The organism is Paenibacillus sp. J22FR83, assembly GCF_059691955.1.
In genome coordinates this window covers 230,687-288,357 of sequence record NZ_JCAUAM010000005.1, presented here as the reverse complement: position 1 = coordinate 288,357, position 57,671 = coordinate 230,687, and the positions used below count along the sequence as shown (strand labels likewise).

At 45.7% G+C, this 57,671-nt stretch carries 60 protein-coding genes (1 of these 60 cut by a window edge); 15 read left to right on the top strand and 45 right to left on the bottom strand.

Features of this window, described 5'->3' with window-relative positions; all coding sequences use genetic code 11:
* Positions 1–200 precede the first annotated feature (200 nt).
* Together pdxR and AC58PV_RS11840 are read left to right on the top strand one after the other, a co-directional pair.
* Entirely contained in the window at positions 201–1,637 is a 1,437-nt protein-coding gene (pdxR, locus tag AC58PV_RS11845; RefSeq protein ID WP_497432432.1) for a MocR-like pyridoxine biosynthesis transcription factor PdxR, read from the top strand.
* Between the two features lie 123 nt (positions 1,638–1,760).
* Positions 1,761–2,795 carry an S-layer homology domain-containing protein gene (locus tag AC58PV_RS11840; protein WP_497432431.1) on the top strand — a complete coding sequence of 345 codons (1,035 nt, stop codon included), beginning with the start codon at positions 1,761–1,763 and terminating at the stop codon, positions 2,793–2,795.
* A 61-nt stretch (positions 2,796–2,856) separates the two neighbouring features.
* Here AC58PV_RS11840 and aroC read toward each other — a convergent pair whose 3' ends face one another.
* Both aroC and aroA read right to left on the bottom strand, forming a co-directional pair.
* Positions 2,857–3,912, bottom strand: a complete 1,056-nt coding sequence (gene aroC, locus AC58PV_RS11835; protein ID WP_497432430.1) for a chorismate synthase — start codon at positions 3,910–3,912, stop codon at positions 2,857–2,859.
* A 19-nt stretch (positions 3,913–3,931) separates the two neighbouring features.
* On the bottom strand, positions 3,932–5,278 hold the full coding sequence (aroA, locus tag AC58PV_RS11830) for a 3-phosphoshikimate 1-carboxyvinyltransferase (RefSeq protein ID WP_497432429.1): 1,347 nt from the start codon (positions 5,276–5,278) through the stop codon (positions 3,932–3,934).
* A gap of 109 nt (positions 5,279–5,387) precedes the next feature.
* Here aroA and AC58PV_RS11825 point away from each other — a divergent pair, with 109 nt between their 5' ends.
* Both AC58PV_RS11825 and AC58PV_RS11820 read left to right on the top strand, forming a co-directional pair.
* Positions 5,388–6,263 carry a LysR family transcriptional regulator gene (locus AC58PV_RS11825; RefSeq protein ID WP_497432428.1) on the top strand — a complete coding sequence of 292 codons (876 nt, stop codon included), beginning with the start codon at positions 5,388–5,390 and terminating at the stop codon, positions 6,261–6,263.
* Positions 6,264–6,423: 160 nt separating this feature from the next.
* The gene (locus tag AC58PV_RS11820) at positions 6,424–6,819 is read left to right on the top strand and encodes a hypothetical protein (protein WP_497432427.1); all 396 of its coding nucleotides are present in this window, start codon (positions 6,424–6,426) and stop codon (positions 6,817–6,819) included.
* Positions 6,820–6,876: 57 nt separating this feature from the next.
* Here the strand turns inward: AC58PV_RS11820 and AC58PV_RS11815 are convergent, their stop codons facing one another.
* On the bottom strand, positions 6,877–7,095 hold the full coding sequence (locus AC58PV_RS11815) for a hypothetical protein (RefSeq protein ID WP_056625377.1): 219 nt from the start codon (positions 7,093–7,095) through the stop codon (positions 6,877–6,879).
* 234 nt (positions 7,096–7,329) lie between these two features.
* Between AC58PV_RS11815 and AC58PV_RS11810 the strand changes: the two genes are divergently transcribed.
* Positions 7,330–7,887 carry an NADPH-dependent FMN reductase gene (locus AC58PV_RS11810; protein ID WP_497432426.1) on the top strand — a complete coding sequence of 186 codons (558 nt, stop codon included), beginning with the start codon at positions 7,330–7,332 and terminating at the stop codon, positions 7,885–7,887.
* Between the two features lie 228 nt (positions 7,888–8,115).
* Here the strand turns inward: AC58PV_RS11810 and AC58PV_RS11805 are convergent, their stop codons facing one another.
* Positions 8,116–9,363 carry a stalk domain-containing protein gene (locus tag AC58PV_RS11805; protein WP_497432425.1) on the bottom strand — a complete coding sequence of 416 codons (1,248 nt, stop codon included), beginning with the start codon at positions 9,361–9,363 and terminating at the stop codon, positions 8,116–8,118.
* Between the two features lie 285 nt (positions 9,364–9,648).
* Positions 9,649–10,281 (bottom strand): NUDIX hydrolase, encoded by a 633-nt coding sequence (locus AC58PV_RS11800; RefSeq protein WP_497432424.1) that lies wholly within the window; start codon positions 10,279–10,281, stop codon positions 9,649–9,651.
* Positions 10,282–10,433: 152 nt separating this feature from the next.
* Here AC58PV_RS11800 and AC58PV_RS11795 point away from each other — a divergent pair, with 152 nt between their 5' ends.
* Together AC58PV_RS11795 and AC58PV_RS11790 are read left to right on the top strand one after the other, a co-directional pair.
* Positions 10,434–11,018 (top strand): TetR/AcrR family transcriptional regulator, encoded by a 585-nt coding sequence (locus tag AC58PV_RS11795; RefSeq protein WP_497432423.1) that lies wholly within the window; start codon positions 10,434–10,436, stop codon positions 11,016–11,018.
* Positions 11,015–11,434: a DUF3995 domain-containing protein gene (locus tag AC58PV_RS11790; protein WP_497432422.1), complete on the top strand. Its 420-nt coding sequence runs from the start codon at positions 11,015–11,017 to the stop codon at positions 11,432–11,434. Before AC58PV_RS11795 ends, AC58PV_RS11790 begins: the two co-directional genes overlap by 4 nt.
* A 66-nt stretch (positions 11,435–11,500) precedes the next feature.
* On the opposite strand, the gene AC58PV_RS11785 is transcribed toward AC58PV_RS11790, so the two are convergent.
* The 11 genes from AC58PV_RS11785 to AC58PV_RS11735 form a co-directional block, all read right to left on the bottom strand.
* Positions 11,501–11,920, bottom strand: coding sequence for an HIT family protein (locus tag AC58PV_RS11785; protein WP_068662451.1), 420 nt, complete (start codon positions 11,918–11,920; stop codon positions 11,501–11,503).
* 85 nt (positions 11,921–12,005) lie between these two features.
* Complete coding sequence (locus AC58PV_RS11780) at positions 12,006–12,839, bottom strand: sugar phosphate isomerase/epimerase family protein (protein WP_497432421.1); 834 nt, start codon at positions 12,837–12,839, stop codon at positions 12,006–12,008.
* Between the two features lie 144 nt (positions 12,840–12,983).
* Positions 12,984–13,475: an SRPBCC family protein gene (locus tag AC58PV_RS11775; protein ID WP_497432420.1), complete on the bottom strand. Its 492-nt coding sequence runs from the start codon at positions 13,473–13,475 to the stop codon at positions 12,984–12,986.
* A gap of 44 nt (positions 13,476–13,519) precedes the next feature.
* A complete protein-coding gene (locus AC58PV_RS11770) occupies positions 13,520–14,650 on the bottom strand; it encodes an MFS transporter (RefSeq protein ID WP_497432419.1) in 1,131 nt (376 codons plus the stop codon).
* A 49-nt stretch (positions 14,651–14,699) separates the two neighbouring features.
* A complete protein-coding gene (locus tag AC58PV_RS11765; RefSeq protein ID WP_497432418.1) occupies positions 14,700–15,518 on the bottom strand; it encodes a class I SAM-dependent methyltransferase in 819 nt (272 codons plus the stop codon).
* 64 nt (positions 15,519–15,582) lie between these two features.
* The gene (locus AC58PV_RS11760; protein WP_497432417.1) at positions 15,583–15,879 is read right to left on the bottom strand and encodes a hypothetical protein; all 297 of its coding nucleotides are present in this window, start codon (positions 15,877–15,879) and stop codon (positions 15,583–15,585) included.
* Complete coding sequence (locus tag AC58PV_RS11755) at positions 15,848–16,462, bottom strand: DUF3990 domain-containing protein (protein ID WP_497432416.1); 615 nt, start codon at positions 16,460–16,462, stop codon at positions 15,848–15,850. The genes AC58PV_RS11760 and AC58PV_RS11755 overlap by 32 nt, the downstream gene beginning before the upstream one ends.
* Before the next feature lie 38 nt (positions 16,463–16,500).
* Positions 16,501–17,484, bottom strand: a complete 984-nt coding sequence (locus AC58PV_RS11750) for an aldo/keto reductase (RefSeq protein ID WP_497432415.1) — start codon at positions 17,482–17,484, stop codon at positions 16,501–16,503.
* Positions 17,485–17,642: 158 nt separating this feature from the next.
* Positions 17,643–18,026: a GIY-YIG nuclease family protein gene (locus AC58PV_RS11745; protein WP_497432414.1), complete on the bottom strand. Its 384-nt coding sequence runs from the start codon at positions 18,024–18,026 to the stop codon at positions 17,643–17,645.
* Positions 18,027–18,031: 5 nt separating this feature from the next.
* A complete protein-coding gene (locus AC58PV_RS11740; RefSeq protein WP_497432413.1) occupies positions 18,032–18,514 on the bottom strand; it encodes a DUF6530 family protein in 483 nt (160 codons plus the stop codon).
* Positions 18,515–18,726: 212 nt separating this feature from the next.
* On the bottom strand, positions 18,727–19,161 hold the full coding sequence (locus AC58PV_RS11735; protein WP_497432412.1) for a MerR family transcriptional regulator: 435 nt from the start codon (positions 19,159–19,161) through the stop codon (positions 18,727–18,729).
* 165 nt (positions 19,162–19,326) lie between these two features.
* Here AC58PV_RS11735 and AC58PV_RS11730 point away from each other — a divergent pair, with 165 nt between their 5' ends.
* Complete coding sequence (locus tag AC58PV_RS11730) at positions 19,327–20,172, top strand: SDR family NAD(P)-dependent oxidoreductase (protein ID WP_497432411.1); 846 nt, start codon at positions 19,327–19,329, stop codon at positions 20,170–20,172.
* Between the two features lie 90 nt (positions 20,173–20,262).
* On the opposite strand, the gene AC58PV_RS11725 is transcribed toward AC58PV_RS11730, so the two are convergent.
* The 10 genes from AC58PV_RS11725 to AC58PV_RS11680 all read right to left on the bottom strand — a co-directional run bounded on the left by AC58PV_RS11725 (position 20,263) and on the right by AC58PV_RS11680 (position 29,982).
* Positions 20,263–20,715, bottom strand: a complete 453-nt coding sequence (locus AC58PV_RS11725; RefSeq protein WP_497432525.1) for a GNAT family N-acetyltransferase — start codon at positions 20,713–20,715, stop codon at positions 20,263–20,265.
* Positions 20,716–21,057: 342 nt separating this feature from the next.
* Positions 21,058–21,318 carry a hypothetical protein gene (locus tag AC58PV_RS11720; RefSeq protein ID WP_497432410.1) on the bottom strand — a complete coding sequence of 87 codons (261 nt, stop codon included), beginning with the start codon at positions 21,316–21,318 and terminating at the stop codon, positions 21,058–21,060.
* Positions 21,311–21,709 carry a hypothetical protein gene (locus AC58PV_RS11715; protein WP_497432409.1) on the bottom strand — a complete coding sequence of 133 codons (399 nt, stop codon included), beginning with the start codon at positions 21,707–21,709 and terminating at the stop codon, positions 21,311–21,313. Before AC58PV_RS11715 ends, AC58PV_RS11720 begins: the two co-directional genes overlap by 8 nt.
* A gap of 348 nt (positions 21,710–22,057) precedes the next feature.
* Positions 22,058–22,912 (bottom strand): 3-hydroxybutyryl-CoA dehydrogenase, encoded by an 855-nt coding sequence (locus AC58PV_RS11710; protein ID WP_497432408.1) that lies wholly within the window; start codon positions 22,910–22,912, stop codon positions 22,058–22,060.
* A 27-nt stretch (positions 22,913–22,939) separates the two neighbouring features.
* The gene (locus tag AC58PV_RS11705) at positions 22,940–24,106 is read right to left on the bottom strand and encodes an acetyl-CoA C-acetyltransferase (protein ID WP_497432407.1); all 1,167 of its coding nucleotides are present in this window, start codon (positions 24,104–24,106) and stop codon (positions 22,940–22,942) included.
* Between the two features lie 23 nt (positions 24,107–24,129).
* Positions 24,130–25,269: an acyl-CoA dehydrogenase family protein gene (locus AC58PV_RS11700; protein WP_497432406.1), complete on the bottom strand. Its 1,140-nt coding sequence runs from the start codon at positions 25,267–25,269 to the stop codon at positions 24,130–24,132.
* A 30-nt stretch (positions 25,270–25,299) separates the two neighbouring features.
* Positions 25,300–26,208, bottom strand: coding sequence for a methylisocitrate lyase (gene prpB, locus AC58PV_RS11695; protein WP_497432405.1), 909 nt, complete (start codon positions 26,206–26,208; stop codon positions 25,300–25,302).
* Positions 26,209–26,246: 38 nt separating this feature from the next.
* Positions 26,247–27,695, bottom strand: coding sequence for a bifunctional 2-methylcitrate dehydratase/aconitate hydratase (locus tag AC58PV_RS11690; RefSeq protein ID WP_497432404.1), 1,449 nt, complete (start codon positions 27,693–27,695; stop codon positions 26,247–26,249).
* Positions 27,692–28,843, bottom strand: a complete 1,152-nt coding sequence (gene mmgD, locus AC58PV_RS11685) for a citrate synthase (protein ID WP_497432403.1) — start codon at positions 28,841–28,843, stop codon at positions 27,692–27,694. The genes AC58PV_RS11690 and mmgD overlap by 4 nt, the downstream gene beginning before the upstream one ends.
* 17 nt (positions 28,844–28,860) lie before the next feature.
* A complete protein-coding gene (locus AC58PV_RS11680; RefSeq protein ID WP_497432402.1) occupies positions 28,861–29,982 on the bottom strand; it encodes an acyl-CoA dehydrogenase family protein in 1,122 nt (373 codons plus the stop codon).
* A gap of 315 nt (positions 29,983–30,297) precedes the next feature.
* On the opposite strand from AC58PV_RS11680, the gene AC58PV_RS11675 reads away from it, so the two are divergent.
* The 4 genes from AC58PV_RS11675 (at position 30,298) to AC58PV_RS11660 (ending at position 34,702) form a co-directional block, all read left to right on the top strand.
* Positions 30,298–31,230, top strand: coding sequence for a phosphotransferase (locus tag AC58PV_RS11675; protein WP_497432401.1), 933 nt, complete (start codon positions 30,298–30,300; stop codon positions 31,228–31,230).
* A 27-nt stretch (positions 31,231–31,257) separates the two neighbouring features.
* Positions 31,258–32,895 carry a glycosyltransferase family 2 protein gene (locus tag AC58PV_RS11670; RefSeq protein ID WP_497432400.1) on the top strand — a complete coding sequence of 546 codons (1,638 nt, stop codon included), beginning with the start codon at positions 31,258–31,260 and terminating at the stop codon, positions 32,893–32,895.
* 192 nt (positions 32,896–33,087) lie between these two features.
* Positions 33,088–33,228 (top strand): hypothetical protein, encoded by a 141-nt coding sequence (locus AC58PV_RS11665; RefSeq protein ID WP_497432399.1) that lies wholly within the window; start codon positions 33,088–33,090, stop codon positions 33,226–33,228.
* Between the two features lie 172 nt (positions 33,229–33,400).
* Complete coding sequence (locus AC58PV_RS11660; protein WP_497432398.1) at positions 33,401–34,702, top strand: nucleotide sugar dehydrogenase; 1,302 nt, start codon at positions 33,401–33,403, stop codon at positions 34,700–34,702.
* A 68-nt stretch (positions 34,703–34,770) separates the two neighbouring features.
* Here the strand turns inward: AC58PV_RS11660 and AC58PV_RS11655 are convergent, their stop codons facing one another.
* The 12 genes from AC58PV_RS11655 to AC58PV_RS11600 all read right to left on the bottom strand — a co-directional run bounded on the left by AC58PV_RS11655 (position 34,771) and on the right by AC58PV_RS11600 (position 51,576).
* Positions 34,771–35,706 (bottom strand): glycosyltransferase family protein, encoded by a 936-nt coding sequence (locus AC58PV_RS11655; RefSeq protein WP_497432397.1) that lies wholly within the window; start codon positions 35,704–35,706, stop codon positions 34,771–34,773.
* A 164-nt stretch (positions 35,707–35,870) separates the two neighbouring features.
* Positions 35,871–37,817, bottom strand: coding sequence for an ATP-dependent DNA helicase (locus AC58PV_RS11650; protein ID WP_497432396.1), 1,947 nt, complete (start codon positions 37,815–37,817; stop codon positions 35,871–35,873).
* Positions 37,818–37,943: 126 nt separating this feature from the next.
* Positions 37,944–38,822, bottom strand: coding sequence for a radical SAM/SPASM domain-containing protein (locus tag AC58PV_RS11645; protein WP_497432395.1), 879 nt, complete (start codon positions 38,820–38,822; stop codon positions 37,944–37,946).
* Between the two features lie 86 nt (positions 38,823–38,908).
* Entirely contained in the window at positions 38,909–39,703 is a 795-nt protein-coding gene (locus AC58PV_RS11640) for a lipid II flippase Amj family protein (protein WP_497432394.1), read from the bottom strand.
* A gap of 616 nt (positions 39,704–40,319) precedes the next feature.
* Positions 40,320–42,119: an ABC transporter ATP-binding protein gene (locus tag AC58PV_RS11635; protein WP_497432393.1), complete on the bottom strand. Its 1,800-nt coding sequence runs from the start codon at positions 42,117–42,119 to the stop codon at positions 40,320–40,322.
* On the bottom strand, positions 42,116–43,879 hold the full coding sequence (locus AC58PV_RS11630) for an ABC transporter ATP-binding protein (RefSeq protein WP_497432392.1): 1,764 nt from the start codon (positions 43,877–43,879) through the stop codon (positions 42,116–42,118). Before AC58PV_RS11630 ends, AC58PV_RS11635 begins: the two co-directional genes overlap by 4 nt.
* 656 nt (positions 43,880–44,535) lie before the next feature.
* Positions 44,536–44,751 (bottom strand): hypothetical protein, encoded by a 216-nt coding sequence (locus AC58PV_RS11625; RefSeq protein WP_497432391.1) that lies wholly within the window; start codon positions 44,749–44,751, stop codon positions 44,536–44,538.
* Positions 44,744–46,198, bottom strand: a complete 1,455-nt coding sequence (gene hydA, locus AC58PV_RS11620) for a dihydropyrimidinase (RefSeq protein ID WP_497432390.1) — start codon at positions 46,196–46,198, stop codon at positions 44,744–44,746. The genes AC58PV_RS11625 and hydA overlap by 8 nt, the downstream gene beginning before the upstream one ends.
* Positions 46,199–46,200: 2 nt before the next feature.
* Positions 46,201–47,496, bottom strand: a complete 1,296-nt coding sequence (gene preA, locus AC58PV_RS11615; protein ID WP_497432389.1) for an NAD-dependent dihydropyrimidine dehydrogenase subunit PreA — start codon at positions 47,494–47,496, stop codon at positions 46,201–46,203.
* A 34-nt stretch (positions 47,497–47,530) separates the two neighbouring features.
* The gene (locus AC58PV_RS11610) at positions 47,531–48,901 is read right to left on the bottom strand and encodes an NAD(P)-dependent oxidoreductase (RefSeq protein WP_497432388.1); all 1,371 of its coding nucleotides are present in this window, start codon (positions 48,899–48,901) and stop codon (positions 47,531–47,533) included.
* A 20-nt stretch (positions 48,902–48,921) separates the two neighbouring features.
* On the bottom strand, positions 48,922–50,181 hold the full coding sequence (locus AC58PV_RS11605) for a M20 family metallo-hydrolase (protein WP_497432387.1): 1,260 nt from the start codon (positions 50,179–50,181) through the stop codon (positions 48,922–48,924).
* Between the two features lie 15 nt (positions 50,182–50,196).
* A complete protein-coding gene (locus AC58PV_RS11600; protein ID WP_497432386.1) occupies positions 50,197–51,576 on the bottom strand; it encodes an aspartate aminotransferase family protein in 1,380 nt (459 codons plus the stop codon).
* 457 nt (positions 51,577–52,033) lie between these two features.
* Here AC58PV_RS11600 and AC58PV_RS11595 point away from each other — a divergent pair, with 457 nt between their 5' ends.
* Positions 52,034–52,660 carry a C40 family peptidase gene (locus tag AC58PV_RS11595; RefSeq protein WP_497432385.1) on the top strand — a complete coding sequence of 209 codons (627 nt, stop codon included), beginning with the start codon at positions 52,034–52,036 and terminating at the stop codon, positions 52,658–52,660.
* Positions 52,661–52,740: 80 nt separating this feature from the next.
* On the opposite strand, the gene AC58PV_RS11590 is transcribed toward AC58PV_RS11595, so the two are convergent.
* From AC58PV_RS11590 to AC58PV_RS11575, 4 genes are all read right to left on the bottom strand, one after another.
* Positions 52,741–53,664 (bottom strand): S66 peptidase family protein, encoded by a 924-nt coding sequence (locus AC58PV_RS11590; RefSeq protein WP_497432384.1) that lies wholly within the window; start codon positions 53,662–53,664, stop codon positions 52,741–52,743.
* Between the two features lie 95 nt (positions 53,665–53,759).
* Positions 53,760–54,683, bottom strand: coding sequence for a tyrosine-type recombinase/integrase (locus AC58PV_RS11585; RefSeq protein WP_497432383.1), 924 nt, complete (start codon positions 54,681–54,683; stop codon positions 53,760–53,762).
* A 171-nt stretch (positions 54,684–54,854) separates the two neighbouring features.
* A complete protein-coding gene (locus AC58PV_RS11580) occupies positions 54,855–55,106 on the bottom strand; it encodes a YolD-like family protein (RefSeq protein ID WP_497432382.1) in 252 nt (83 codons plus the stop codon).
* 22 nt (positions 55,107–55,128) lie between these two features.
* Complete coding sequence (locus AC58PV_RS11575; RefSeq protein WP_497432381.1) at positions 55,129–55,332, bottom strand: YwbE family protein; 204 nt, start codon at positions 55,330–55,332, stop codon at positions 55,129–55,131.
* A gap of 282 nt (positions 55,333–55,614) precedes the next feature.
* Here AC58PV_RS11575 and AC58PV_RS11570 point away from each other — a divergent pair, with 282 nt between their 5' ends.
* Together AC58PV_RS11570 and AC58PV_RS11565 are read left to right on the top strand one after the other, a co-directional pair.
* Entirely contained in the window at positions 55,615–56,478 is an 864-nt protein-coding gene (locus AC58PV_RS11570) for an AraC family transcriptional regulator (RefSeq protein WP_497432380.1), read from the top strand.
* A 92-nt stretch (positions 56,479–56,570) separates the two neighbouring features.
* Entirely contained in the window at positions 56,571–56,855 is a 285-nt protein-coding gene (locus AC58PV_RS11565) for a hypothetical protein (protein ID WP_497432379.1), read from the top strand.
* 100 nt (positions 56,856–56,955) lie between these two features.
* Here the strand turns inward: AC58PV_RS11565 and AC58PV_RS11560 are convergent, their stop codons facing one another.
* From AC58PV_RS11560 to rsiV, 3 genes are all read right to left on the bottom strand, one after another.
* Positions 56,956–57,219, bottom strand: a complete 264-nt coding sequence (locus AC58PV_RS11560; RefSeq protein WP_497432378.1) for a DUF3892 domain-containing protein — start codon at positions 57,217–57,219, stop codon at positions 56,956–56,958.
* An 85-nt stretch (positions 57,220–57,304) separates the two neighbouring features.
* Positions 57,305–57,547, bottom strand: a complete 243-nt coding sequence (locus tag AC58PV_RS11555) for a hypothetical protein (RefSeq protein ID WP_497432377.1) — start codon at positions 57,545–57,547, stop codon at positions 57,305–57,307.
* Positions 57,548–57,606: 59 nt separating this feature from the next.
* Positions 57,607–57,671, bottom strand: partial view of an anti-sigma-V factor RsiV gene (gene rsiV, locus AC58PV_RS11550; RefSeq protein WP_497432376.1) — the end only. 823 nt of this gene lie beyond the right edge of the window; 65 of the gene's 888 nt are visible here — the last part of the coding sequence; the start codon falls outside the window, past its right edge — the gene reads right to left on this strand; it ends in the stop codon at positions 57,607–57,609.

Sequence of the window (57,671 nt, the reverse complement as noted above, 5' to 3'; positions counted from 1 at the left end):
TAATAAGCATACACAAGTGATTAACTTATATGATATGATACTTAAAAATTATAATGATCTGTTGCCAAGTGTGTGAAAAATAGTAAGAAATATCAACCCTGACTATGGAACACGGGGTGTTTTTTTGTGTTTTTTCGTTGCACATTTAAGGTAACGTTGGATATGAATAGACAAAAATTTGATAAAAGTTGGTATACATTATGTGGAAGCCAGATCGATCAAGCAAAACACCTATTTATCAACAAATAGCGGATTATATGGAACACCGTATCGTATTTGGAGAGTTCCCTCCTGGTACTATGCTTCCTTCTGAACGAAAATTGGCTGCTGTACTTCGAGTCAATCGAAGTACAGTAGTGTCTGCTTACGAAGAACTTCGTGCTACTGGCATACTGGTAAGTAGTAAAGGCAACGGCACGATTGTTTCTAATCCCAATGAGGAAAGTGGGATTAACCAAACACCGAATTGGAAAGAGTACGTTGAGGCTGGAAACTTCTTACCAAATCAACCTTTCATACGTCGTATTCGCGAAGAATTACTTCACAAAAAAGGGCTTATCGACTTCGCTAGCGGCCAGTTGTCACCGGATTTATATCCTCATGAAACGATTCGTGAACTGCTGCAGAAACGGCCCTTTTATGAACAACTGGGTTATGACAATCCGCAAGGGTGCGCACACCTTCGGGAAACACTCGTTTCCTTTCTAGCTCAACATCTTCATATACATACCACGGACTCATCTATCTTAATTTCATCTGGCTCTCAACAGTCCTTATATTTAATATTACAGTGTTTATTACATCCTGGTGACGCAGTTGCTATTGAAGACCCTTCTTACTGCTATTCCATGCCAATGTTCCAATCAGCAGGTTTACGATTATTCCGCTTACCCTCCGATGAACAGGGCATTAATCCTGAAGACGTTATGACCCTGTATCGTAAACACAAAATTCGCATGGTCTTTGTTAATCCTAATTTCCAAAACCCAACGGGAAGTGTCATGCCGACTGAGCGAAAAATGAGATTACTTGAAATTGCCTCAGAGCTGGGCATTCCCATTGTTGAAGACGACACCTTTACATTAACTGCCTTCGATGGTCATCCACCTCCAACCTTGAAATCATTAGATAAAAATAACAATGTATTATATATTGGTTCCCTCTCCAAAACAGCATCTTCTGGGTTACGAATTGGTTGGTTAATTGCTCCCCAATCCGTCATAAGTCGGTTATCCGATGCTAGAGCACAAATGGATTTCGGCTTAAGCAGCATTCCACAGTGGGTTGCCAACCTTTTTATCAAGGAAGGTCATTTAGACAAGCACATACTATTTTTACGCAGCGAATTAGCCAAGAAAAGAAATGAACTGGTGCGAGGACTAACGGAAATCATGGGAGATACGATTTCATATGCCATACCTGAAGGGGGACTTACGCTTTGGTGTAGAATCAATCGCGAAGTTGATGAATTCAAATGGCTTGAAGAGGCGACCAAAAGAGGCGTTATCTTTGTGCCGGGAACTGTATATGGTTCGAATAAAGGGTGGATTCGCTTAAGCTTTGCAAGGCCCCATTTCAATGACATTGTGCCAGGGATTCAACAACTTCATGCAGCTTTAGAGATAGTCGGACTTTGATTCCACTACTACACATCAACATACATTTCAAAAGAAAGTAACTTATTTAAAAGTAGGTGCAACCTTTTGATAAACACCTCCGTTTATGTTTCTGAAACACAAAAACATATGAGGTGAATGAACATGAAAAAAACAATCAAAACCTTCACGCTAACTGCAGCAACTGCCTTGCTATCCCTATCCCTAGTCGGCCAAAGTTTTGCCGCTACAAGCTCCTTCACTGACCTAACCAATATTGCTTCAAAAGATAAAATTATCTCGCTTCAACAAAGTGGTATTGTCAGTGGAATGACTCCAACACTCTTTGCCCCACAAGAGAAAATTACAGCTTCCCAAACCGCACAATTGCTAGTGAATGCACTTGGACTTAATTTAGATTTGGTGAATTTTGTGAAAGAGCCAAAAGCGAATGATTATTATGCGAATGCTTCCAATGATGCTTGGTACTCGCAAGCGCTAATCGTCGCAGCTGTCAACAATGTTGAACTTCCCAAAGATCTGGATCCAACTAAGAAATTAACCCGTGAAGAGTTCACCCACCAGCTCGTTCGCGCGATCGAAATTAGTAAGAACCTTCCTTTGATTAACCCAGTTGTTGTCGACATTAAAGATGGCGATCAACTAACCGTAGAGTATTCGGGATCCATCCAACGCGCACTTAAATACGGGATTATCACATTAAATACGGATGGTACCTTCCATCCGAAGGATGAAATTACGCGTGCTGAGGCTGCAGAGGAAGTATTTAATGCACTAGCATACTTGAAAGATCATCAAGCACCCGTCATTAGCAAGGACCCTATCTCATCCTCACAAGCTGTTCAGCTTATCACGGATACACTTGGTAAATTAGGTGCGGATATCCAAATTAAGATTGATCCCGATGCCAAAGTAACGCGTGAATCGTTCACCTATCTTCTTATTCACACGTTGCAAACCAGTGAGAAATTACCGATGATTAAATTAAATCCTGTCGACATCAAAGATAATGACAAGATTGACATCTTGCATGTTGGCGCCATCCAAACCGCGCTTGCTTTAGATATTGTCGAGCTGCAAGTTGACGGGACGTTCCATCCGCAAGACGAGATTACCCTTGCAGATGCAACCGAAATTACTAATCAAGCAAGGAAAGCTGTTGAAGGTTTTAAGAAGTAAAGTAAACAAGATGACAAGATGCCCCCTTTCTCGGAAGGGGGCATCTTGTTATACCTTTTATTTATCCATGATTGGCAGCTTGTCGCTTGTATAAATCTTCCAAAACTAAACACGCCATCGCTTCTACTACAGGAACAATTCGCGGACATATACACGGATCATGACGACCAATTGTTCGAATTTCTTGTTCTTCTCCCCTCACGTTTAACGTCTTCTGGGCAACTGAAATCGAAGAAGTTGGCTTCACACTAATTCGGAATATAATTTCTTGACCCGTACTAATTCCGCCTAGAATGCCACCAGAATGGTTACTTAGAAAGCCTTCACTATCCATTCCATCATTATGCTCACTGCCTAGCATTGCAGCAGCTGCGAAACCCGCACCGAATTCGATCCCTTTAACAGCTCCGATAGAGAGCATCGCTTTCGCCAATTCAGCATCCAATTTATCAAATACAGGTTCTCCAAGACCTGGCATGACCCCACGAATCCGGCATTCTACGATACCACCACAGCTATCGCCAATCGCAGCTAATTGTTCGATTTTTTCAATCATTTTGGCTCCAGCAATGGGATCACATGCACGAACTGCATTGCGTTCAATCGCGTCCTCTTCAAAGGTTTCACAAGATATTCCACCAATTTCAAGCGTATAAGCCAACACTTGCACACCTCTATGTTCAAGCAGTTTCCGAGCGACTGCCCCTCCAGCTACTCTACCCGCTGTTTCTCTACCTGAAGCCCGCCCACTCCCGCGATGATCGCGAATTCCGTACTTCTGCAGATATGTGAAGTCCGCATGGCCAGGTCGAAAAGAATTCTGAATATCATTGTAAGCCTCCGGCTTCATATCTTGATTATAGAGATTGACGAATAAGGGTGTGCCTGTCGTTTTCCCTTCGAATACACCTGATAAGATATGAATAATATCATATTCTTTACGCGGCGAGGTCACCGAGGATTGGCCAGGTTTTCTGCGATCCATTTGTTTCTGTATATAGGCTTCATCGATCTCGATGCCTGGTGTTACGCCATCCACAATGACGCCTACCGCGGCACCATGTGATTCCCCGAAAGTTGTAATTTTGAAAATTTCACCGAATGTATTTCCAGCCATATGTTTGTAGGCCTCCTGTTTAGTAAGTAACTTCTACACCTAATGCAGCAATGTGTTCGAAATATCCTGGACATGTCTTCGATACACAACCTGGATCAGTTATTCGGATGTTTTCCACCCTAAGTCCAATTAATGATAGCGCCATGGCCATGCGATGGTCGTCATGCGAATCTACGAGTGCCGCAACTGGTTGCCCAGGGTAAATGGTTAAACCATCGGAATGCTCCTCTACATGGACACTGAGTTTGCCCAGTTCATGACATATAGCCGCAATGCGATCACATTCATGATGTCGGATATGAGCAGCATCTGTAAGCGTTATTGGCCCATCTGCAAAAGGAGCAAGTACAGCGATGGTTAACGTTTGATCGGACCATTTCTTCATATTAAGCGTGAAGCCGCCTTTGAGTTGATTCGCACCCTGCACTTCAACAAAGTTCTCACCGCGAAGCACGGTACACCCCATTTGCTCCAGTACATCTAGCATCTCAATATCAGGTTGACTGGTCCTTCGTGCGTCAATTCCTTCAGTTCTAACACAACCTGCGGTTAAGGCAGCCATTGCCCAGAAATAACAACACGTTGAAACATCAGGTTCAAGTTGAAAATTCTGCGCTTGGTAGGTCCCTGAAGGAACCCTAATCGACTGTCCATCTGCCGAAACCTCCGGTGTGATTCCAAAAGCACGCATCATATCCATCGTCATTTGTACATAATCTCGCTGCACAATTTCTCCTTCAATCTCAATGGTTAGCGGTGCTTGTGCATAGGGTGCCGCTAATAACACACCACTTATAAACTGACTAGACGTCGATCCTGGCAGCTTCACGATTCCACCTTGTAGACCTGCAGCGTCCAGTTCGTAAGGCAAACGATGTTCCTCTTCCTCGTACTTGAATGAAGCTCCCTGCTTTGAAAGCGCTGCAAGTAAAGGAGCAAGTGGCCGCTCACTTAATCGTTTGCTCCCTTTGACCGTCCATTTGCCACGTCCGATAGCTAGAGCTGCGGGCAAGAACCGTGCAACTGTTCCTGCTGCGCCCATGTATAACTCTCCAGAGGCATTGGGCCAATGCCCTCCACAGCCGTCCACATAAGCAGTTTCCCCCTCGATGACAACAGAAATCCCTAGTTTCGTTAGGGCATCTATACACCAGAACGAATCATCACTTTTCAACATACCGCTTAACTCTGATTTCCCCTCAGCTAGCGCGGCAATGACTAACGCTCGGTTCGTCAGACTTTTGCTCCCCGGTACTCGGATGATTCCTGTCACTTTCGATTTGGGAGGACTAATTCGCACTTCCGAAGTTCCCTTATTCGTCGACCACGCAGAACGCGCTTCCCAATCGGGCTGATGCATCGCCATATTCGCCACCTCTTTTGTGTTTTTACTATATGGCTATTATAATAAGTTGAATGAAATAAATGAAATCGGAATTTATCCATTATGTCATAGAGGGGGTCTATATCAAAAGATGAATTTAGAATGGTATCGTATTTTTTTGCATACAGCCAAATGCCGTAATTTAACGAAAGCTGCACAAGAACTGCATATCACACAACCATCCGTGAGCTATGCGATTAAACAAATAGAAGAAGCTGTAGGCCTCAAATTATTTCATCGACTGTCGAAAGGTGTGGAGCTCACCGAAGAAGGACGAACGCTCTTCGATTACGTCGAACAATCCTTTGCACTGCTGGATTCGGGACAGAAGCATCTTCGCAATCTCAAACAACGACATCAAGGTGAGATTCGAATCGGGGCGAGTGATTCCTTAATTAAGCACCTCCTGTTGCCTCAATTGAATGCCTATCATCAGCAATATCCAGGTATACGTATTCGGTTATCACATGGGAAAACAGGTGAGATTACGAAGCGTCTGAAGGAAGGTGAGATTGATTGCGCGATTGTTCATTTGCCGATTGACGATGCTGAACTGATCATTCACACCTTAGCTGTGTTGGAGGATTGTTTCGTGGTTGGTGAAAGTTTCCGCGAATTAGCGAATCGTCCCGTCACAACCCAAGAGCTCGCGGAACTGCCTCTTATCTTCTTATCGCCTGGAAGCAGTACACGCGTGTCAATCGAGAAATGGTTCGGGGCACAAGGATTCGTCGTGAATCCAGATATTGAATTAGGAAATATCGATCTCTTAGCGGAGTTCGCCAGGTTAGGTTATGGCGCTGCCTTCATAAGTCGGTCTTTTGTACAAGAAGAACTTGAATCTGGTTCACTCATGGAGCTCACATTGGAGGAACCACTTCCACCACGCAGTATAGGACTAGCTACACGTCGAAATATGAAATTATCCGTTGCCGCTGAAGGTTTTGTCCAGATTCTGCATACATAATTTGGCGTAATTGAACGATATTCCTTGTTCCAACGTCATATTTAAGAACAGAATCTATATGTTTAAGGAGTTTAGAAATGAAACATTTCCTCACATCACGATTAAACTGGGCAAGAATTAGCGATCAACTGGAGATCTACTGGGAAGCACAAGTGCTGAAATGGAAGAAACGATTAAATCCTTTGACGAACAAAATCGGATTTGGTATCTATTTTATAAACATATGACCTTAAACCTCAATCGTTTGAACAAAGAAATCTTACAAATTGCTGAGGATCATATGAACCTGTCACTACTCAAGAGACCCGAGTTCCCTAGTTTCATCTCCGTTGTTGATGGCATTAGTGCGTCTTCGATGGTCATGAAACTTCCCAATCATATTACGAAGCAAATTACATCTATGGTAAGATCGCTGCCTGGATTCAAATCCTTACAAGCCATTGCTCGTGAGTATGGGTACAAATGTGAACTGCATTACAATCAAGGGAAAGCCTTTTTCGGATCGTTGCAGATTCATTTTATCAAAATTAACACTTTGCCAGCGCTGCCAGCTTGAATCTCCCATTCCAAACAAAAAAATCTCCCTAAAAGGAGATTTTTTCTATATGTACATCTATTCAATTGTGTATCGAATGAAAGCAAGCAATGCTAATAAGCCTGCTGCAATGGAGATGACATACAATGAAGTGAGTCTTACCCATTTCGTACCTGTTTTCTGAAAATAGGACTGATCTCCTTCACGATTTTTACGGGAAAACCCGATAATAAATGTCGACAATAGCCCAAATAATAAAATAACCGAGAATATTACAAAGTATATGGATGTATTCATAAGAAAAACGGCCACCCTTCTTTTATCTAAATCAGTTTGTCTATATAACATGTATTATGACTCGGAAATGCCACTTTTACTATTAAGTTGACTTAACATATATTATGTAAACAAACCTCATGTTTTATTAATTTCAATCGGAAACATTTGTTATAACTGTATTTTCAATTGCAGGGGCTGCCGAGCTGCCGTTATGCTATTCCTAAATGATTTACACGAATGGAGGCCATAACGATGTTAAAAATCGGAATTATTCTCGGCAGCACGCGCCCAGGCCGTAGAGGCGAAGCCGTCGCTCAGTGGGTGCACGAAGTCGCAAGCAAACGCGCGGATGCAAAATTCGAGATCGTCGATTTGGCAGATTTCAACTTACCTCTGTATGACGAACCCCACCCTCCTATGTTGATGAAATACACCAAAGAACATACGATTGCTTGGTCGAACGCGATTCAAGCTTATGATGGATTCATCTTCGTAACACCAGAGTACAATCACGCTGTTCCTGCGGCTCTGAAGAATGCGCTTGACTTCTTGTTCAATGAATGGAAAGACAAAGCCGCAGGAATCGTCAGTTACGGTGGAAGCACAGGTGGAGCACGCGCAGCGGAGAACTTACGTCTCATCATAGCCGAGTTACATATGGCCAGCGTTCGTGCTCAAGTTACGTTGTCCCTCTTCACTGATTTTGAGAACTTTACCGTGCTCAAGCCCCACCCGCGTCAGGAGTCTGCTGCGAATACCGTGTTTGATCAAGTCATCGCCTGGAGCGGGGCTTTGAAGACATTGCGTTAATGTCCAATCAATGAAAGTCCCGTCAAAATTGCATAAAGGCACTTATTTTCGTCAAATACGGCTATTATTTGAAAATAAGTGCAAAAAAGCACCCTTTTGGAGCAAAATCGCGCCAAAAGGGTGCTTCTCGCTGAAAAGGTTGCACATTTGCACGTATTTCAACTTGAGTGGGACTATTCAGCTATAAAGGTTGCACTTTCGCATCTTTCGCTCAACTTCAACTCACGCTTATTCAACTTGATTGATGACAGCTGTCCACTTATCGCTTTCCCAAGCCACTTGTGCGCCAAGCGCTTCAGATGCAAATCGTAAGGGCACATACGTTGAACCTTCCGAAGAAATAAAAGGCGCATTGGATAGTGCTTGTCCTGTCCCGTTAACCAGCGCTTGTTTGTTCCCAATGTTCAAAACAATCGTTTTTGAACCTTTCACAATCGTAACCTGTTGACGTGCCCCTTCCCAAATTACTTTGGCTCCCATGGCTTCAAAAACACCACGAAGCGGGATGAACGTACTTTCGCCAATGATTTTGGCCTTGGGAGTTACATCAATGTAAGTTCCATTCACACGAATGCCTACATCGTTCTGAGCAAATTTCTTTGGCGGATCCGTCTTGACCGGATTCCCTTTCTGCTCCGTCGTAGATGGCTTAGCCGGATTTTCTACCGTTGTGAAAGACCAAGTCGTTTGTTCAACGGTTACCGTATACGTTTCTCCATAACTAAGCTCTTGCTTCGGAATAATATGCCATGCGTTCGTATCCCCTAGTTCTTGCTTCAGTTTATAAATCTCGAGGGAGACACCTTGACTATCTCTCAATGAGGCAGTTACGTCCGTCTTCTCTTGAGCTACTCCTGCATAGGTGATGAAATATCCCGACTTCTCCAGATTGAATTGTTCTAACGGATTCGGGACCTCAAACCCATAAAATCCAATCGGTACTCCCCGCTGTCCATCATAAGGATAAACTCCTGTTCCTAAGTGGGTGAACCACTTTTTCGCAGGATTAAGGACTAGTGCATGCTTGTTATATCCAACGCCGAGGAGTGACATGTCCGGTAAGATCAGACTTGCGCGATGAAGCGGTGCGTCCAGCAAGGACTGAACACCAACTTCTGGCGAATCCGTCGTAAATGATACATCCTCAAATACCCCGTATTTATCCGTATCCAAACCTGCTGCCGCCGCCCGGTCCCAAGGAAGTTTGCCTGAGAACCCTTGCTTGTTCGGTGTTTCTGTATGTCCATTCTCCTGATTCACAAGGAGATAATTCGCATGATTGCCAGCTGCGGAGGTAAGTGAAGAATCTAGTTCCATCAATGGAATACCCATATGTGCCCTGACGTCATTTAAATAGTCTAGCGCGGCGTTTTGAACATCGTTATCTGCTGCAAGTGCACTTAGATTCCCGAATATCATAGATACCCCAGTAAGAACTGCTGCAAGCTTAACGCTCATTTTCAACTTAATTTTCATTGTACCTCCGTAACACACGGTTTAATTTCCACGAATCAATCCTTTTCGACAAATTCCCTCCTTATTCCTGCAAAAGAAGAGCTAAAAACGTCAGATCACACGTGGAAATCTGCCTCACCTCCCAGGTCACTCAAGCATCATGAATAAAAGCCACCGAGATTGAACTCGGTGGCCCCTATAAGTTTATTCATCTTAGCTTGGCATACAGATTGGATTGTTCCTCTCAAATCCCCCAATCGGATATCGCAGATTGTCCAGCTGGTCCATTTCGTCACTTTCCCTCTCTCAATCCAATCTAACTGCCTTATCCGGATCTCTCAAATACTCAAACATGCTTATCACCTGAGCAACCGTGTTACGTTCTGCTGATAATTCGGGAAGCTCATGTTCACCGAAAAAGCGCACTTCACTCGTCTCCACACCGCTAAGAGCTTCGCCGCCAACGATTTGACAAAGAATAAACATTTTATAAATGTGATACGGTTCAGGTGGATGGCCATGGAACTTTTTGTCAAGAACGGCAAGTAATCTGACGGGCACCACATCAAATCCTGCTTCTTCTCTAATCTCTTTCACCGCAACTTCCGAAGGTGAATATCCAATGTCAGCCCAACCCCCAGGGAGCGCCCAGGCACCATCTGCTTTCTCCTTCACAAGTAGTATTCGTCCCTCTTCAAAAACAACGCCACGAATATCAACCTTCGGTGTTGCGTACCCAGCTTCATTCGCAAAGCTTAAGTGAATCGCATCCTTGCCCACCAATGTGTATGTATCCATAATTTCTACACTTAGTTCCCGAAGCGCTTGGAATCGTTCCAAATCATAGACATCCTTCGAATACGTTAAGCCAATCTGTGCTATCGACTGAATTTGCTTAACCCAATCTAGCCATTTAAGGCTTACATCCTGTTCTGGCATCTCTTCACTCTCCTACTTTTCTCCCAATATATAATAAATGCGATGTCAAACACCAATTCAGCCCATTTCCCACTTGAAATAAATGGAAAATTCCAATATAATGACCTTAGTCAAACAATGACCGCGGTCATTTATTAACGAGGTGAGAATATATGCTAAGAGAAATCCGTAAGCAAGAGCTCAAGCAGCAACTTTTTATGAAAGCCATTGCGCTGTTCCAGGAGAAAGGTTACGACAATGTGACCGTAGAAGAAATTGCTTCAGCCTGCGGCATCGCCAAGGGAACCTTTTTTAATTATTTTCCAAAAAAAGAGCACGTTCTCCTTCATCTCGGTCAATCCCAAGTGCAATTAATGAACGACATTGTTCAGAAACATCAAAATTCTAATCTTAGAGAACGACTGCGACTCATATTCAATGATCTGCTGTCTACCTACGCACAACATTCAGAATTATTTAAGCTTACCCTATCCGAAACGATGAAGTCCGCCCTGCTCATGCAAGAAGAATCACCGAATATCGTCTTATTTCAACAGACACTGTGTATGATTATCAATGATGCTATTGACTTACACGGGTTCCAAACACGGTGGGAATCTTCTATCATTGCTTCTGTTTTAGTGGGAATTTACTTTCACACACTCCTATCTTGGGCGATGATTCAGTCGCAAGGTGAAGATCTCACTGTGATGTTTAATAAGCAAATGGATGTTATTTGGGAGGGGATTGAACAATGAGTACACTTGTTGTCTATGTTGCTGCAGCGTTCCTAATCGTAATTAGCTTGGTCCATGTCTATTGGGCATTTGGTGGCAGATGGGGCAGTCGTGCAGCGTTGCCGCAGTCGAATGGAGGCACTGCTTTATTTCGACCTCGTATACTTGAAACACTAGCAGTGGCCGTAGTGATGTTAGGCGTGTGTGCAGTATTGATTATCCAATCGGAAACATTGTCAGTCTTGCAAGCGAATGCGTTTACCAAGTGGTCGTGTGTCCTGTGTGGGAGTATTTTCGTCTTAAGAGCAATTGGAGATTTCAAATATTTGGGCTTTTTCAAGAGGGTCAAACATACAACTTTCTCTTACTATGACACGCGATTCTATAGTCCACTCTGTCTCTTCTTGGCCTTCTCATTATTTATAACGGTTGTGTAAAAGTAAACAAAGCCACCTCTCATCCAACAGATGATCGGTGGCTTCAAGTCTTGTCATCGGGTATCCTTACAGATGTTCCTTCAACTGACCGATGATTTCCGCATATTCGGCCTCAGTCAATTGCTTATTGTCAGCAGGATTCATTTCGAACATTTTCCCCCATGTGTACCCATCCTTATATTTCGGGACAATGTGGAAATGAACATGAGGCATGGTATCGCCAAATGCGCCATAATTAATTTTGTCCGGAGAAAAAGCACGCTCTACAGCGGCCGCAGCCTGCGCCACATCACGCATATACGCATCTTGATTCTCTTGTGACAAGTGAAAGAACTCGGTATGATGCTCATTCAAAGCAACAATACAGCGTCCCTTATACGTTTGTTCTCTGAATAAATACAATGTGGAAACACGCAATTGTCCAATTTCAATCATCAAACTCGCTAAGGCATCGTTCTTGCTGCAATAATTACATACGGGGGTCATTGTCGAAGTCTCCTATTCTAGCGTGAAGTTATTGGATAACATTACTAGTATCATAACATAATTCGCGTAGGAGGAGATACACTTCCTAGTTGGAACAGAACGGCTCCGCCAGCTTCCGAACACGTGCGATTCCTTCCCACATGTCACCAGGACCATCATAAACAAGTGTGAGCGGCCCTTCATAACCAGCCTGTTGGGCAAGGTTTAAACAGCGGATAAACTCAGCCTCATCAGGATATCCCTCGGCATTCGTTTGCGCTTTGGCATGGATGGATTCACTCCAAGGAATGGTTTGAACCAGCTCATCGAATTTCTGATCCCCTTTGAAATTGCCGAAATCGGATGTAAATCCAACGACTTCTCCACATCCTTTAATGATTGCAAGACAATTGTCGCCGGTTGAAGAGAGAGATTTAAAATTCTCAGTTACGACGCGAACACCGTGCAACTTGCCATATTGGCCTAGCTCACGGAGTGCTTCGATGGATCGAGCCAATGCATCTTTATCCGATGGATCCGCTTCTCCAGCAATAATACGCACTCTTTCCGCACCGGCTAGCGCTGCGATATCTATCCAACTTTTGATCCATTCGAGATCTGACTGTCTACGAGTATTATCTGAACTAGAGATATCTCCATATTCGAGCAATAATGTATAGAAGCGAAGGCCGGCATCCTTAAATGCCCCTTTCAACGCACGTAGATAAGCTTCATTCGTCTCTGGGAAATGGAAATGACATACTTCCAGTGATTCAAACCCCTTCTCTGCTAATACCGCTGGTAATTCGAGCAATGAAAGCAGTTCTGGTTGTTCTTGAGCATCCGTGAATTGTGTGTGGGTGCTGTCATCCCAGCGAGTCCAACGCAACGGACCTAAGTTTCGATGTAAACTCCAACTCGTTAGTGATAGAAATGGCATGGCTATCTTCCCTTCATTCCTCTATTTGGACATATCGTATCAAAGTCGTTCGAGAATCGCCATATTCGAATCCGCAAATAGATATCTTATTATGCTATTATTCATGAAAAAAACAGGCCGCCTCAGCGCCTGTTCTCTTCCTACCTATTTGATACGATCCAATAGCTCCCCTAACCGCTCATACGAGTCCTGCATCCCTTGCTCCATGCCTGAATCTAGCATACCGTCACGATCAGCGACTGATTGGAACACCGACTCCATCACTAGCTTGGTCATTCCGCCTTCGATTTCTTCGAATTTCGCCGTTTCAAGAATAACATGGCCCTTCTCCGTTAGTCCTTCAAACTCGAATGTTTGTATAATTCGCTCCGGCGCCGTCACTTCATGGTACACACCGCGGAACGCGTACTCATTCCCCTGGCTGTCTAGATGTATATACCGCCAATTGCCACCGCTTCTCGGCTCGAAAGTATCCAGTTTCGTCGTTAATTGTCGCGGCCCTAACCATTGCACGAGGAGCGTCGCATCCGTAAATGCTTGGAACACTAGTTCCCGTGGTGCATTGAACACACGTGTCATGCATATCTGTTGCCCGTCAGGTTCATAAGTAAGAATCGCTTCATGATCGATTATCATGATCACTCCCTTTACAGCTTACCATTATCGTATCTACCTCTGTATTATATCCCAAGTTCCTTGTGCTTTCTTCGTGTAAAAAGAACGACCCCAATTACCACGACACACGCCATAGATAGCCATGAGCTATACAGGAAAACTTGTCTCATCCCATACGCTGCGCTCATGAAACCGCCAATGAAGCTGCCGATAATGCGAGCAGCCCCAAGACTAAGTAAGCCATTCAGGGTTTGACCGCTTGCCTTCCATTCTGGAGGTACTTCACGATTAATAATCGTGGCAATCGTAACAGATAGTACGATAAAGATAACGCCATGTAAGACTTGAACAGGCAATAACCAGTGAGCCACTTCAATTTGGGAGAATAGGAACCACCGTAAGGATGACGCCAATGCGGCAACGAGTAAAATGATCGAGATGGGAACTCTCTTCAATATTTTAGCTGAAAATAATAGGAAGGGCAGCTCACTTAAAGATGAGATGGTCATTGACCAACCCAACATGACGCTATCCCCACCCATTTCCTTGAAGTAAATCGGGAAAAAGGCATAATAGTAACCAAGTGTGATCTGAATGATAAAATTCATGCTTATGTAGAACATCAGTTTGCCATTCTTGAACAACTCACGGAACTTCTGCCCCATGACATGAGCTGGACGCCCGGCGGCAGCTGGAAATTGCCATAAACAAATCAATGCGGCTGCCATTGTACAAGCATAAACCGGAAACATGGAATTGATGTGCGACTTGGCAACAAATCCGAACAGCAGAGACATGATGGCAAAGCCTACAGTGCCTCCCAACCGAATGATGCCGAAGCTCCATGTGGGTCTGCGATCTAGTTCCTCTAAGGTAATCGCATCGCTAAGCGCAAATATTGAGGTCTGAAAAAAAGTGAATATACAAATGATAACTAGGATAAATAGAAATTGATGCGAAATTGGGAAAAATAGAACGGAAATTCCGCTTCCTATAATTAATACTCGCAGAATATGATTCTTGGACTTGGCCCGATCCCCTAGCGCCCCCCAAACCGGTTGGCCAATCATGGCAATCAAGGGTCCTAGACTTAAAATGAGCCCGATCTGCTCCTGAGAAAACTTCGCGTTGTTGAGGTATACCGGCATGAAAGTTCCATAAACCGCGTTTCCCATGTAAATGACGACATAGAACAATAAGAATGCATTCAGTTTCGTAGCTGTTCCCTTCTTTCTTCTGTGAAATCTATACGATGCCTATCCGCATGCGGTACCCAAATAAGATCGTACGTTCTTCACCAGCGAAGGCCTTCTCCACGAATTGGCGAAAAGCGGCTGCTTCTGACTCGAGTTCAGTCGCACCTAACTTTATCGCGGATTGTAAACTGCCTTGGCTCAACGCAAGGTTGGCATAACGGGCCCAATCGCAAGTCTCCCAATTATGAAATACAATTTCCCTAGCATAACGAAATAAACCTGAGGATTGAATTTGGTTCAAATGCTCGTCCTTATTCCATTTGTGTGCTTGTTCTTGCTTCGGTGCCAGCTCTACGGCCCGCTGATCACCTAGCGACGTAAGTTTCAGATATTGCTGCTCAATTTCCCAGTTAATGACTGGCGGCCAATCACAATCATATGCAGCAAACACGCCGCCTGGTCGCAATACACGAGCGAATTCACGCAAAGTGCTTTGCGGTTCCATCCAATGGAACGACTGTGAGCACGTGACAATGTCTGCAGAATCGGAAGGCAGCTCCAGTTCATGTGATAATGCGCTTACGAATTGAATAGACGCTGGTTGGTTCATGCTCTCCCATTTGGCTAGCGCGACTGCACGCATATCATCACTCGGCTCTACGCCGATGATCTGTTCAGCGTCATTTAACCATAGAAACGAAGACAACCCTGTGCCGCAGCCGACATCAACGACGCTTTGTGGCTTCTTGCCCAAGTAGGCAGTCAAAATCTGAATTAATTCCTGCGGAGCTGTTGGCCTGCTTTCATCATACAAGGCACCGAAACCGGCAAATCGCTGTACATTATTCGTGCGGATATGTTCAATCATCGTTTGACCTCCTTATTAGTTCGCAAAAAAAGCTCAACCAAAGGATGAGCTTCTACGCTTCTTATTAACGAACATGTACGTGTAAGCGACCCTCTAGGTGAACAATGCCTTTATCTTGGACGGCTTCTTTGGCCAGCACATTGATTCGTTTCAACCACTCTTCCGGCTGACAATGATTGGTTGACGCTTGGACTAATCGCGCTGCATGGTCATAACAGGTGTCATAGCCACCTAATTTACGAATGACCTCGACATATTCGACAACAAGCTTTCGAGCACCTTGCGAGGTGTAACCGAAACTCTGAACAAGAGCATCAACGATTCCGCGTTCATACAGATTCAGCCGAACTTGTGTTTTCATAGTAGATCCACCTGCCTCCCGTAAAAATGTTATAACCAACAAATCGAAGCGATGCTTCCCACTTCTCGGAGGAGAAGACCACTTGATTGCCAAGTCGTAGCGCATCCAATTTGCGACCGCGTGTATTGCGTAAAATTTGATCATAAAACCAATGTACATCTTTATTTAATTGTACTGCTTCTTCAATAATTCGTCCAGTGTCCCCATCCGCCATAGGACCAATAATAATATCGGGGTGCTTGTGACAAGGATCCGCTTCTCCCTTGTGCATCACACGGCGATGCGACATGAGAAATTCGGCCCAAGCTAAGGAATCACTCAAAAAGATGAGCGGCTCCATCTTCGCAGGTATCGAAACCAACTCAATTTCAAGCACACAAGCTAGCTCAGTCCCCATAATGGAGCGGGCTGCAGCCTTGCGGGCCCAATTTCGTGCCTGTGCGGCTGAGATGGTTGTATAGAAACCTTCGCCGAAATCACGGCCAGGGCGCCAATACTGACTATCCAATAGTTTATTTTGAAAAAGGTTGACGAGATTATCCGTTGTTCCATGATACAAACGTTGTGGTGTTATTATATCCATTTCGTTTTCTTCTGAAACCCCTTTCCCTTCAAAATAGGCTAATAAGCACCACGAATATGCTCATGTATGTCACTCGTATAGAAGCTCTTCAAACGTACTAGCTCCTCCGAAGTGAACGCCGGAACATCAAGGGTAGCTAGATTATCTTCAATCTGCTTGACGTTCTTGAAACCAGGGATAATACACGTAATGTGGGGATTCTCTAAGATCCATCGCATCGCTGCACGCGCCATGTTCCCACGACCTTCGCCAATCCAAGCCAAATCCTGCGCAAGTTCTACGCCTTTGGCAAACGGCAGCCCAGCAAACGTCTCACCAACATTGAATTGGTCACCATTCGCATTGAAATTACGGTGATCGTCAGCTGCAAATGTGCTAGAGGTCGTGAATTTCCCTGTCAGTAAGCCACTGGCAAGCGGAAGTCGAACTAGAATACCTACTCCAGCACCGTGAGCTTGCGGGAAGAGAGTGTCTGCAGGCTTTTGACGGAACAAGTTAAAGATGACTTGCAGTGCCTTGACACCAGGAACAGTAAGACAGAACAATCCTTCCTCAACCGTCTCCACGCTTACGCCGTAGTGGCGGATCTTGCCTTCAGCCTTCAATTTCTCCAGTACCTCGAACACTGAACCATCCTTCAAGATCGCCAGCGGTGGACAATGTATTTGATACAGATCGATTCGCTCTCGATTTAAACGTTTCAAACTATTTTCCGCAAATTGGCGAACTGCTCCCTCCGAATATGTCGCAAGGTCATGAATATCACCCGAACGGCAAAACTTCGTAGCGATGTGGATCTCGTCTTCCTTCCCTTTCGTCGCCTTCGCCAGAAGCTCTTCTGCATGACCGGAACCATATACATCCGCTGTATCAAAAAAGTTCACTCCAGCCTCCATGGCACGGTGCAACCCTCGAATTGATTCATCGTCATTCGCCTCACCCCAGCCACCACCAATAGCCCATGTACCGAAGCTAACCTCACTAATCTGAAGCTCTGTATCACCTAGTTGACGGTATTTCATCGTTCCAACTCCTTCTTATGTAGGTGTCTTTAAGTTGTTACCAAGGATTGCATCTATCACCATTTCGCCATAGGATGAGAGGAAACCTCCCTATTTATGCAAAAAAAAAGGGATTCCAATATACCGGAACCCCTTCTTAATTTGTACAAAACGATATATTACCGCTTCCGTTTATTATAGCCTTTCTCATCATACGGCTCTAACTTCTCTAACCATAATTCAAGCAGTGCATCAACCTCAGACCGGTAACTCTTCAGATCCGCGGCATCCAACATGATTTCATCACGAGGCTCAATGCGATCTAGAACCTCAAACACGAACACTTGGCCACCGAACGTCGTCCAGTCCTTCTGGAGCTCATTGAATGTATTTGTATTCATTTGCTTACAAAATTCAAGTCGATTTTTCATGCCATCTAGATCCATACTGCCATTTACAAATATTTTATCGTTCTGAGTATTGCGAATCTGATAAACACCCATGGCCCGGAATGTTTGTTTATAATTCGTCGCAAGCTCTTTTTTCTGCTGTTTGTCTAACATGTGGTTCAATACCCCATTTCTTTAAGAATCCTGGAGAGCGTGCTCAAGCGTTCCCCGATCAACTCTCCATCATCACTTAATGCTTGGCTGAAAAGCTTGATATCTTCGTTAATTTTCTCATTATCCGTACACACGCCTACCGTCATGGCATCCCCTTGCAGACCGATCCGATCAATAACTGGATTCTCCGCATTATATCCATTCTCATAACGATAAGCATCCTCTTGGAAATGCAGCTTCGTGCGGCATACAAGGATAGCTAGATCTAAGACACGGTGTAGGGGCAACTCCTCAGATTGGCGGGACCATTTCTCGCCCGTGTAGCGCCATACCTTAGCCGAAATATCAACCTTACCTCTGTCGTTCCACTGCGCTAGACCTAGGGAAAGACCTTGTGTATCTGTACTTTGCGTGTATCTTCCGTCAATATTGGCATAGTTCTCAGCTACGATTACAGGTTTATGTTTGAGTGTTGTTGGGATTTTCATTGTAATACCTCCAAGTTTAAAAGTCAGGCTTCGTTTTATTTAGTAATTTACTAATTTACTAAAACGAACCGATGACTGAAGTATACCGCAGCTTCTAATTCAAGTCAATGGATGCCTGCATGAAAGAAACGGTCAGCATTCATTCAGTTAGACTCCATTTGCAAAAAAACACAGAACTCCCCCGATAGGAAGCACTGTGTTATATGTTCTGCTTATCCGATACCCCTTACCCGCGGCAGCTTTTTCGTGGGATCATCCAGCACGCATCCCTCTGCTTCTGGCAGCATATTGCCGGACGACAATTTTGAATCAATCACATCTAATATCATTTGTAAGGAATTAATCTGATGTTGAATGTTCTCCTTATGTTGGTTCAGTTTGACATGCAGATCTGGATGCTCGATCAAATTAGACTCTTTAGTCAAACCTAGAAAAGGTTTCATTTCATCCAAAGACATACCTGTCTTCTTCAAACAAGTGATTAGTTTCATGACAGTAAGATCTTCCGAGCGATAGATACGATGACGGTTATTTTTCCGATCCGGTTGAGGTAACAGTCCGATTTTTTCATAATAACGAATCGTGTCTTCGGATAAAGACGATTGTATCGCTGCTTCTTTAATTGAAAAACCTGCTGTCTCACTCATCAATGCCAACTCCCTTTACTCCTATTGATATCATTATAAAACTTGGAGTTAACTCGAAGTCAATACATAAATAATTACTCTACATGAGTTGACTTCGAGTCGACTTCAAGTTGTATAGTCAAATCCATACACCAACACATGCATTGAATATGGAGGAAAGTAAACATGACGACGAATCTTTCTGGTAAAATCGTACTAATTACAGGCGCCAGCAGCGGGATTGGGTTAGCTTTGACGCATCGAATGCTGCAAGAAAATGCGCAAATCATTGCGCTCATACGCACGGAATTCCCTACAGACGATACACAGATTCAAACAGCTATAGGAACGCAGCAATTGCGTGTCTACCGGGCGGATTTGAGTGATTTTACAAGCTTAAGGGCGGCGTTAGAGCAAATTAAGACCAAGGAGGAGAAGATAGATCTCCTTTTCAACAATGCTGGTGGCAGCTTTCATGAGCTCATGTTTTCAAAGCAAGGTCGAGAACTGCATTATGAACTTCAAACCGTCGTTCCCTATATTATCACGATGGAATTAATGGCGCTTTTGAAGAAAGGAACGTTGAAACGAGTCGTGCATACGTCCACCAACGCGTTCAATACGATGAAGCGTTTTGACCCTGAAACCTTAGATAGACCCACCAATTTCAAGCAACTATTCGGTCCCTATGCGTCTTCTAAACTCGCGTTATCCTTATGGACACAAGAACTCGCTCCCCAGCTGTCCGCAGATGGAATCACAATGATAACCGTTGACCCAGGTGGAAATAATACAATTCGCAAAGGTAAAAAATCAGGCATTCCCTTCTATCTCAAGCCCATTATCAAGTTGTTTTTTCCACATCCTAGTAAAGGAGCCTCACTACTTTATCAAGGTTCCTTAAGTCACCATACACATGGTGCTTATTTGACGAATAACAAGCATGTGAAACTACGCTTCGTCCAGCATGGACCACGGGTGCTAGCGAAAGTTCGTGAGGTTTACGAGTATACGTACAAACAACTTGGGTAATAATGAAAAGACGCGAACGGCGTTGCCCATACAGAAAAACACCTGCAACCGTGCTTAATTCGCACATTTGCAGGTGTTTTTCCTACTCTCCTATAAGTCCTGACTTAGGCGAATCATGTCGCGGCACTGGATCCCATTTTCAAAAATAGGTTCCTTATAATGCCTTGTAAAGAAATCGAGATCCACGCCATAAATGCGAAATCCACACTTCTGATAGAGACTTAATTGTTGAACCCCAGAATTACCTGTGCCGATCTCAATGGTTTGATAATTGAGCGTTCTAGCTGTTTGTACAGCGTGCTTCACTAATTCCTTACCGTAACCGCGGCCTTGTTTCTTCGTAATCACCGCAATATTCACCAGTTCAACCGTCTTCGGCCTCGTCGGAAGCAGTAAATAAGCACCGACAATTTCATGGTTTTCCTCCAAAACGAAGCATTTGCTCTGGTACACATAAGACTCAACCATCGCAAGCTCAGGATCTGCTAGAAGAAATAAGTGAATCGGATACTCCTCAGTTACCTCTAATTCTCGAATTTGCAACATTCTGTGTGCCTCCATCCTATTGTGATGTGGGTATCAGAAGTGAAACTTTGCTGAAATTATCACTGCGACATCTTCTGGACTTATACTACTTGATCCTATGTCATTTCCCCTATAGTCTGCGGACCAAAAATAAGCACAAACCTCATGGCCACACCCCCTATTATTTATCCCATACTTCTATTTTATCATGCCTACTGCCCCTTTATTTGTAAAGAATAAGTAGAATTCAATCTTTCCCAGTTCTAGCGTATTCTTTTGCAGCAAACCTACATAACGCTATCCTGCCGATTACGGTGCTGCCCGTCGCACAAAAAACGGCCGCCCGAAGGCAGCCGCAACTTAATTATATGTAATTCTGAGTCCCAATTCTGCGGCACGCACCAGTGCAGCGTCAGAGAATTTCGGCTTTTTGTATTTGACTTCGAACTCTTCCTTCGTCAGCGGCGTCCAATTGAAATCACGATTCTGGTACACCCAGGTTTTCGTCCCCCAATCTACATGAATGGTGCGACTCGCTACCTTCTTCACAACGCCAATTTCAAGAATGACACCTGTTTTACCAAAAAACTTCGCACAATACTTTCCGACCATTTCACTCACCCGAAACATCCTCATTTCCATTAGTCAAATCACGCAATATGCCAATTGCGATTTCAAACGTTTCCTCATCCGATTGAAACTCATCCAGAAAGGATTTTCTAAATATGCGTTGGATCTCTTGTCCCAATCCGGCAACACTAATTTCTTCCATATGCTTGATTATATAAATGGTAATGCTGCGAGCCTCACCATCGTATTCATCGTCTTGACTTCCATCTTCTAACAATCGTACGGGGTCCCACTGATCCAAATGATATTTCACAACGCCTATGATTGGCGAAGGATCGAAGGGTAAGGATGCTAAGTACTTATTCTCTTTCCGTATTTCATTCTTTATGCTCCAAAGCATATAATTCATCTGGGTTTCCTGCGATACAGCACGAAATTTCACAGCATTGGCCTCCTTTGTTGGACACCAGCTTAATCTGCCGATTCCGTCTCCATCAGAGCAATTCGCTGCAGTGTCGCACCTAGCAGTTTATCACGTATGCTGAGAGATGCCAACTTTTTGTTGTTTATCCAGTTAATAATTAATGATATTAATTATTATATTCTTCATTACTGCCGGCCTGTAACATTACTTGTCCCGTCATTTGGGAGAATCATAACGCCATCTGGTTAATAGCGTGTAAACACGCGTAGTAATTACTTAACCACATTAATTAATATCATTAAATAACCATTCATTTCTATCCAAACAAAAAACAGCCCCTCCACAGAGCGACTGCCAAGATTACCTTCAACACGAATACGAATAGAATCCTTGCCCTGACTTTCGTCCAAGTCGTCCCGCCTTTACATATTTCCTGAGTAGCGGACAAGGTCGATATTTGGCATCCTTAAACCCTTCATAGAGAATCTCCATGATCGATAAACACGTGTCCAACCCAATGAAATCAGCGAGCTCCAGCGGTCCCATCGGATGGTTCATGCCTAGCTTCATCACTGTATCCACAGCTTCCACCGTTGCTACGCCCTCATAGACTGTACAAATCGCTTCATTAATCATCGGCATCAGAATCCGATTCGAAACGAATCCAGGGAAATCCTGTACCTCCACAGGTGTCTTGCCCAGCTCCTTACTGAGCTGAAAGACCGTATCGAATACGTTCTGAGACGTTTCAAGACCTCGAATGAGTTCAATCAGGGGCATCACAGGAACCGGGTTCATGAAATGCATTCCGATAACTTGCGAAGGTCTCGTTGTTGCCGCAGCAATCTCCGTGATGGGCAGAGAGGATGTATTCGAAGCCAGTATGACATGAGGAGGACAGATCTCATCTAACTTACGAAAAAGAGCCGTTTTCCAAGCCATATTTTCGGATATCGCTTCGATCACAAGATCCACTTCTGCAGCCTGTTCAATATCTGCCGCCGGTAGTATGCGGCTAAGAAGACTTTCTTTCGCCTCCTCTGTCAATCTCCCTTTCGCAACACTCCGTTCTAATTGACTACGGATCGCCAACATGCCTTTATCGATTAAAGGCAGAGATAGATCATGCCAAAGTACCTTGCGGCGGGCAGATGCAGCCACTTGCGCGATGCCGCTGCCCATCTGCCCTGCCCCAATGACCAGGATGGTTTGTATAGACATCGTTCATCGCCCCTACTGCTCACGCTGTTACTCCACGCGAAGCAAAATCGCATCCCCTTGCGCCGTTCCGCTGCATATTGCCGCAATCCCATAACCCCCGCCAATTCTGCGAAGCTCATGGATTAGTGTAAGAATAATCCGTGTCCCGCTTGCACCAATGGGATGACCGAGCGCAATGGCACCGCCATTAACGTTGACGCGTTGTGAATCCCACCCCAGCATTTGCTCACATGTGAGCACGACAGCGGCGAAAGCTTCGTTCACCTCGAATCGATCGATTTGACCCAGTGTCAAGCCCGTTTGCTTCAGCAGCTTACGGATCGCCAACGCTGGTGTTGTAGCAATATACGGCGCTGGTTCGCCAACACTGGCATGGCCAATTATCGTAGCGAGCGGTATTATGCCCTGCTCCAACGCAGCATCATTCGCCATGACGACCATGGCCGATGCGCCATCGTTGACACTAGGCGCATTGCCAGCTGTAATGCTGCCTTGCTTATCAAATACAGGGACTAAACTAGCAAGCTTAGTTAAACTCGTATCCCCACGTGGTCCCTCATCACGATCCACTACAGTCGTTCCCACTGGAACAGGAACGATTTCCTCTGCGAAATAACCATTGGACATTGCCTGAAGGGCTAATTGATGGCTGCGTAAAGCCCACTCATCTTGCTGCTGCCGCTCAATCCTATATTCAGCAGCAACGCGACTGCCATGGAGCACCATGTGCACGCGTTCGAACGGACAAGTCAAACCGTCATGGATCATCAGATCAAGCAGACGCTGTTCGCCCATTCGCGCGCCCCATCGCGCATGTGTCGCCAAGTATGGCGCGGAGCTCATGCTCTCCATACCACCTGCCACCAGTACTGACGCGTCTCCAGCTCGGATAATTTGGTCCGCCATGGTCACACTGCGCAGCCCTGAGGCGCACACTTTGTTAATCGTCTCCGACGTTACCCCCCACGCTAGTCCCGCGTTGCGAGCCGCCTGACGAGAAGGGATTTGGCCTGCACCTCCTTGCAGTACCATGCCCATCAGAACTTCCTCAATCAATGCAGGATCCAGTGTCGCGCGGCGAATCGCTTCCTTAATAACAATTCCGCCAAGCTCGACTGCTGGAACGTCCTTCAATGCGCCACCGAATTTCCCGAACGGCGTCCTCGCACCGCCAACAATGACGCTTGCTCGCATGCACCTCACCCTCCTGTCCACGCTCACATCCCTTTCATCAAGCGAGCGATGGCTCTTCGCTGCTCATCCATCGTTGCTTCAATTGCTTGAAGCATCTTCGCATCGCGCATATACCGTTCAACAGGGAACGCTTTGGTATAACCATAGCCACCATGAATTTGAACAGCTTCAATCGTCACGGCCATCGCGGTATGCCCAGCAAATAGATTGGAATACGCAACTTCGCCTCCTTCATGTCCCTCACGCCAAGCGGCTTGATACGCAAGCAGCCTCGCTGCTTCGATTTGCGTGGCCATATTCGCCAGCTTAAATGCGATAGCCTGTTGCTGGGCAATCGGCTTACCGAATTGCTTACGTGTCTTCGCATAGGAGATTGACACATCCATCGCCGCTTGCGCAAGTCCAACCGCTAGTGCAGCGATGCCGCTTCGTGCAGAACCTAGCGTCCGTAATGCAATCCGATGGCCGTCTCCTTCCGCGCCAAGCCGATTCGCTAACGGGACTCGGCAATCAACCAATTCAATGGACATGCTAGGTGCTCCACGTAGTCCGATTGTTCGTTCTTTTTGGCTCAGAATGAACCCTGGTGTGCCTTTCTCAATTATAAATGCACTACTCGCATGTGATGCAGTATCAGCTCCCGCTGCTGCAAACACCACATATACGTCTGCTTCCCCAGCGTTTGAAACGAGAACCTTCGTGCCCCGCAGTACGTAATCGTCGCCATCACGCAACGCTTCTGTCTGCAAATCAACGCCAGAGTTCCCATCCAGCAGTACACGTTCAGCCCAAGCGTAAGCGCCAAGCTTTTGCCCATTTGCCATGGGTACTACATACAACTTCTTCTGTTCATCGTTACCGAACATTGAAATGACTGATGCTGCCAACGCACTGTGCACGTAAAGTGTGTACCCTGTCGACACGCAAGCACGTGCTAGCTCCTCCAATACCAAGCAGTTCGTCAACTGATCCGAGCCAAGTCCGCCATATCCTTCGGGCACCAAAATCCCCGTTAAGCCCAGTTCCCCCATCGCATCGAATAAATGACGATCAAAGCGTTCTTCTTCATCTCGAAGCGCCGCCGTCGGCGCAACCTCCCCGGCTGCAAAATCGCGCACCATGCTGCGAATCATTTCTAATTCCTCCGAAAGGCTATAATCCATGTGGAGCCCTCCCTCAAGCCGCATGCACTTCTAGCTCTTATCCTCCCAAGTTGATCGTGCAATAGAACCATCCAAGGCCTCATAATCCTCATAGCGAATCGCTTTATATAACTCACTGCGTGTTTGCATGACATCTAACGATCCAATCTGCGTTCCTTGCCCACGAATCTCTTCAAATACCCGTTCATACGCTTTAGCTGCGACACGTAAGGACGTAACCGGATAGAGAACCATCCGAAATCCCCAACTTTCAAATTGCGCAGCCGTATAGTATGGAGTACGTCCAAATTCGGTCATATTGGCCAAAAGAGGTGCATCTACTTCCTTTTGAAATTGACGAAAGTCCTCCTCACTCTCGAGTGCTTCTGGAAAAATAGCATCCGCACCAGCGGCAAGATATTGCTTTGCACGGATGATGGCTTCTGCCATTCCTTCTACGCCCTTGGCATCAGTCCGTGCAACAATATACAGCGTAGGGCTGACGGCTTTGAGCGTGCGGATTTTATGACACATATCCTCGGCGGATATGAGCTTCTTACCACTAAGATGACCGCATTTCTTCGGCATATCTTGATCTTCTATTTGTACGGCTGCGACTTTGGCCTCCACCATCTCCTTAGCGGTCCGCGCAACATTCAGAATGCCGCCATATCCCGTATCAATATCGACTAGTAACGGAAGTCCTGATGCTCGTACAAGCTCCCTCGCTCGCTCTGCAACTTCGCTCGAATAAAGAAGTCCCAAATCAGGCAACCCTCTACTCGCCGTAAACGCGGCACCTGATAAGTACAAGGCACCGAACCCTGCTTGTTTGGCTATTCTTGCTGCCATGCCATCGTGGGTACCAACAATTTGGACAATTGGACCCGCTTCAACTAATCTACGCCACTGCGCAGCCAACTTTTCTTGACTCGGCTCCTCCTCAATCAACCATGACATCGTATCCTCCTGCCTCATTCAGCCGATCTATCCACGCTTTAAATGACGAATAACGACATATACGCAGATACAGGCGTTTGAATGAGTTTCTCGTAGTCAAGTGATACCTTCATAATTTCTTCCGTTTGTTTCCTAGGAAATCGCGTTTGCACATTCGCTTTGAATTTATCGATCACTTTCGGAAGACCTTCCGCCCGCCGCTTGCGGTGTCCAATAGGATATTCACAAACGATTTTCCCTGTCGACGTCCCGTCTTTAAAATAAATTTGAATACTATTCGCAATTGAACGCTTATCTGGATCATGGTAATCCTTGCTGTATTGTTCGTTCTCGATCACAACCATGCGCTCCCGAAGGGCATCAATGCGCGGATCTGCAGCGAAATCATCTTCATAATGTTCAGCAGTCAGTGTACCAAACAGAAGTCCAATGGCAACCATGTACTGCAAACAGTGATCTCGATCGGCTGGATTGTGCAAAGGCCCTTTTTTATCAATAATACGCAGCGCTGATTTATGCGTTGTTAACATAACTTTAGTTATGTCACCAATTCGATCTTTAACGAGCTCATGTAACGTAAGTGCACATTCAACTGCAGTCTGCGCGTGAAACTCCGCTGGAAATGAAATTTTGAACAGGATATGTTCCATCACATAACTACCCAAGGGTCTGGCTAACGTCAATGTCTTTCCTTCGAAAAGCACATCCTGGAATCCCCAGTTCGGCGCTGTGAGTGCAGAGGCATACCCCATCTCACCTCCGACTGCCATCAAAGCCAAACGAACAGCACGGCTCGTTGCGTCTCCCGCAGCCCATGATTTCCTAGGCCCTGTATTCGGTGCGTGCCGATAGGTGCGCAAGCTCGCACCATCTATCCATGCATGGGAGATGGCGCTGCATACCTCCTCTTTCGTTCCTCCCAACATCACTGCGGCTACCGCAGTGGAAGCGACTTTCACCAGATGGACATGATCGAGTCCAACTGCGTTCAAGCTATTTTCCAATGCAAGCACACCTTGAATTTCATGCGCCTTAATCGCCATCGTTAAGACGTCTTTCATTGTAAGGGGCACTTCACCTTCGGATAAGCGTTTCCGACTCACATAGTCAGCTATAGCAAGGATACTGCCCAAGTTGTCGGACGGATGGCCCCACTCCGCTGCTAGCCACGTGTCGTTGTAATCCAGCCACCGAATCATACAACCGATATTGAATGCGGCATGAACCGGGTCCAATTCGTATCGCGTACCAGGAACACGAGCACCTCCGATCACATCTGCACCTGGAACAAGCGGACCTAGATGTTTCGTGCAAGCAGGAAAACGCAGCGCAAGCAAGCCTGTTCCCAGTGAATCCATGAGCACATGGTGAGCAATCTGATACGCTTCCTCACTCACAATCTCGGCATGCAGTGCGTAGTCGGCAACCTCCACAATCAGCGGATCAAAGACCATCTCCCTCTGTACCCATTCTCTTGACGTACTCATACGATTTCGTCCTCACTTTCTGAATGCGGATCTCCCTGTGGCGGATGCAAATCGCGCGCACCCGTATAGCGTACACGAGGTCGGAATAGACGGTTGTTCGCATGCTGCTCCATCACATGTGCGCTGATGCCAACCGTACGCGCTGCAAGGAAAACGGGTGTAAACAGCTCGATCGGGATGCCAAGCAAGTAGTACACTGGTGCTGCATAGTAATCCAGATTGGGATGCAGCCCTTTCTCTGTGCGCATGACATTCTCTCCACGAACGCACAAGTCGTATAACTCCTGTTGATAGCATGCCGGTGCGAGCTTCTCAAGCGCCTCCTTCATCAACATCGCACGTGGATCGGGCTTGCGCATGTAGACCCGGTGTCCGAAGCCCATAATGCGCTCCTTCCTCGCAAGCTTTGAACGAATTAACGCTTCCAGATCATCTTCTGTACCCGCTTCAAGCAGCATGTGCATGACTGCTTCGTTCGCTCCTCCGTGCAGCGTTCCTTTCAGGGAAGCAACCGCACCAACAAGTGCGCCATAAATATCAGACTGTGTGGATGCGATGACGCGAGCCGCAAACGTCGAATTCGGCAATTCATGCTCACTGTACACAATTAACGATTGGTCAAAAATCGCCACCTCCATCGGTGACGGAATCGTTCCTGTAATCATATACAGAAAATTAGCCGTATAAGACAAATTCGGATCGGGTTCGATAAGCGGCTGCTTCGTAATTGCCCTATAACCATAAGCGACAATTTGTGGCACTTTAGCCAACAAACGTATCGCTTTCCGTCCATTCGCCTCAGGTGATCGATCATCAAGCTCGTCATCAAAGCTCGCTAAAGCAGATATACTCGTTCGCAGGACATCCATCATATCAGCCCGATCCGGCATCAGATGGAGCATGGCGCGCACATTAGGCGGTAATCCATACGACGATTGAATCTGTTGCTCTATCGCTTGTCGCCTTGGTGCATTCGGCAATTCTCCTTCTAACAGCAGCCCTACAACATCCAAATAGGTCGTTTGCTCCGCCAGTTCCATCAGATTGAACCCGCGAACCACGATTTCTTCTTTCTCCACATCGAGATATGAAATGCTAGTCTCACTAGCTATCACATGCTCAAGTCCAGGCAAATAGTGATCACTCATGTTTTCGCTCTCCCTTCCTACGTGCTTTCAGAAAGCAGCAAACGCGAAATCACAATACGCTGAATCTCATTCGTCCCTTCATAAATTTGCGTCACTTTGGCATCCCGTAGATAGCGCTCTACCTTCGACTCCTTCAGGCATCCCCACATGCCACAGAGCTGGACAGCACGCAGACATACTTGAACCGCCATATCACTGGCAAAAAGCTTCGCAATGGCAGCCTGTTTCCCATAGGAGAGCCCCTTGCCTTTGCGCCAAGCGGCTTGATAGGTCAACAGTCTTGCGGCTTCGATGTGCGTGGCCATCTCCGATACATGAGCATGGAACTGCTCGCCGCTGAGCGCTTCATAAGCGAGGACAGCGTCCAAGGCGCCTTGGCCGATTCCTGTCGCTTGTGCAGCAATTCCAATGCGGCCGCCATCCAGACTTCGCATTGCGATGCGAAAGCCATCGCCTTCCGGGCCCAGTCGGTTCTCCAGTGGCACCCTACATTCCTCAAACCTAAGTTCCATCGTCGTGGATGAACGGATCCCAAGCTTATTTTCTTTGGTACCGAAATTAAGTCCTTCCCTACCTTTTTCCACAATGAAAGCCGTACAACTCTTAGTCTTGTTCTGTGCATCTGTGATGGCAAAAACAATATATACCTCCGCCTCACCGCCATTCGTCACGAATAGCTTAGAGCCGTTTAGCACGAATGCATCGCCCACACGTGTAGCGGTCGTTCGCATGGCACCCGCATCTGAACCTGACTCGCTTTCCGTCAAGCAGTAAGCGCCGAGCTTGGTCCCTTGTGCCATGGGGCGTAAATACTGTTGTTTCTGTGCTTCTGTCCCATACGTATGAATCGCCCAACTAGCCAGCGACGTATGCACGGAGAGCATCACGCCTGTTGACGGACACACACGTGAGAGTTCCTCGATTACCATCGCATACGTTAGGAAATCAGAACCACCTCCGCCAACGGCTTGTGGCCAAGGGAGTCCTGACCATCCCTGCTCTCCGATGCTGTCGTAAATCCCACGATCAAATCGCTCATATTCATCCCTTTCCTCTGAAGTCGGCTCCATCTTCGCGCGTGCAAACGCACGGACTTGAGCCCTGATGTCTAGTTGATCTTGGGTATAAGAGAATTGCATGCGACGACCTCCTTCGACGTGTTCATGGTGCTGGCACTGGATTGGCCGAGGTTGATTCGGTCGATCGTATTTCTTTGGACAAGTTGTAAACGCTTTCAATATATGTTATATATACACGCTTTTGTTAGGCATTAGACTGTACCTTACAAAAAAAGAACATGAGCTACTCGAATACATTACTGGGAGAAGGCCTCTACCTATTTTTGTTAACGAACCGTTTAGAAAGGAACCAAACGATGTCCCCCTAATATGATGTTACGATAAGCATCTCCGCTAGAGGTGATTCCAATCGAACTACATCGTGTTATTTCCATCATGAATGAGAATTATCGCCGTAGCAGCTGGCATGCTGAATGTATCGTTTCCAATGATAGACGCGCCGTTTGGAAGCTTCAAGATCACACTGAACAGCTAATACTTAAATATTTTCGTACGAATTCAGCCTTAGCGGTCAATATGCAGCATGCACTAGGTCTAAAAAAACTTGCACCGGAAGTTATTCCTTTACAGAACGGAAGTCTTTGCTTGCGGCAAGATCGTTATTGCATCTATGTATCCAGATGGATACCTGGCAAAGTAACGACGGATCCTCATATTTACATGAAGACAGTAGCCCAATTTCACCGTGAAGCAACGTGGTCTATGCCTATTGATCGTGCCGCTTATGGACCTCTTACTAAGAAAGAATGGTTTCACATTTATGAAAACAGGCTCAAGAAATTAGTCGAATGGACAGCATGGGCTGAAACGCGCGAGCAAGAAGTTGCTTTCAAAGGTGCCATTCAGCTTGGCAGAAAAGCCCTAGAGATCCTGTATACTCTTCATGTTGAGGAATACTTGCTCCATTGTAGATCCAAAGGTACGGTTACCCATTTCGATCTTCACAGAGGAAATGTACTTGTAGGCAACAACAGATCATACGTGATTGATTTTGATACGGTCCAAATTTCGCCGCAAGTATGTGACTTGCACCAAGTCATACCTGATGCGATGGATAAAATGTCAGTTTCACCGGAACACATTGGCGATTTGCTCTATCTTTATTTCCAAGAACATGCTGCTGCACAGAAATATGATGATATCTATACAGCTGTATGTCTGTTCCCGCTCCGATTCTGGAAGGTAGCAGAGAATGCAATAAACCGACCTCTTTCCCGCACGAATAAATTGAATATGTTGCCTTCTATTTTGGAGGATGAAGTGTTGAAATATAAACGATTAGTTCAAAAAAAACATAAGCCTAAGTAGTCATGTTTAGAGAGGGGATTATCGCTTATGGATGTCACAATGGAACGCGATGAGCTCATTACGGTCATTATCCCCGTATATAACCGTAAACAATATTTGAGTACTGCGATTGATAGTGTCGTTGCGCAAACGTATCCATACTGGAAGCTGATTATCATGGATGATGCATCCACTGACGGTACACCTGATGTCGTACAAACCTATTTACTTGATCCTAGAATTCATTATAAGCAGTATGCAGAAAATCGGGGAACTGGCGCTATTCTAGCGGAAGCACTTTCCTTCATCGAGACCCCCTATTTCGTTATCTTGGATTCCGATGACTGGTTGGATATTCGAACTTTGGACATCTTGTTAGGTGAGATGGCGAAGCAAGATGCTTCTACAGGATTGGTGTTTGGCAATACGGTGTCTTGGTCAGAATCGGATTGTAATATTCGAATAAAAGGCATACAAAGGCATCGATCCTTCAGTAATCCATATGATTTCATGCTCTATCGTCCGATGATTTTTCCGAGGTTTTTTCGAACAGAAGCTGTACGTGCCGTCGGGGGCTTCGAGCTAGATGATCCTCACAGCGGACGCTATATGGAAGATCGCTATCTTCTATTGAAGCTAATCAACAAGTATAAATTCCACTATGTAGATTGTCATTTATATCATCACCGCTCGCATGACGCTAATATTAGTGGCAAAAACAACCTGAGTTATTTCGAAGAAACTCGCCGCTATGTGTATCCCAAACTCTTAAAACAATGGGGAGATGAATACGAGCCCATCTTTGAATATTCGTTTGGCGGTTGGCTGCATTTGCACAAATTAATCCCCTTGTCACCAAATAAGCCCCCACTACAGGCTGATTCATTCACAATGAAGTCTCCCCTAGCATCTCCTACAGCTAAAGTAACGGTCGTGATGCCAACTTATAATCGTTCTACTTTTATCGCGGAGTCCATCCAAAGTATTCTGAAACAGAGTATCGTGAACTGGAATCTACTCATTATCGATGACGCTTCTACAGATCAAACCGAGGTTGTCGTAGCCCCCTATCTTCAGGATTCACGGATTTCTTATGTTAGACGTCCCGTGAATGGCGGTATCGGTTCGGTTCTTAACGACGCATTACATGGGATCGTCACGCCTTATTTTATGCAACTGGATGCAGATGATTGGGTTGAACCGCTTACACTGGAAGCCTTGTTAAGCGCTATGGAGAATGCTAGTCCTAATACCTCATTGGCCTATGGAAACTCGATGATTCATAAGAAGAAGCAAGACGGTAGCTATGACGCTACACCTCAAATACACCGTACATTCAATAATAAGTTCGATGTACTGTTATATCGGTGGATGGTTATCCCTCGGTTTTACCGAACATCGTCAGTTAAAGCAGTCGGTGGATGGAATTTGAATGTTCCATTCAAAGGACGACATATGGAAGACAGACAAATGTTCTACAAACTGGCAGAGAATCATTCGTTTTTGTACGTGGATCAGCTATTTTACCATTACCGCTTACATGGGACGAATCTCACATTATCCAATATTGCTAAATATGCCGAGATAAGAGTTTATTTAATGCAATATTATTTCCATAAATGGAATGGCCGTAAGGAAACGAAATGCGTGTTAGAGTGGCAACTGAATGCAGAAGGATGGCCGTAATTTACCCTTGTCCCTGTGAAACAGAGGAAAAAGTATGTCTATTATTTAGGTGCTCTGAACCACAACGACCTTACGGAACGCATGATATTCAAAATAAGCAAAATAGCCAACCATAACGGTCATAGACGCCCCGTTATTGTCTTCACTCTGGATAATATGAATGTAGAAGGCCGTTATGTACGAGGGTTTATTTTGGAGGATCGCATCACAAAGGGTGGAAATGAAGAGTACTTCTTCCCTCTACCGCAGAGTACCATTTATTTGCATGATGAGAGAATGTATCATTCTGCTAAGAAAATTGCCGATGCTATCGGCTGTGAACTGGATGATTAATTGAATCGACACGTATGAGGCAGCTCTACTGTAATATCAGTGGTGCTGTCTCATTCTCTTATTAACACCCAAGTTCACTATACTTCCATAAAGTCCAAACTTTACCCCCCCTTGATACATAGGATGGATTCTGAAGACAGACATTATAAGTCGGTTTGGGATGGGGGATGACATGGACAACTTCGAACATACTTCTAGGCGTATTCGCATCGCCATCATGGGACTTGGCTATGTGGGGCTGCCGCTTGCCCATCTATTTGTGCGAGGCGGTTATCACGTAACAGGCTTCGATATTAACCGGGAGCTCATTACTAAGCTGCGTACGAAGGAGCAATCCCTACCCTGTTTGGATGAGCATGATGCTTATTTCATAACGACATCCGATCGTTTCAATGCGACTTACGACCTAGATGAGCTCCGTGACAGTGATGCAATTATCATTTGTGTGCCAACACCGCTTGGTGCAGATCGACAGCCTGATCTTCGTTATATCGAAGCAGCAGCAGATTCTATCAAGCAAATAGTAAGGCCTGGGCAACTTGTTATATTGGAAAGTTCAACCTATCCGGGAACGACCAAAGAAATCGCTAACAGAATCATTGCAGGCACCTCATATGTCATAGGTGAGGATCTATTTATCGGTTATTCACCCGAACGTATTGACCCTGGCAATTCCCAGTACTCCGTTGCGAACATACCTAAGCTTGTCAGCGGGATGACACCAGCTTGCCTACATCACGTCATACACCTATATAGCTCCGTATTTAAGGAAATAAAACCCGTGTCTAGCCCAGAGATCGCCGAAATGGCCAAGTTGCTTGAAAACACATATCGATTTATTAACATTTCTTTTATTAATGAGCTCGCCATGCTTTGCGATGCGATGCACATCGATATCTGGGAAGTGATTGATGGGGCAAAAACGAAACCTTTCGGCTTCAACGATTTTTACCCCGGCTCAGGAATTGGAGGCCACTGCATACCCGTGGATCCACTTTATTTACAATGGAAGTTGGAGCAATTGGGACTTGAATCGAGTTTCATTCGAGAATCAGAACGAATTAATGAATCCATGCCGATGTATATCGTCAAACGCATCAGTGAATTATTGAAGCCCCCTACCACGCTCAGAAGCGCATCCATCCTTCTGTACGGCATAACTTATAAAAGCAACGTCGCAGATGTACGTGAATCTTCAGCAATGAAAGTGTTGCAATATTTGCATGAGTCAGGTGCAGACGTAAGCTATCATGATCCTTACATGAGTTCGATCCATGTTGGGGGGACCTTATTTCATAGTGTTGAATTAACTGCTGATACCTTGCAAAAGGCGGATTGTGTTGTGATTTTGATGACGCATAACGCTATGCCGAAGGCTGATATTCTTAAGTATGCATCGCTCGTCTATGATACGCGGGACGTAATGGATAAGCAAAGGAACATGCGCAACGTCATTCGACTTGGAGACAGTTAGAAAAACACCATCATTCCCTACATCATCCTGCATGATGCTAGTGAACATTGATGGTGTTTTTTTGGATTTCATCTTGGATTATTTAGAATTTCTTGAATCGTATCTACGAATTTCCTTGCGCGATGCTTAACTGTGTGATGCTTACGAATAAACTCATAACCGGCCTCGGCAATTCGGTTGCGTTCCGCTCTGTTTTTCAAATAATACTCGGCTTTCCATTCAAAATTGTCCTCCGTTACTTCAACGAAATGCACGCCTGGTATAAAACCTAGGTCAAGCAGCTCTTTCGAAACGGAAGAGAGTAACAACGTACGACAAGCGAGCACTTCGTAATATTTACGTAATGGATAGTGGTAGGTGGAGTCACAGGAGAGGAATATTTTGGCGCGATTAATCGCCTTAGCATAGTTTCTGTTTACGAGTACTTTATTCTCTTCTTCGGCGGTCATATCACGATAACCCGGGTGTTCTTCATGATAAAAGCCTTTCCTTGACTTCATACGATCGAGCATGACTTTCCTAAGCGGATACACGGATGCCGCGGTGCAGCCTAACAGTAAATAATCAATGTCTCTCTTCAGCTCATAATCACGAAAGATCTTGGTGTCGACAAAATGGGGAAACCAATGCATCTGATGTGCGAATTCAGGAAACAGCTTTAGAAAGGGATCACGATAAATGGTGAAAATATGCTTGATATGGTTCGTCTTCAGAAATGCTTTTCTCTCTTCAATATTGAAATGTGTATCATGTACGATGGCTCCAAGCGGGATATCGAGCTCGGCCAATCCTTCAATACGAGGACAATGTCGTTCTCGAATGTCATTGAGAAGGATAAAGTCGGGACGTTCCGGAAGCTGTTTTAAAATGTCCTTAATATGTCCGCTCTTATGCCATAGGGATAGATGAACTAGTTCAGATAATGCCATTGAAAAGTGGTGAAAACTTCGTTGTACATATTTACTGAAATCTCCCGTAATGAACAGTACTTTACATGGATTCACAGATGCCACCGCCTTTGATCTACACAGCTTCATCTTATGTCCAAGCAAATAGAAAAGTTCCTTTACACCTCCATACAGCGGGCCTAATTGTGAAATGCTGATTGGATCAATAGCAAAAAAGAGAGGCAGTCACTCCTGCCTCCCTAACATTAGTAGATATTCGCTTATTCGGATTTCATGACTACGCCAGTTGGCAGTACCCGCTCAATGTGCTCGCGGAGTGTTGCATTCGTATACATTTCCTCGCTGAAAATGGCAATAATCCCACTATCCTCACGCGTTCGAATCAATCGCCCCATCCCTTGACGCAGTCTCAGCAACATATACGGAATGTCTACTTCCTCGTAAGGCGAAGCTGATGCTTCACGCTTCGCGTTGAACACAGGATCCTGTGGAGGAAACGGCAGCGCCCAGACGATGACGTTGGATAGCGACGGTCCTGGAATATCGAGCCCCTCCCACAAGCTAACGGCAGCCAACACGCTATGCTCATTCTCTTGGAACGAAGCGATCACATGGGAAATTTCTTGATCTCCTTCATAGAAGAAAGTTAGATTCTTACATTCCGAACGCGAGGACATCTCTCTCTTGAAATGTTGCAATTCTTGATGTGTCGGGAATAAAATAAGCGCTCTGCCTTCTGTTCTATTGAGCAAGTTGATGGCTGAATTCATCTTCTCGTGGAACGTTCCGCCTTCCGTGAAGCGTGGCGCTATGACTTCCATGCGCTGTGCATAGTCATACGGGGAGTCTACCGAGAACGAGAGATATTTCTCTAAGCCTAAGCTGTTCGCCACGTAGTCGAACTTACCCTCTACAGATAGTGTGGCCGACGAGAACACGATTGGCATTTTGGAGGAGAAAACATACTCCTTCAGCACTTCCTTCACCGTTCTTGGCATAACAACAAGACTGAGCCCAGTAATACTTTCCGTCGCCCAGCAAATGAAGGAATGATCATTGCGGAATAGCGCGAACGCCTTCTGCATCATTTCCAAGTGCTCCTCAACAATTTTCAGCTGATAGTCGTTCAGGGTAAACATCTCCCCTTCGAAGACGAGCTCCTCTTCAATCTCGGACAAAATATCACAGAGCGTGTGAATCTCTCTCCTCAAGAGATCGCTCATCACGATTTGTTTACGGTCAGAGCCCGCAATCGGGCGACAACAGCTTTCGAGTACCTCGAACATACGTTCGCTCTGGTCAATCGCACGATCAATGCAGACGGCTAATGTTTCGCGAACTTCCCCTTTTAACAAGCGAATGACCAATTCCTCGAACACCACATGCTTCAGCTTATAGGTTAACGCCTTTTGAGCAGCAGATTCCATCAAATGCCCCTCATCAAATACAACGGTGCAATGTTCTGGTAGGAGTGGCAGTTGTCCTTCACGCTTACGTCCATCATACGTCCACACATGTTCCATATAGAAATCATGCGAACAAATGATTAAATCTGCCGACTTCCGGTAGGATTCACGCGATAAGGTTTGTCCACACCGATGCCGTCTGTCACACACAAAACAATCTTGATACGCATCCCAGTTCATGCGGTGCCACTGTTCATCGCTTAGATGTGGATAGTTTTTGCGATCACCGTATGCATAAAACGTTTGCAATGCTTCTCGCGTATGCACGAAATCAGGAAGTTCCGCATATACGTCACGATAGAGTGCCGTATCTTCATGACCGAATCTAGCTTCATCCAATTTAACCAGACAAGCATACTGATCTGGAGACTTTGCCAGTCGTGCATCGATAACCATATTCAAATGGCGAGCGATTTTATCAATATCCCCACCAGGTTTAACGAGCTGCTCAATTAACGATTCGTCCGCACAGGCGATAATCGCCGGTTTGTTCGTGAAGCGCGAATAGCACAGCGCATATAATAAATACACTAACGTTTTGCCAGTCCCAACGCCGGCTTCCGCAAAAATCGTCTGTTTCTCAGCATAAGCCCGCTCTAGCTGAAACGCCATGTAAATCTGTTCATCCCGAACTTCAAAGCCTGCCTCAGGTAATATGTCATAAAAGATATCCGCAATCCAGTCAGACACCTGCTGCATATATGGCTCTGCATGATCATATGCAAATGGATAACGTCCCACGTATGTGCCCCCAACCCTCTAAGTTAAGAATCAAACTTGTATTATCTCATGAATGTATGGTAAATGCAAAAGCTGAAAAAAAGCCCAATTCCGCAGCAATAACGCTGACTGGAATGAGCTCTTGATTTACATACTGAATCGTTCGCGGTATCCGCATTTACGGCAAAGTTCCTCAACCACTTCGCGTCTGGAAAAGCCTTCGAACAGGCGATTGGCGCGCTCACCTTCGATAATGTCGGAGAAATTCGTTTGGTTAATGTTACCCAAATTGATAACCCCTTCCCCATCAAGACAACACGGGATTACCGTTCCGTCAACAAGAATACCCGCTTGATTGCGCAGCGCATGGCAGAAGCCAGGCCCCTCGATTTCCTCCGCTTTCAAATCCGGCCACTGAAACTCGTGATCCTGATTCAGATAGACACGATCAGCAAGCTTAACGCCAGTTCCGCGGACGAATTTCTCATCAATTTTGTAATCAAGCTCGAACTCCTTCTCTAGCAATTCAAGCACTTCGCGATTTCGATTCCGTTCCAAGTTCGTCTGATTATCGGTATCCAAATTCCATAATCGGAAGGAAATAATGACATTGGATTTCGCTACGATTTCCTTGGCAAACCGCAGGATACTCGTCACATAACCTTCCTTATCCTCAGAGCCTTCGTGACCATCAAAACTGTGCAGGGAGAAGTTCATTTGGCGAAGTGCTGGTTTATCGAGCAGCTTATGCCTATTTTTGTTAATGAGCGTCCCGTTTGTCGTGATGTTGACTTTGAAGCCCTTTTCGTGGCTTAAGTCTAGCAATTCATCGATTTTGGGATGAAGCAGCGGCTCGCCCTTTACATGCAAATAAATGTGATCTGTATGCGGTTTAATTTGATCAAGAATATTCGTAAACGTATCTATTTTGATGAAATTAGCTTGACGCTTCGTTTGCGGACAGAACGTGCAGGCCAAATTGCATACGCTCGTAATTTCAATATAAAACTTCTTAAACTTCTTCATGGTCGGACTCCGTTTCTTGTGCACTACTACTATGATAGAGGCTATTATACCAAGCGAAGCGGCCGAATGAAAGGTTTTCGCACTTTTTAGAAAAACACCTGAACCATCCAACCAATAAAGTAGGCGGACGGCACTAGAAAAACTTGCGCTAACAGCGTTCCCAAGAAGCGTGTTGTCATGAGTAAAGCGTATATTTTGCCTAGCTGCTTCCGTTGATCTTCGTCATGCAGTGCTTTATCGGTGATGAGACCCAATTGGGGGTCAATGAATATAGTGAGCAAAATCGTAGCAATTCCATTGATCAATCCGGATGCTTGGGAAGCTGTTGTTGCATGATCTGGCCATAAATGAGCCGCATAGAGTGAAGCAAGAACACCAACCGAATAGAATGCGGTGACGACAATATTGATGAATAAGAATCGTTTGGAAATCCCGAGATAACGGAATTGGCTGAGTTTCACTTTTGGCTTCTTAATATACTTGGTCGTGTTCTTCAGTTGGGAAATCGTGACATTCGTGAGCATCTTCGGCAGTGAACCAGCAAGCTCAAGACGAGCAATCACTCTAGCACTTAAGTTGATAAAAGTAGGAAATAACGCGATCGCGATAATCGTCCCAATGGACGATGCCAACAACGAGATGCGTAAATATCGCACCAAATCAAACGTTGGTTCACCTTTGGCATAATCCACAAAATTCGCCGTCATCGGAGCCTGAATCAAGTTCGCCGTGCGCGACACAAGTACGACAATGCCAACCAGCGACAGTGCTACTGCGAGTTTATTCACCCGCACACCCGCGTAACGAATCGAGTATGACAAGGTCTCGGCCGTATGGATAATCATCGTCAATACAAATACCAGAATAAGTGTGTTGATCATACGTAAGGTTCATCCTTTACTGGAGTTATGGGTGCATAAAACAACAAAAACCCGCCTTCTGTTAGTTACATCAGGTGGGTTTCTTGATGGTTATTTTGTAGATTGGATGGGGAGCAGTCAAGTTCAAGAGGAGCTTTCTACTTCGCAATTTGCGACCGGCCAACGCCGCACTCAAAATCACACTCCCCCCTCCGCGACTCTGTGGAATTAGATGGAAAATATGTAGTTAATTCTTCTGATTCCACCCAACTTTGCACTTTAAATGGAAAATATGTAGTTAATTTCGCAAGAATCATCGATTCCGGTGAATTCCATTGAAATTAACTACAGGAAATACAGTTAAATCGGATTTTGGTTCGAAAACGTGAAGATTAGCTGTTGATTTTACAGTTATTTGATTTAGTTTGTTAAAGTGATGCTGATGTTGAGTTGCTGTTGTGCTCATTTGCTGTGTGTTGTCGTGTTGATGCTAATGTGCTGATGTTGTTGAATTTGTTAATGTCATTAATGATTTTCCGTTTCGAATTTATGTTATTGATTTGTATTATTCGTGACGAAGGTCGAATTTCCTTTATTTGCCTTCGCCACAGCGCACGCTCATAACTGGAGCAAATGCTTATGCTTTGCGATCGTCTCCGTACCACAGTTCACGGAACGTAGGACTGTGTCGCAGCAGTTCATCCGACGTGCCTTCCGCTTCGATACGGCCATCTCTCATCACGATGATGTGATCAGCACGAGTTAGCGCAGTTTTGCGGTGCGAAACGACCAAGCACGTCGCCTCGCTGCGGCGCAGGAACATCCGCTCCCAGAGCTTCTGCTCCGTCTCGACGTCGAGCGCGCTCGACAGGTCGTCGAAGACGTACAGCTCGGCGTCCCGCACGAGCATCCGGGCTGCGGCCGTCCGCTGCGCTTGGCCGCCAGAGAGCTTCACCCCGCGCGGGCCGATGACCGTGTCCAGCCCGCCAGGCAGCTGCGCGACGTCGAACTCGAGCACCGCCGCGTTCAAAGCCTGGGGCAAGCTGTCGTCTTGCTCCGCTTGCCCGAGCAAAATATTATTGCGCAGCGTATCGCTGTATAACCGCGGCACCTGCGCGGTATAGGCGCTCTGCGGCGGTGTGAAGAAGGTGCCCGGATCCTCGACGGGCACACCATTCCACGCAATCGTTCCGCTCTCCTTGGGCAGCAGCCCAAGAAGGGAACGAACCAGCGTGGTTTTGCCTGAACCGATCGTTCCCGTGATGACGGTGAACGATCCTCTTTGCATGCTGAAGTGAATGTCAGCGATACCTCTGCCCGTATCCGGGTAGGTATAGCTGAGTCCATTCACTTCCAGTCGTTGCAGCGGAGGTGCAGCGACGCTGTCGTTCGCTTGATCTTGTTCTATTTTCACAGCAACCGAATCAATCTGCCCAACCCGCTCCTTCTTCAAATACAACGGCTTCACCATCGTCAACACCTTCGCTGACGCACCTTGCAACAAGAAAGTCAGTCGCTCCAGGGAAACACTCATTTGCTTAAAATACGTGATAAACTTCCCGACATTGGTAATAAACTGTGTCACGAAGGTCAAATAGTACACGAATAATGCCAGGTCACCGACGGTGAAAGTCCCTGCTCTCATTTTCGTCCCCGCCATAAGAAGCAAAAGTCCCGTTCCCAAATTAACCGAGTTCGAAAAGACAGAGTCTAACAATTCGCTCATCAGTCGATCTTTCAACATCGCCTTGCGACGTTGATCACCGAAGGAGCTAAACCGCTCCATCACTCGCTTTTCAGCGCCAGCCACTTGAATAGCTTGAACGTTGCCGAACATTTCGCTAATCTCACCCGTTACCTTGGAAGTGGATTCTCGACTCGCCGCACGATATTTCTGCAAACGTACAGTAGCTAATTGAGCAGCTGTGATAACGATAACGATCGGCATAAACACAAGAAGTGTCATTTGCGCATCAATGCGAATTAATATGTACCCAGAAACTAGAGCAAAACACGTCATCCCAAACACATCAACCGACCAGCTCGCGGCTTCCTCAGACTGATCCACATCATCGCGAAAATGACTGATCGCTTCCCCTGGTGATACAGGAATGGCTTGTGCACCTGGTTGCTTTAGTACATGCTCAAGCAGGTTGCGGCGAAGCAGCATCCCCATGCGAAAGCGGAAATGGACATCTGTGATGAATCCAAAAACGATCAGCAGAATCCTACCCAAAGCAGCTCCAATCAGCAATGCGATTAAACCCCACACGCCAAAGCTAAGCTTGGCATTTCCCGTCAACGTATCGAAAAATTCTTTTGTAATCAGCCCCGGAGCAATAGGAGCCAAATAAATGATCGTCCATGCGAAAGCATTAATGAAATAACGGAAAGGTTTATACATGATAAGCCCTTTTAAATACTGAAACGTCGTCATGCCAACACCTCCTCTAACCCTGTCGCGAGCAATTGGCTGAAGCGGGAATTCGAGTCTGCGGCTAGAACCTCTCTACGTCCTGATTCCAAGACACGTCCCCCGTCCAAAATAACAATATAATCCGCTCGCTGTACAGTGGCAAGTCGATGGGCAATCATGATGCAGGAGCGTTCCGTTAACAACTTGGAAACGGCTTTCTCCATACGTTGCTCCGTCAAAGGGTCCAGTCGTGATGAAGCTTCATCCATAATAACAAGTCCCGGGTTCGTCAAGAATACGCGGGCAAAAGCCAACAATTGCGCCTCTCCAGCAGATAAACTGCTTCCCCCTGATGCAAGCCCTGTATCCAAGCCCTCTGGCATCGCATCATACCAAGCCCCTAAGCCAAGTTCATGAAGCACCGCAACAATCTGTTCATCACGAATCGACTTATCATAAAAGGTTAAATTATCACGAATTGTCCCTTGGATGATTTCAATATTTTGGGTCACTAGTGCTACTCGCTTGCGCAGTTCGGCTAATTTGCAATCGCGGATGTCCGTACCACTGAGTGCAATTACGCCACTTTGTGGATCATAGAATCGCAATAATAATCTTGCAATTGTAGACTTCCCACTCCCTGTACGACCAAGTAGACCAAGCACTTCACCAGGCTTCAAAGTCATCGTCAAGTGATCAATCGTCGGTTGATCGTCATCGTAACTGAATACGACATCCTTAAAATCAACCCCAAGCGGTCCATCCGGTAACCCTGCACCAGGTCCATCTTGAATCTTGGACTTTATCGCGAAAAGCTCACGAATCCGGGAAATACTTGCATCGGCTTTTTGCAGATCTTCCATCTGTGTCCGAATCTTCTCAATCGGCTTAGCGAGTAATTCCGTGTAGAAGAAAATTAAGTACACCGTACCTAAAGATATATGATTGCCATGCCATAAATAGGCGCTGATCGCGAATGCCATCGCATTCCCTAATGCGAATACGAAGATCGACATGTTCCACATCGCACAGAAACCGAGGAAAGCTTTGACACGTAGAGGCAGCATTTTGCGGAGCATTGTATAGAAACGATTCATCACGAAGCGTACCGCACCGTTAGCGCGAATATCTTCCGTCCCCTCCAAATGCTCCCCGATAAAACCATAAAACTCCGCGTTCGCTTGCCGCCATCCCGCCCAAACAGGTACAGCAAAATTACGTATCCACTGAATTAGGTAAATCGCACAGACAACAAAAAGCGCCATTCCAGCACCAATTAACCAATTTTCCCGGAATAAAAGGACGAGAATACCCGCCATGAGCAGCACATTTCCGAATAAATGAATAATCATAGAGGAGAAGAAATTCGCAAGTGCATTCACGTCTCCATCCACTCGTTCAATCAGCGAGCCTGATGTATGGTTTTTATGAAATGACATATCTAACGACAAACAATGTGAAGCTAAATCTACGCGCAGTTTATTGGTCGTTTTCCAACCAACATTTTCGCTGAAATAGGTCGCAATCACAGATACCAACTGCTGCATCAGCGCAAATCCAATAAATAGGATCGCCGCTGTATACAGGGGCTGCATCGCGCCTTGTGACTGTGCCGTGTCAATAAAAAATCGGATAATTTGCGGATTAATCAGCTGCAGTCCTATTGAAGTGAACAACAGTAGCGTTAGTCCAATCAGCGTCCCCTTTTGAGGAAACAAATAGCGACCAAGCAGCTCGCGATATTGTCCCATAGAGTTGCTGTTTTTTCGGTTTGTCTTCATTGATATGGAGTCCTCCGTATTCCTCTCGACGTACACTCCATCATACTAAATTGACTCGATCCCGACAACGGACTCTTTGGCTAAAATGAAAAAAACCGCCGTTTTGGCCGTGGACATTGTAATAGTGATGATATTCATCACTATTGCGTGAGAGCGCAGCTAGTTTTAACACAGGTCCGTTCAATAGTGATGATTTTCATCACTATTGCGTGTGTGCGGAGCTAGTTTTGACACAGGTGCGTTCTTTAGTGATGTTTTTCATCACTGTTGAGCGTGGACACAGCTAGTGTTTCATTGTTACAGCTTCTTTGGCGGACGGTTGACCGCAGCTCCCACGCTGTAAGCGTGTTTTTCACCGTTACAGCTAACTCAGCACACGATTGCTCATAACTTAGCCTCCCCGCACGAAAAACCTGAGGCCCCTCCTCAGGTTCATCAGCCAAGCATGCAGATCACATTGGACATTTTGTAAAACTACCCTAGCTTTTCAATCATCCAAAACCACGTAAACTTTCCTCACAATTGCAGACCCTTTCGCACTTAACTGCAACTGATATTTCCAAGTTGCGACATCTCCCTAATCACAATATTTCCCCATTCCATTCTTGCGACTCCCACAACAAGAACACTTGTTCCATTTCCCGCAAAACAACCACCTAAGCCTTATTTTTACCCTGCGACAATAAAACATTAACGTAGTACTTCCTAGCATTGGCCGTCGTCAAATGCAGCTTCGCTGTTTCACCACCGGGATGTTCGAGATCCAGCCATGCCCCTTCGAGATCCTCAAGCACGCCGACTATCCTATATTGCTGCGCGACATAGCCGTCAAGCTTTTGCTTTTCCGATTGAAATAGCTCAAATTCAGACATGAGGAGCACCTCCTTGGTCCGTTTCCTTATTCAATTGGCTCATCCGCGTGGATGACGAAACGTATGTTCCCCTCTTGATGAATTGACCATTTCCGGCTTCGCCTACGAATTGCTTATCCTTAATCACATAAGCACCGCGAGACAGAACGGTCACCGGCTCCCCGGTAATTTCAAGACCTTCGAATGGATTGTAATCCACATTCATATGGTGGGTTTCGGCGGAAATCGTGCGCTTCGCATGCGGATCAAAAATCACCAAATCCGCGTCCCCGCCAACCGCAATCGTCCCCTTTTTCGGAAACAGCCCAAATAACTTCGCGCTTCGCGTCGACACGATATCCACGAACTGGTTCAGTGTAATTCGGCCTTTCCCGACCCCTTCAGAGAACAAAATAGAGAAACGATCCTCGATACAAGGCCCACCGTTGGGAATTTTGCTGAAGTCCCCGAGCCCTAAGTCTTTTTGACCATGCCAATTAAAAGAACACTGATCTGAGCCCAACGTCTGCAGTTGGCCCGTTTTCAACGCATTCCACAGTACGTCTTGGTGAAACTTCGGCCGTAGTGGCGGAGACCACACATATTTGGCACCTTCGAAATTCGGCTTTTCCAAATACGTTTGATCAAGCATCAGATACTGCGGACACGTTTCTCCCCAGATGTCGACACCGCGATTACGCGCTTCTGTAATTTGCTGTACAGCTTCTTCACACGTCACATGCACGACATAGAGCTGCGAGTTGGCTAGTTCTGTAAGCTTCGCAGCGCGCCCTGTCGCTTCACCTTCAATCAAGGATGGCCGTGTGAGCGCGTGATAAATCGGGTCAGTTTGACCCGCTTCAAGTGCTTCTTTGATTAAATACTCAATGACATCCCCATTCTCCGCGTGTACCATCACGAGTGCGCCATGCTTTTTCGCCTCAAGCAACGTCCTATATAATGTGCCGTCGTCCGCTTGGAAGACGTTTTTATACGCCATAAATACCTTAAGTGATGTAATTCCTTCATCATGAATCATGCTCGGGAGCTCAGCCAGCACCTCATCATTCATTTCGGCAATCATGAGATGGAAACTGTAGTCAATGACGGCTTTGCCTTCTGCTTTCTGATGCCACGTCTGTACCGACTCACTCAGCGGTTTCCCTTTATTCGTCAAGCAAAAATCAATTACTGTCGTCGTTCCGCCAAAGGCTGCGGCTATCGTGCCCGTCTCGAAATCATCTGCGGTGACCGTCCCGCCAAATGGCATATCCAGATGGGTATGCGGATCAATACCACCAGGAAACACATAGGTCCCCGTAGCATCTACAATCTCTGCACCTTCTCGCTCGAGATTCAAACCGATTCCAGTAATGACCCCATCTTCGATGAGGATATCACCTTGATAGTGATCCGTCGCAGTGACAATGGTTCCATTCTTAATGATTTTGGCACTTCGTTTGGCCATAGCTACACCGCCTCCATCTTATCGGTATCTTTTCCCTCAGCCAGCTTGGCAACAGCCGCTTGACGCTCGTTCCACGTCATGGGCTCTTCTGTCCCTTTCACCTCAACCATCGAGATCGCACCGTCTACAGGACACACAATCGCACATAAGTTACAGCCTACACAATCCTCTTCCCTCACTTGCAAAAAGGACTTTCCTTGCTCATCCGTATGTCGCTCAATGCATTGATGCGAGGTATCCTCGCAGGCAATATGGCACTTATTGCAATTAATACACGTTGCCGTGTCGATCTTCGCAACAATGGCATAGTTCAAATCCAAATTTCCCCAATCTGCATAACGGGGGACGGATTTCCCGATCAGTTCGGAGACGCTGGCTAACCCTTTTTCATCCAAATAGTTATTCAGTCCATCGATCATATCCTCCACGATCCGGAAGCCATGATGCATAGCAGCCGTGCATACTTGAACACCTGTTGCGCCCATGAGCATAAATTCGACCGCATCGCGCCAGGTAGAAATGCCGCCAATGCCGGAAATCGGAATGTTCACTCCTGGATTACGCGCGCAATCCGCGACCATATGAAGCGCAATCGGCTTCACGGCAGGTCCGCAATATCCGCCGTGCGAGCCTTTGCCGCCGACATGTGGAATCGTGTTCCACGAGTCGATGTCGACACCGGCGAGCGAGTTGATCGTGTTGATGAGCGAGATCGCATCCGCCCCACCGCGAACGGCCGCTAAAGCAGTGCTCGTAATATCCGTGATATTAGGCGTCAGCTTCACGATCACTGGTGTTTGTGCGGCTTCCTTCGCCCACATCGTCTGTGCTTCCACAAGGTCTGGTTGCTGACCAGATGCCGCACCCATTCCACGCTCCGCCATGCCATGCGGACATCCGAAGTTCAGCTCAAGACCGTCTACGCCAATGGCTTCGACCTTTTTGACGATCTCATGCCACTTCTCTCGCTTGGGCTCAACCATCAGAGATACGACGAGCGCATGATTCGGGAATCGCTTCTTCGTTTCATAAATCTCCTTCAGATTAACTTCTAGCGGACGGTCAGTGATGAGCTCAATATTGTTAAAACCAGCAACTCGCTGGCCGTTGAAATGTACAGCAGCGAAGCGTGAGGATGTATTAATGATGGGATCGCCAAGCGTTTTCCACACAGCACCTCCCCAGCCCGCTTCGAAAGCCCGCTGAACCTGATACCCGGTGTTCGTCGGTGGAGCCGATGCCAACCAGAAAGGGTTGGGTGATACAATACCAGCTAGATTCGTTCGTAAATCAGCCATGCTGAATCCCTCCTGATTCTGTAATTGCCCTACCTTAAGCTGATGCTTCTTGCCCCTTCACCAACTGTTTGTAAATCGCATACGCTGCCAATTTTCCCTGTTGGGCTGCTGATACGACCATTGCTTCCCCCTGTCCATCTCCAAAAATAACATCGCCAGCTGCGAAAACTTTCGGATTCGACGTCATGCCAGCAGCTGCATCTACCAGTGTCACCGTGCCCTGCGAATGAGAGAGTCCAAACTGTTCGATCAGGGACATATGCTTCGTCTGACCAATCGCCTTAATCACCGCATCTACTTCAATGACAAATTCGGAATCCGCAATAGGAACTGGACGTTTACGCCGTAAGTCATCCGTCTCCAGAAGCTCCATCCGAACACATTCAATCCCAATGACATTACCCGCTTCATCACCGAGGATCCGTTTCGGCGCCGTCAACCACTGAAAGGAAACCCCGTCTAGCTTCGCAAACTCGTATTCAAAATCATACGCCGTCATTTCTTCTTGCGTTCGCCTGTAAACGATTTGCACATGTTCTGCGCCAAGTCTAACAGAACACGTGGCCGCATCTATAGCTGTATTCCCGGCGCCAATCACCGCAACCCGCTTCCCCACGAAAGACTCATCGAGATCTGGGGCTGTTTTCGTCGACTCTACGAAATCTATCGCGTCATAGACACCGGTCAATTCTTCGCCATCGATGCCTAGCATAGGCACTTTAGACATCCCAACCGCAATCACCACAGCGTCGTAATCACTTAGCAATTCAGCAGCACTGACGTCAACGCCGACATGCGTGTTCATTCGAAACTCCACCCCCAGCAGCCGAACTTGCTCGACCTCCCAAAGCGAAATTTCCTGCGGCAATCGGAATGATACGATACCATACGTATCCAAACCGCCAGCTTGCTCCTTCGCTTCGAATACGGTCACTTTAAAACCGAAGCGGGCCAGTTCACGTGCTGCGGCGAGTCCCGCAGGTCCGCCGCCCACAATAGCGACAGTTTTCCCATTATTTGCCCCAGCTTGAAATAAAATCTGCTCATTCTTCATAGCCCAGTCCGTGGCATACCGCTGCAACTGACCTATTAAGATAGGCTTGGACGAATGATTGAGAACACAAGCCCCTTCGCATAATTCCTCCGTTGGACATACGCGCGAACACGAAGCACCAACGGGATTGGCATCCATAATGGTTCTGGCGGAGCCTTTTAGATTGCCGGAGGCAATCTTTTTAATAAATGAAGGGATATCTATGCCTGTCGGACAGGCATTCGTGCAAGGAGCGTCATAACAGAACAAGCAGCGGTTGGATTCTTCGATTGCTTCTTTGGGCTTCATCCCTGCCTTCACTTCGGCAAAATTACGCTTTAAATCCGTTAACGAAATAAAAGTCATCCCCATCTTCGCTCCTCCTCCCTCATTCAAAGTCGCCCTTCTGAACTACTTACGATCTTACGGGCGGTTCGGTACAAAAGCTCCGTCCCCCTTGTAATATCCTCTGGGCTCGCATATTCCTTCGGATTGTGACTGATTCCCTCCAGGCAGCGCACGAAAACCATGCCGTAATCGCACACGTAAGACATGGCCAATGAATCATGGAAGGGACCACTCATGAGCTCAGGCGGCTTCATCCCCATCAGCGCCGCTTCGGTGTGAAGCGCATTTTTAATCCAATTCGCACAATAGCGTGGCTCACTATTCGTATCTTCTCGAATCGTATAGGTGAGTCCATGTTCGCAGGCTACGTTCTCTATGACACTTAAGAGTTCTGCTTCAAGCACATTCCGACGATTAATATCGATGTCTCGCAGATCAATCGTAAAGCTGACCTTCTCAGGAATAATGTTGCGAGAATCAGGAAATACGGTAAGCGAACCAACAGTTCCAACTGTGGGCATCCCCGGTTCTCGGCGTACAAGCTCGTTAAGTGCAACGATAACTTTGGCGCTTCCGAGCAGCGCATCATGCCGCATCGACATGGGCACGGAGCCAGCATGACCTGCGAAACCCATCATGTCCACGGTGAGCCACAATGGACCAGAGATTCCGCTCACGATACCAATTGGCTCGTTCAACGACTCCAAGACTGGGCCTTGTTCAATATGCAGCTCCAGAAAAGCGCCAATCCGGCCTTCTTGGAACGAATAGTCTTCCATATTCGCTGGATCGCAGCCAAAAGCTATCAGTGCTTCTCGGCGTGTGATGCCGCTTTTGTCCGTACGTTCCAACTCTTCCGCTTCCAGTTTGCCGATCATACCTCTAACACCGAACAAGCCTTTATTAAAGCGACTGCCTTCCTCGTCACAGAAAGCAACTACTTCAACATTACACAGGGGTTTGACACCTTGTTCCCTCATCGTTTGCACAGCTTCTATCGCACCAAGCACACCGATTGCTCCATCAAATCGCCCTCCATACGGTTGTGAATCCACATGCGAACCGAGCATAAGTACCGGAGCCTCCGGATCACTTCCGCGCCATACGCCGATTAGGTTAGCGAAGGGATCGATGTACGCCTCCATCCCAGCTTCTTCCATCCAGGTTTTCACAAGTTCTACTCCAGCTCGATCTTCCTTCGAAAGAGCGAGACGGCAAACACCTGTTTCACCGATTTTCCCAATTTGCGCCAGATCATGAATGTGCTGCCCAAGTCGCTCTGAATTGATTTGGATAGGTGGCATTGTCGACAACTCCAATCATCCTTTCTCTTGCTCTTGCTCGTTACTAAACACACTGAGTAAGGTTTCAATAATGAAATTTACGTCTTCCTCCGTCGAGGATAATGGTGGACTGAGCGTAATGATATTCGCATAGCCCGGAACGGTATCCCCATTCTTGCCAACGAGCAGTCCTTTACTTTTGCAAGCTTGAATAATAGTAGTTACCCGTTCTACCGAAGCGGGAATCTTCGATTTCCGATCCTCTACCAATTCAATGCCCATCGCTGATCCGAAAATACGAATCTCCCCGACATGTGGATGCTCATTCAGTGGCTCTAATCGAGCCCTGAACGCTTGCCCAATCTCAGCCGATTGTTCTACAAGTCCCTCACGCTCAATAATCGTGAGATTCGTTATAGCGACTTGACAAGAAACAGGATTACCACCAAATGTATTGATGTGTCTAAAATGGCTAGTCGCTTCTTTCTCTTTGAAAGAATCGTATAACTCGGCCGATACAGCTGTCGCCGACAGCGGTGAGTAGGCGCTTGTTAACCCTTTGGCCATTGTGACAATGTCTGGTTTCACCCCATAATTCTGATGACCGAAGGGCCTCCCCGATCGGCCAAAACCGCAAATCACTTCATCTATGATCAATAAGACATCATATTTGTAGCAAATACTTCTAACTGCGGGTAAATAACCATCATGTGGAACGAGCATGCCACCCCCAGTAATAACAGGCTCCAAAATCACACCAGCAACGGAATCTGCGCCCTCCCACACGATGGCATTCTCGATCGCTTTGGCACATTGCAACGAGCAGGTCTCTTTCGTCTGACCGAAAGGGCATCGATAGCAATAAGGCGGAGGCACATGTTGAAAACCTACCCCAAGCGGTTCATATTTCAGCTTACGTTGCGCTTGACCGGTTGCACCCAATGCTCCCATAGAATTCCCATGGTAAGCGCGATGTCGCGAGATGAACTTATGTTTACTCGGTTTGCCATTCTGATGGTGATATTGACGAGCGATTTTGAACGCGACTTCATTCGCGTCGGATCCTGAATTGGAGTAAAAAATGCGGTACTCCCCTTGGAGCCATTCATTTAATTTCGCCGCTAACTCAATAGCCGGTATATGGGATTGAACCAAGGTTGCATAAGCAATTTTCACCATTTGATCTGCCGCTGCTTCAGCAATTTCACGCCTGCCATGACCGACATTCACGCACCATAAGCCTGACATGCCGTCCAAATACCGATGGCCATCCACATCTGTCACCCAACTGCCTTCACCAGAAGCGATAATCATGGGATTTTCATTATGAGGAGACATATGATGCCACACGTATTTGCGATCTTTCCCTAGCAGCTCCTCTTTAACCAATGGATCAACGCCATCTTGAGCACTCATAAGTAGTCCCTCCATCTCTCGTCCATGTGTACCTACTCTATTTCTATGTTGGTAATGAGGATGTCATCCCTAGCTTTTGTTGTTATTTTTCAAATGGTAGATTTGGTTATGACATAATTATTCTTAAAAAATGGGATTTCATGAATCTGCGTTATATTAATGTAATGTTTGGTGACCTATTTTGTTATATTATACCACAAGATTCATTGATTTCATTATACTGTCTGCTCCAAAATTTGAATCATAATTTGACATAGTGTAAGATTAATTGTTAATTTCCCTCCATGCTTCCGGGGTACCAGTACTATATATTAGCTGCACCATTGAAGTTACATAACTAATGTTATGTAAACTAATTCGGTCATCAACACTTATATCCAAATTTTGATCATACTCTCTAATTCTGCAATTTGATAGAATGTGTAAGTGGTTACACTCGACATCTAGGAGGAAGACGATGAAAAAGATTATGCTTACAACCGTTGTTGCAACCAGTCTCATGTTTGGTGGCATTGCGAATGCCGCACCTTCCAATACGTACATAGCCACGGATTCAGACACCTTCTGGTCCATTTCACAAAAGTTCAATGTGCCCCTATCCGATCTTATTACAAGTAATCCCAAAGTGAATGCGGACAATATTTATGAAGGCGTCATCATAACAATCCCTGCAAAAGCTGCTTCAAAAGCTAGCTGGGAAGTGAAAGCCGATACGATCATCGCAATCGGAATGAAACAGCTCGGTGTACCTTATGTTTTTGGGGGCAGCACACCGTATGTAGCTTTCGATTGCTCTGGTTTTGTTCAGTATGCATTTAATCAGCAAGGATTTAATTTGCTCCATTCCGCTGCCTTACAAAGTCAAATGGGAACACCTGTAGAGAAGAGTAACCTGCGTAAAGGAGACCTCGTTTTTCTGGAAGGAACCTATACAACGGGCGTTTCCCATGTCGCTATCTATCTAGGTAACAATCAAATTCTTCAAGCCGGAACAATGGGAACTAGAGAAGTGAAAGTCAGTACGTTATTTGGTACGCCTTATTATGATGCGCATTATTGGGGAGCACGCCGTTTAATTAATTAAAGCTACTTATTGTTATAAATAAACAGCAATAACCCAGTCAACATTCACTCCATTGGATGTTAACTGGGTAGTACGACCATTTAGCTCGTGACGGTTGGTTCTAGAACGGTCAGTTTATTCGTATATGTATCAAGTTCAGCCATAGCTCCAATGGGAATTGCTGCTTTATAATAGCCATGGGCCGTACTAAAGTTAGTCAGAAGTGGCTTGCCCAATGGTACAATAATGCCTGAAATCAAATCATTATATGAAGTTGAATAGGAAGTCGTACAATTCGTACATTGTCCCATCACAATTCCTACGCAATCTCGAAATTTCCCCGCCATAATTAATTGCGTCAGATAGCGGTATATGGTGTTCGTCGGCTCGTGTGTCTCTTCGAGGACGATTATCTTCCCCACTGTATCTACTTCGAAAGGAGTACCCAGTGTTCCAACGAATGAGGTGAGATTACCGCCTACAAGACGACCTCTCACCGTACCTTTCACAAGTCCATTCAGCGGCATCGTTGGTGGATTTTGAATGACTCGCGGGCTCACTAATGTGGAAGTCGCCGCATAAAACTGATCGAAATTATAAGCGGGTGTATTTGAGTTGAAATCAATCAACAACAAGCTTTGAAATGTGATAAGATTCGCAAATTGGAATAAAATATTGAGTAAAATCGTAATATCACTGTAACCTGTTACGATTTTCGGGTGACTATTAATCAGGGGATAATCGAGGAGCGGTAAAATATCCTTGACCCCAGTCCCCCCTCGCGTTGGCAGAATCATATTCACCTGGGGATTAATAAACATATTCATCAGATCTTCCGCTCGCTGTTCAGCCGTCGCTGCAACGATCCCTCCATACGCGTAAGCGTATTTGCCCACAACAACATTAAACCCCATATCGCCGAGGGTCGCTATTCTTGCATCGATCGTGTTCGCATCAAGTGGGCTTCCTAATGTAACAATGCCAATGGTATCTCCACTTTGTAAGATGGGTGGGCGTATTGCCATCGCTATACCTCCCTTCCAATGACATTGTGTTAAAAAGGAACTTCTCCCTCCATCCCTTTTATGTTTGGAATCAGAGAATTATGTCAACATCATCCTCAAATTCCCATCCCGACTGGAATAAATGCCGAAACACGATTCATTGCGTCTTGCTTTTGTTTATCTCCCACGTGGGTATAGATTTGAGTTGTTTGAATACTGGCATGCCCTAGCAGCTCTTGCAGCGTTCGGATATCCGTACCTGCTATCACTTGCATCGTTGCAAATGTATGTCTTAATTTATGACTGGATAATGATTTTCCCTGCAGCTCCAAAAATTGCCCTTTCAATTGTCCGAACTGCTTCTCTGCAATGGACTGAATCATTCGTATGCTGATGCGCCGACCAAACTGAGATACAAAAAACGGCTGCTCGTTCCCACTTCTCGCTTCCAATCGTTCAATCAGCGCGCGCTCAAGCACATGGACGATTTCGTTCGGAAGCGGAATGACACGCCACTTGCGCCCTTTTCCTAATACCATCAAAGAATTCGTCCCGCGATTGAAATCGGACATATTTAATCGGTGAAGCTCACTGACACGCAAGCCTGCATAGCTCATTAAGAGAAACATGGCCACATTGCGAATCTGGTATTTCCCTTCTATGGATTGTAGAAAGACTGAAAGCAGCTCCTCGCTTAGAAAGGTTGGAACCGAATTCTTCTCTACCTTTGATTTCTTGACTGTGATCGAAGGATTGTTCTTCACCACCTGCAATTCAATGAGCGCTGCGTAAAATGTTCGGATCGATGAGAGGTAGCGATTCCTCGCGGCATCTCCCGCCCCACCCTGGCGCATCTTCGTCAAGAATCGCATGATATCAATCGCCTCAATCGTAGACATCTCTTTCTCGCCGAGGCTCGTTAGAAATAAACGAACATCGCCTAGATACGCTTGTTGTGTTCGTTTCGTGAACCCTTGATCCTTCATCCAGGTATCAAAAAGCTCCAAATACTCATCATCATATGTGAATCTAGTGTCCATTCTAGTAAACTCCGTTCGTTACAAATTAAATTGCGTTAAATATAGATTTAGTGCAATTTTTTCGATGAAAAAATCGCTTATTCTTACACTCAGAACCAGCAGAATCTATCACTGCTTTTACTAGAGCGAAGAATAAGCGTAGTATTAAAAAAAATGTTCAGAGACCAGCTCTTAATCCCGCGGATATTCTACCTTCATAATATCCATGAAAGGAACCTTGTCCAACTCGCCGTTGCATTCCATATGTACGCGACCCGTACGTGAATCCATCGCTGCGATCGTGCCTCGCACTGTTTCTTCTCTCCCCCATACCGTTAACACAATCTCGGAATTCTCCATCTTCGCTTCCGACAACTGGTTCCCGATTTCTTCGAGAACGAATTCGTCGCGTGTTGGCCGTTTTGCTACTTTCGCTTTTGCCATCCCTTATTCTCCTCCATGTCCATCAATTCAATGGGCTGATAATTTCTTTCACACGACCGACTTGGCCATCAGTCAATCTTACTTTTATACCATGTGGATGTGTAGGTGAGTTCGTCAATACATCCTTCACAATCCCGCGTGTAAGTTTCCCAGTTCGTTGGTCTTGCTTTAACACAATGTTCACTTCTCTGCCAGGTACAACATCTTTCCGATTTTGTCCATTCATGCTGCGTAAGTCGCCTGCTTTCATGCCATAGTGTGATTAATTATACCATAGTTTCCCCATATACCCCATCTCAATGAAAGAAATGACTATTATTTTTAGTTAATATCATTAATAATTCATATCATTAATATAAATTAAAACTCTAATCCGACTGCCCCCCTACAAAATGTTAACCATTTTACGTGAGCATAGTTTCTCACTTATAATGAACATGTACGGAAGTTACAATCGTTTTAACTTTCATACTTAAATCACGGTGCCTACTCGGAAGGAATGCATGTTATGCCTAGGTTCATGGACGACACCATAAGTCCTTATCCACTTCGAATCATTACGTTACCTATCGATGCTAGCAAATTAAAATTACAATCCTTACGGATTCTGCATGTCGGACATCTGCCAGGACGGATTATGTTTCGCGGACACGCCAAGTTCGAGAGCTTTGCTATCGTCTATATCTCGGGAGGCAAGGGAACTTACCGAGTCAATGACGGTCCTGTTCAAAAAGTAGAAAGCGGCAGCCTCTTTTTCTTCCGTCCGAATCAGGTTTATCAATATGGACCCGACCCCGGAGGCTACTGGGATGAGTATTATTTTACACTTGAAGGCAGTCGAGTGAAGGAATGGCAGAGCAGTTGGTTAACGGATTTAGACCATGTGAAGCAAGTCGGATATGAAGATGCCGCACAACATAATCGGATTGAGCGCATTTTCATGGGGATGGAAAGTGGTATTCCTGCTAATATTGATCGAGCCGCTTTGCTGGTGGAGTCATTGTTATTCGAATTTATCCAGCGGGCTGAAGCTACGACAGAAACAACGAAGTCCGGTCAGTTCATCAACCTGATCAATGAGCTCAGCGATTCGTTATATCAACCATTTGATGCGCAAAGCATGGCCAAACGACATCACATATCACTCTCCACCCTTCGTAGAATCGTCAGTGATTATTCCGGATATCCGCTCAATACTTATATGCATAGAATGAAAATGGCTGAAGCCAAAAATGTTTTGTTGAATACGACGATTTCCGTAAAAGAAATCGCTGATTCACTAGGGTACAAAGATGTCTTCTATTTCTCCCGTATTTTCAAAAAATACGTAGGCGTCTCCCCCCATATCTTCCGGAATACGATGCATACCTAGAGCTAAATTTTTTCGGCTGCTTAGCACGACTTGTCACAGTGCCGCATATGATAGATTGAAAGCAAATCATCGTATGTGGAGGTGAATCAGACATGGCACTTACACTATCGGGTTTAATGCTTTATGCAATGTGGCTTGTCTTGGGAGTCATGGGTCTCAGCTTTGTAGTAGACTTGTTTAAATCGTTCTCTGCTGGCACGTTTTCTAGCGCTACGGTTACAAATTACTTGAGAGACCTTTTGTACTTTGTGTTCCCTTTATTCTTGCTTTCCAACATGATGCCGCTAGATCATACCGATTTCATTATCAAAATTGCCTATTATATCGGTGTACTTGGCGTCCTCTATAACTATGTTGGAGGCTATTTCAAAAAGTAAATCTGCAACCGCATTCACAACAGCTGCTGAGTCGCTCAGCAGCTTTTTTGTGCACCAAAAAAGCTGCTCACCCTAGGTAAACAGCTCTTTAAGCAACCTTTTAGAATCGAGGTAAGTTGGATAAATTATTGCTGGGATCTCCATCTGGATATGAACGCAGGGTTTTCTCGCCTTTCCGATTTACCCCGGTATTCGCATCTTCGATTAAATCCGCTTCCGTCATCTCGATGGCAGTCTGAACATCGACCACTTGACCATTTTGAAATTTCACAGCCTCAATACTGCCATTTTCATAATGAACAGACTGGATCATGGCTTTATTCGGATCAATCGTATGCGGACCATTATTACGTTGTCGCGGCATAAGTGAAATACCCTCCTTTATCTCCGTGCAAGTTGTTCAACCCCACACAAGTGGGGCCTAGTTCTAGCTTCAAGCAGACTTATTACTATGATTGAGATTGTGACTCACTCTGAGATTTCATTTCCTGTTTCAAATCTTCCGTCTTCTGCTGCGCTTGTTTGATTTGATTTTGAAGTTCCTCTACTTGCTGTTCGGCCTCCGAGAGTGCCGCTGCTGTAGCTTGCGAATAAATTTGCTGAGCAACTTGCAAAGTTTGTTCAGCAGCTTGCTCTGCTTTTTGGGCAACATCTTTGATTTGCGCTAATCCCAGTTCCTTTTGTTGCGGCATGGCAATACCCCCAGCTGATGTTTTGCATACCCAATTAATGTAGGCAATGAAGTTCAATTTTATTCGGGCAAAAGGTAAGCATGTGTACTTAATTGTTCAGCTAAAAGATTCGTCGGTATGATGA

Coding starts and splice junctions, on each gene's coding strand:
- AC58PV_RS11585 (WP_497432383.1), bottom strand. CDS start 54,683: ATGGACACTAGATTCACATATGATGATGAGTATTTGGAGCTTTTTGAT.
- AC58PV_RS11735 (WP_497432412.1), bottom strand. CDS start 19,161: ATGAGTGAGACAGCAGGTTTTTCAATTAAAGAAGCAGCGATACAATCG.
- AC58PV_RS11780 (WP_497432421.1), bottom strand. CDS start 12,839: ATGCCATTTCTATCACTAACGAGTTGGAGTTTACATCGAAACTTAGGT.
- aroC (WP_497432430.1), bottom strand. CDS start 3,912: ATGGCTGGAAATACATTCGGTGAAATTTTCAAAATTACAACTTTCGGG.
- AC58PV_RS11675 (WP_497432401.1), top strand. CDS start 30,298: ATGAATGAGAATTATCGCCGTAGCAGCTGGCATGCTGAATGTATCGTT.
- AC58PV_RS11635 (WP_497432393.1), bottom strand. CDS start 42,119: ATGACGACGTTTCAGTATTTAAAAGGGCTTATCATGTATAAACCTTTC.
- AC58PV_RS11645 (WP_497432395.1), bottom strand. CDS start 38,822: ATGAAGAAGTTTAAGAAGTTTTATATTGAAATTACGAGCGTATGCAAT.
- AC58PV_RS11595 (WP_497432385.1), top strand. CDS start 52,034: ATGAAAAAGATTATGCTTACAACCGTTGTTGCAACCAGTCTCATGTTT.
- AC58PV_RS11570 (WP_497432380.1), top strand. CDS start 55,615: ATGCCTAGGTTCATGGACGACACCATAAGTCCTTATCCACTTCGAATC.
- AC58PV_RS11700 (WP_497432406.1), bottom strand. CDS start 25,269: ATGGATTATAGCCTTTCGGAGGAATTAGAAATGATTCGCAGCATGGTG.
- AC58PV_RS11820 (WP_497432427.1), top strand. CDS start 6,424: ATGGAAGAAACGATTAAATCCTTTGACGAACAAAATCGGATTTGGTAT.
- AC58PV_RS11800 (WP_497432424.1), bottom strand. CDS start 10,281: ATGCCAGAACAGGATGTAAGCCTTAAATGGCTAGATTGGGTTAAGCAA.
- AC58PV_RS11555 (WP_497432377.1), bottom strand. CDS start 57,547: ATGCCGCAACAAAAGGAACTGGGATTAGCGCAAATCAAAGATGTTGCC.
- AC58PV_RS11730 (WP_497432411.1), top strand. CDS start 19,327: ATGACGACGAATCTTTCTGGTAAAATCGTACTAATTACAGGCGCCAGC.
- AC58PV_RS11690 (WP_497432404.1), bottom strand. CDS start 27,695: ATGAGTACGTCAAGAGAATGGGTACAGAGGGAGATGGTCTTTGATCCG.
- aroA (WP_497432429.1), bottom strand. CDS start 5,278: ATGGCGATGCATCAGCCCGATTGGGAAGCGCGTTCTGCGTGGTCGACG.
- AC58PV_RS11560 (WP_497432378.1), bottom strand. CDS start 57,219: ATGCCGCGACAACGTAATAATGGTCCGCATACGATTGATCCGAATAAA.
- AC58PV_RS11575 (WP_497432381.1), bottom strand. CDS start 55,332: ATGAATGGACAAAATCGGAAAGATGTTGTACCTGGCAGAGAAGTGAAC.
- mmgD (WP_497432403.1), bottom strand. CDS start 28,843: ATGAGTGATCACTATTTGCCTGGACTTGAGCATGTGATAGCTAGTGAG.
- AC58PV_RS11840 (WP_497432431.1), top strand. CDS start 1,761: ATGAAAAAAACAATCAAAACCTTCACGCTAACTGCAGCAACTGCCTTG.
- AC58PV_RS11580 (WP_497432382.1), bottom strand. CDS start 55,106: ATGGCAAAAGCGAAAGTAGCAAAACGGCCAACACGCGACGAATTCGTT.
- AC58PV_RS11815 (WP_056625377.1), bottom strand. CDS start 7,095: ATGAATACATCCATATACTTTGTAATATTCTCGGTTATTTTATTATTT.
- AC58PV_RS11680 (WP_497432402.1), bottom strand. CDS start 29,982: ATGCAATTCTCTTATACCCAAGATCAACTAGACATCAGGGCTCAAGTC.
- AC58PV_RS11670 (WP_497432400.1), top strand. CDS start 31,258: ATGGATGTCACAATGGAACGCGATGAGCTCATTACGGTCATTATCCCC.
- AC58PV_RS11790 (WP_497432422.1), top strand. CDS start 11,015: ATGAGTACACTTGTTGTCTATGTTGCTGCAGCGTTCCTAATCGTAATT.
- AC58PV_RS11630 (WP_497432392.1), bottom strand. CDS start 43,879: ATGAAGACAAACCGAAAAAACAGCAACTCTATGGGACAATATCGCGAG.
- AC58PV_RS11625 (WP_497432391.1), bottom strand. CDS start 44,751: ATGTCTGAATTTGAGCTATTTCAATCGGAAAAGCAAAAGCTTGACGGC.
- AC58PV_RS11605 (WP_497432387.1), bottom strand. CDS start 50,181: ATGCCACCTATCCAAATCAATTCAGAGCGACTTGGGCAGCACATTCAT.
- AC58PV_RS11805 (WP_497432425.1), bottom strand. CDS start 9,363: ATGAAAATTAAGTTGAAAATGAGCGTTAAGCTTGCAGCAGTTCTTACT.
- AC58PV_RS11710 (WP_497432408.1), bottom strand. CDS start 22,912: ATGTCTATACAAACCATCCTGGTCATTGGGGCAGGGCAGATGGGCAGC.
- AC58PV_RS11760 (WP_497432417.1), bottom strand. CDS start 15,879: ATGAAAACACAAGTTCGGCTGAATCTGTATGAACGCGGAATCGTTGAT.
- AC58PV_RS11775 (WP_497432420.1), bottom strand. CDS start 13,475: ATGATAATCGATCATGAAGCGATTCTTACTTATGAACCTGACGGGCAA.
- prpB (WP_497432405.1), bottom strand. CDS start 26,208: ATGTCATGGTTGATTGAGGAGGAGCCGAGTCAAGAAAAGTTGGCTGCG.
- AC58PV_RS11600 (WP_497432386.1), bottom strand. CDS start 51,576: ATGAGTGCTCAAGATGGCGTTGATCCATTGGTTAAAGAGGAGCTGCTA.
- preA (WP_497432389.1), bottom strand. CDS start 47,496: ATGGCTGATTTACGAACGAATCTAGCTGGTATTGTATCACCCAACCCT.
- AC58PV_RS11745 (WP_497432414.1), bottom strand. CDS start 18,026: ATGTTAGACAAACAGCAGAAAAAAGAGCTTGCGACGAATTATAAACAA.
- AC58PV_RS11640 (WP_497432394.1), bottom strand. CDS start 39,703: ATGATCAACACACTTATTCTGGTATTTGTATTGACGATGATTATCCAT.
- AC58PV_RS11750 (WP_497432415.1), bottom strand. CDS start 17,484: ATGAAATACCGTCAACTAGGTGATACAGAGCTTCAGATTAGTGAGGTT.
- AC58PV_RS11825 (WP_497432428.1), top strand. CDS start 5,388: ATGAATTTAGAATGGTATCGTATTTTTTTGCATACAGCCAAATGCCGT.
- AC58PV_RS11785 (WP_068662451.1), bottom strand. CDS start 11,920: ATGACCCCCGTATGTAATTATTGCAGCAAGAACGATGCCTTAGCGAGT.
- pdxR (WP_497432432.1), top strand. CDS start 201: ATGTGGAAGCCAGATCGATCAAGCAAAACACCTATTTATCAACAAATA.
- AC58PV_RS11740 (WP_497432413.1), bottom strand. CDS start 18,514: ATGAAAATCCCAACAACACTCAAACATAAACCTGTAATCGTAGCTGAG.
- hydA (WP_497432390.1), bottom strand. CDS start 46,198: ATGGCCAAACGAAGTGCCAAAATCATTAAGAATGGAACCATTGTCACT.
- AC58PV_RS11610 (WP_497432388.1), bottom strand. CDS start 48,901: ATGGGGATGACTTTTATTTCGTTAACGGATTTAAAGCGTAATTTTGCC.
- AC58PV_RS11705 (WP_497432407.1), bottom strand. CDS start 24,106: ATGCGAGCAAGCGTCATTGTTGGCGGTGCGAGGACGCCGTTCGGGAAA.
- AC58PV_RS11765 (WP_497432418.1), bottom strand. CDS start 15,518: ATGATTGAACATATCCGCACGAATAATGTACAGCGATTTGCCGGTTTC.
- AC58PV_RS11590 (WP_497432384.1), bottom strand. CDS start 53,664: ATGGCAATACGCCCACCCATCTTACAAAGTGGAGATACCATTGGCATT.
- AC58PV_RS11755 (WP_497432416.1), bottom strand. CDS start 16,462: ATGGATATAATAACACCACAACGTTTGTATCATGGAACAACGGATAAT.
- AC58PV_RS11565 (WP_497432379.1), top strand. CDS start 56,571: ATGGCACTTACACTATCGGGTTTAATGCTTTATGCAATGTGGCTTGTC.
- AC58PV_RS11660 (WP_497432398.1), top strand. CDS start 33,401: ATGGACAACTTCGAACATACTTCTAGGCGTATTCGCATCGCCATCATG.
- AC58PV_RS11795 (WP_497432423.1), top strand. CDS start 10,434: ATGCTAAGAGAAATCCGTAAGCAAGAGCTCAAGCAGCAACTTTTTATG.
- AC58PV_RS11810 (WP_497432426.1), top strand. CDS start 7,330: ATGTTAAAAATCGGAATTATTCTCGGCAGCACGCGCCCAGGCCGTAGA.